The 57,671-nt window shown below is 69.1% G+C and carries 55 protein-coding genes and 1 tRNA gene (1 of these 56 running past the window's edge); 27 read left to right on the plus strand and 29 right to left on the minus strand.

Going from position 1 to position 57,671, the window contains the following annotated elements; genetic code table 11:
- Nucleotides 1–1,190, plus strand: partial view of a thiol reductant ABC exporter subunit CydD gene (cydD, locus tag ACYVAN_RS09915; RefSeq protein WP_460958014.1) — the 3' portion only. It extends 2,152 nt beyond the left edge of the window; 1,190 of the gene's 3,342 nt are visible here — the last part of the coding sequence; its start codon lies beyond the left edge, outside the window; its stop codon occupies nt 1,188–1,190.
- 105 nt (nt 1,191–1,295) lie between these two features.
- A complete protein-coding gene (locus ACYVAN_RS09920) occupies nt 1,296–2,444 on the plus strand; it encodes a GAF domain-containing sensor histidine kinase (RefSeq protein ID WP_460958713.1) in 1,149 nt (382 codons plus the stop codon).
- Nucleotides 2,445–2,535: 91 nt separating this feature from the next.
- Here ACYVAN_RS09920 and ACYVAN_RS09925 read toward each other — a convergent pair whose 3' ends face one another.
- The 4 genes from ACYVAN_RS09925 to ACYVAN_RS09940 form a co-directional block, all read right to left on the minus strand.
- A complete protein-coding gene (locus tag ACYVAN_RS09925) occupies nt 2,536–3,087 on the minus strand; it encodes a GNAT family N-acetyltransferase (protein ID WP_460958016.1) in 552 nt (183 codons plus the stop codon).
- Nucleotides 3,084–3,725 (minus strand): response regulator, encoded by a 642-nt coding sequence (locus ACYVAN_RS09930; RefSeq protein WP_460958018.1) that lies wholly within the window; start codon nt 3,723–3,725, stop codon nt 3,084–3,086. The genes ACYVAN_RS09925 and ACYVAN_RS09930 overlap by 4 nt, the downstream gene beginning before the upstream one ends.
- Nucleotides 3,726–3,785: 60 nt before the next feature.
- A complete protein-coding gene (locus ACYVAN_RS09935) occupies nt 3,786–4,274 on the minus strand; it encodes a DoxX family protein (RefSeq protein ID WP_460958020.1) in 489 nt (162 codons plus the stop codon).
- 104 nt (nt 4,275–4,378) lie between these two features.
- On the minus strand, nt 4,379–4,969 hold the full coding sequence (locus ACYVAN_RS09940; protein ID WP_460958022.1) for a macro domain-containing protein: 591 nt from the start codon (nt 4,967–4,969) through the stop codon (nt 4,379–4,381).
- Between the two features lie 116 nt (nt 4,970–5,085).
- Here ACYVAN_RS09940 and pheA point away from each other — a divergent pair, with 116 nt between their 5' ends.
- Nucleotides 5,086–6,009, plus strand: coding sequence for a prephenate dehydratase (gene pheA, locus ACYVAN_RS09945; RefSeq protein ID WP_460958024.1), 924 nt, complete (start codon nt 5,086–5,088; stop codon nt 6,007–6,009).
- Nucleotides 6,006–6,680, plus strand: coding sequence for a histidine phosphatase family protein (locus ACYVAN_RS09950; protein WP_460958026.1), 675 nt, complete (start codon nt 6,006–6,008; stop codon nt 6,678–6,680). The genes pheA and ACYVAN_RS09950 overlap by 4 nt, the downstream gene beginning before the upstream one ends.
- 43 nt (nt 6,681–6,723) lie before the next feature.
- Here ACYVAN_RS09950 and ACYVAN_RS09955 read toward each other — a convergent pair whose 3' ends face one another.
- Both ACYVAN_RS09955 and ACYVAN_RS09960 read right to left on the minus strand, forming a co-directional pair.
- Nucleotides 6,724–7,074, minus strand: coding sequence for a metallopeptidase family protein (locus tag ACYVAN_RS09955; RefSeq protein WP_460958028.1), 351 nt, complete (start codon nt 7,072–7,074; stop codon nt 6,724–6,726).
- A 90-nt stretch (nt 7,075–7,164) separates the two neighbouring features.
- A complete protein-coding gene (locus tag ACYVAN_RS09960; protein ID WP_460958030.1) occupies nt 7,165–8,166 on the minus strand; it encodes a septum formation family protein in 1,002 nt (333 codons plus the stop codon).
- Between the two features lie 142 nt (nt 8,167–8,308).
- On the opposite strand from ACYVAN_RS09960, the gene ACYVAN_RS09965 reads away from it, so the two are divergent.
- The 6 genes from ACYVAN_RS09965 to ACYVAN_RS09990 all read left to right on the plus strand — a co-directional run bounded on the left by ACYVAN_RS09965 (nt 8,309) and on the right by ACYVAN_RS09990 (nt 14,698).
- Nucleotides 8,309–8,965 (plus strand): hypothetical protein, encoded by a 657-nt coding sequence (locus tag ACYVAN_RS09965; protein ID WP_460958032.1) that lies wholly within the window; start codon nt 8,309–8,311, stop codon nt 8,963–8,965.
- Nucleotides 8,966–8,971: 6 nt separating this feature from the next.
- Nucleotides 8,972–10,138, plus strand: a complete 1,167-nt coding sequence (locus ACYVAN_RS09970) for a glutathionylspermidine synthase family protein (protein ID WP_460958034.1) — start codon at nt 8,972–8,974, stop codon at nt 10,136–10,138.
- Between the two features lie 140 nt (nt 10,139–10,278).
- A complete protein-coding gene (gene serS, locus ACYVAN_RS09975) occupies nt 10,279–11,544 on the plus strand; it encodes a serine--tRNA ligase (RefSeq protein ID WP_460958036.1) in 1,266 nt (421 codons plus the stop codon).
- 116 nt (nt 11,545–11,660) lie between these two features.
- Nucleotides 11,661–12,470 carry a CPBP family intramembrane glutamic endopeptidase gene (locus tag ACYVAN_RS09980; RefSeq protein ID WP_460958038.1) on the plus strand — a complete coding sequence of 270 codons (810 nt, stop codon included), beginning with the start codon at nt 11,661–11,663 and terminating at the stop codon, nt 12,468–12,470.
- A gap of 101 nt (nt 12,471–12,571) precedes the next feature.
- Nucleotides 12,572–13,768, plus strand: coding sequence for an arginine deiminase (gene arcA, locus ACYVAN_RS09985; protein WP_460958040.1), 1,197 nt, complete (start codon nt 12,572–12,574; stop codon nt 13,766–13,768).
- Nucleotides 13,769–14,137: 369 nt separating this feature from the next.
- Entirely contained in the window at nt 14,138–14,698 is a 561-nt protein-coding gene (locus ACYVAN_RS09990) for a ferritin (RefSeq protein ID WP_460958042.1), read from the plus strand.
- Between the two features lie 97 nt (nt 14,699–14,795).
- On the opposite strand, the gene ACYVAN_RS09995 is transcribed toward ACYVAN_RS09990, so the two are convergent.
- The 15 genes from ACYVAN_RS09995 to ACYVAN_RS10065 all read right to left on the minus strand — a co-directional run bounded on the left by ACYVAN_RS09995 (nt 14,796) and on the right by ACYVAN_RS10065 (nt 29,176).
- Nucleotides 14,796–15,314 (minus strand): hypothetical protein, encoded by a 519-nt coding sequence (locus ACYVAN_RS09995; protein ID WP_460958044.1) that lies wholly within the window; start codon nt 15,312–15,314, stop codon nt 14,796–14,798.
- Nucleotides 15,314–15,895, minus strand: coding sequence for a SigE family RNA polymerase sigma factor (locus ACYVAN_RS10000; protein ID WP_460958046.1), 582 nt, complete (start codon nt 15,893–15,895; stop codon nt 15,314–15,316). Before ACYVAN_RS10000 ends, ACYVAN_RS09995 begins: the two co-directional genes overlap by 1 nt.
- Before the next feature lie 211 nt (nt 15,896–16,106).
- Nucleotides 16,107–17,066, minus strand: coding sequence for a DUF5926 family protein (locus ACYVAN_RS10005; protein ID WP_460958048.1), 960 nt, complete (start codon nt 17,064–17,066; stop codon nt 16,107–16,109).
- A 106-nt stretch (nt 17,067–17,172) separates the two neighbouring features.
- On the minus strand, nt 17,173–18,033 hold the full coding sequence (locus ACYVAN_RS10010; RefSeq protein WP_460958050.1) for a glycerophosphodiester phosphodiesterase: 861 nt from the start codon (nt 18,031–18,033) through the stop codon (nt 17,173–17,175).
- Between the two features lie 167 nt (nt 18,034–18,200).
- The gene (locus ACYVAN_RS10015; RefSeq protein ID WP_460958052.1) at nt 18,201–18,989 is read right to left on the minus strand and encodes a DUF4328 domain-containing protein; all 789 of its coding nucleotides are present in this window, start codon (nt 18,987–18,989) and stop codon (nt 18,201–18,203) included.
- A gap of 122 nt (nt 18,990–19,111) precedes the next feature.
- Nucleotides 19,112–19,471 (minus strand): rhodanese-like domain-containing protein, encoded by a 360-nt coding sequence (locus tag ACYVAN_RS10020; protein ID WP_460958054.1) that lies wholly within the window; start codon nt 19,469–19,471, stop codon nt 19,112–19,114.
- Nucleotides 19,472–19,634: 163 nt separating this feature from the next.
- A complete protein-coding gene (locus tag ACYVAN_RS10025; protein WP_460958056.1) occupies nt 19,635–21,263 on the minus strand; it encodes a solute symporter family protein in 1,629 nt (542 codons plus the stop codon).
- On the minus strand, nt 21,260–21,613 hold the full coding sequence (locus ACYVAN_RS10030) for a DUF485 domain-containing protein (RefSeq protein ID WP_460958057.1): 354 nt from the start codon (nt 21,611–21,613) through the stop codon (nt 21,260–21,262). The genes ACYVAN_RS10025 and ACYVAN_RS10030 overlap by 4 nt, the downstream gene beginning before the upstream one ends.
- Before the next feature lie 240 nt (nt 21,614–21,853).
- The gene (locus tag ACYVAN_RS10035; RefSeq protein WP_460958059.1) at nt 21,854–23,644 is read right to left on the minus strand and encodes a sodium/solute symporter; all 1,791 of its coding nucleotides are present in this window, start codon (nt 23,642–23,644) and stop codon (nt 21,854–21,856) included.
- A gap of 157 nt (nt 23,645–23,801) precedes the next feature.
- Nucleotides 23,802–24,218, minus strand: coding sequence for a hypothetical protein (locus ACYVAN_RS10040; RefSeq protein WP_460958061.1), 417 nt, complete (start codon nt 24,216–24,218; stop codon nt 23,802–23,804).
- 46 nt (nt 24,219–24,264) lie between these two features.
- On the minus strand, nt 24,265–25,110 hold the full coding sequence (locus ACYVAN_RS10045; protein WP_460958063.1) for a LytR/AlgR family response regulator transcription factor: 846 nt from the start codon (nt 25,108–25,110) through the stop codon (nt 24,265–24,267).
- A 323-nt stretch (nt 25,111–25,433) separates the two neighbouring features.
- Nucleotides 25,434–26,342: a S49 family peptidase gene (locus ACYVAN_RS10050; RefSeq protein WP_460958065.1), complete on the minus strand. Its 909-nt coding sequence runs from the start codon at nt 26,340–26,342 to the stop codon at nt 25,434–25,436.
- Nucleotides 26,343–26,351: 9 nt separating this feature from the next.
- Nucleotides 26,352–27,752 carry a sensor histidine kinase gene (locus ACYVAN_RS10055; RefSeq protein WP_460958067.1) on the minus strand — a complete coding sequence of 467 codons (1,401 nt, stop codon included), beginning with the start codon at nt 27,750–27,752 and terminating at the stop codon, nt 26,352–26,354.
- 55 nt (nt 27,753–27,807) lie between these two features.
- Complete coding sequence (locus ACYVAN_RS10060; RefSeq protein ID WP_460958069.1) at nt 27,808–28,659, minus strand: Fpg/Nei family DNA glycosylase; 852 nt, start codon at nt 28,657–28,659, stop codon at nt 27,808–27,810.
- A 79-nt stretch (nt 28,660–28,738) separates the two neighbouring features.
- Nucleotides 28,739–29,176: a hypothetical protein gene (locus ACYVAN_RS10065; RefSeq protein WP_460958071.1), complete on the minus strand. Its 438-nt coding sequence runs from the start codon at nt 29,174–29,176 to the stop codon at nt 28,739–28,741.
- A 239-nt stretch (nt 29,177–29,415) separates the two neighbouring features.
- Here ACYVAN_RS10065 and ACYVAN_RS10070 point away from each other — a divergent pair, with 239 nt between their 5' ends.
- Nucleotides 29,416–29,823, plus strand: coding sequence for a PPOX class F420-dependent oxidoreductase (locus tag ACYVAN_RS10070; RefSeq protein ID WP_460958073.1), 408 nt, complete (start codon nt 29,416–29,418; stop codon nt 29,821–29,823).
- Nucleotides 29,824–30,008: 185 nt separating this feature from the next.
- A tRNA-Gly gene (locus tag ACYVAN_RS10075) sits at nt 30,009–30,080 on the plus strand.
- Between the two features lie 141 nt (nt 30,081–30,221).
- Here ACYVAN_RS10075 and ACYVAN_RS10080 read toward each other — a convergent pair.
- Nucleotides 30,222–30,431, minus strand: coding sequence for a dodecin (locus ACYVAN_RS10080; RefSeq protein ID WP_460958075.1), 210 nt, complete (start codon nt 30,429–30,431; stop codon nt 30,222–30,224).
- 200 nt (nt 30,432–30,631) lie between these two features.
- On the opposite strand from ACYVAN_RS10080, the gene ACYVAN_RS10085 reads away from it, so the two are divergent.
- Together ACYVAN_RS10085 and ACYVAN_RS10090 are read left to right on the plus strand one after the other, a co-directional pair.
- Nucleotides 30,632–31,240, plus strand: a complete 609-nt coding sequence (locus tag ACYVAN_RS10085; protein WP_460958077.1) for a lytic polysaccharide monooxygenase auxiliary activity family 9 protein — start codon at nt 30,632–30,634, stop codon at nt 31,238–31,240.
- 206 nt (nt 31,241–31,446) lie between these two features.
- Nucleotides 31,447–31,824 carry an STAS domain-containing protein gene (locus ACYVAN_RS10090; protein WP_460958079.1) on the plus strand — a complete coding sequence of 126 codons (378 nt, stop codon included), beginning with the start codon at nt 31,447–31,449 and terminating at the stop codon, nt 31,822–31,824.
- A gap of 238 nt (nt 31,825–32,062) precedes the next feature.
- On the opposite strand, the gene msrA is transcribed toward ACYVAN_RS10090, so the two are convergent.
- Nucleotides 32,063–32,725 carry a peptide-methionine (S)-S-oxide reductase MsrA gene (gene msrA / locus ACYVAN_RS10095; protein ID WP_460958081.1) on the minus strand — a complete coding sequence of 221 codons (663 nt, stop codon included), beginning with the start codon at nt 32,723–32,725 and terminating at the stop codon, nt 32,063–32,065.
- Nucleotides 32,726–32,746: 21 nt separating this feature from the next.
- Entirely contained in the window at nt 32,747–34,606 is a 1,860-nt protein-coding gene (locus ACYVAN_RS10100) for an acyltransferase family protein (RefSeq protein ID WP_460958083.1), read from the minus strand.
- A 227-nt stretch (nt 34,607–34,833) separates the two neighbouring features.
- On the opposite strand from ACYVAN_RS10100, the gene ACYVAN_RS10105 reads away from it, so the two are divergent.
- The gene (locus ACYVAN_RS10105; RefSeq protein ID WP_460958085.1) at nt 34,834–36,165 is read left to right on the plus strand and encodes a hypothetical protein; all 1,332 of its coding nucleotides are present in this window, start codon (nt 34,834–34,836) and stop codon (nt 36,163–36,165) included.
- A gap of 63 nt (nt 36,166–36,228) precedes the next feature.
- Here ACYVAN_RS10105 and ACYVAN_RS10110 read toward each other — a convergent pair whose 3' ends face one another.
- Nucleotides 36,229–39,495, minus strand: a complete 3,267-nt coding sequence (locus ACYVAN_RS10110) for a glycosyltransferase (protein ID WP_460958087.1) — start codon at nt 39,493–39,495, stop codon at nt 36,229–36,231.
- 169 nt (nt 39,496–39,664) lie between these two features.
- Between ACYVAN_RS10110 and ACYVAN_RS10115 the strand changes: the two genes are divergently transcribed.
- The 5 genes from ACYVAN_RS10115 to ACYVAN_RS10135 all read left to right on the plus strand — a co-directional run bounded on the left by ACYVAN_RS10115 (nt 39,665) and on the right by ACYVAN_RS10135 (nt 45,036).
- A complete protein-coding gene (locus tag ACYVAN_RS10115) occupies nt 39,665–39,946 on the plus strand; it encodes a hypothetical protein (RefSeq protein ID WP_460958089.1) in 282 nt (93 codons plus the stop codon).
- On the plus strand, nt 39,912–41,387 hold the full coding sequence (locus ACYVAN_RS10120) for a sensor histidine kinase (protein ID WP_460958091.1): 1,476 nt from the start codon (nt 39,912–39,914) through the stop codon (nt 41,385–41,387). Before ACYVAN_RS10115 ends, ACYVAN_RS10120 begins: the two co-directional genes overlap by 35 nt.
- Nucleotides 41,384–42,046 carry a response regulator transcription factor gene (locus ACYVAN_RS10125; RefSeq protein ID WP_460958093.1) on the plus strand — a complete coding sequence of 221 codons (663 nt, stop codon included), beginning with the start codon at nt 41,384–41,386 and terminating at the stop codon, nt 42,044–42,046. The genes ACYVAN_RS10120 and ACYVAN_RS10125 overlap by 4 nt, the downstream gene beginning before the upstream one ends.
- 289 nt (nt 42,047–42,335) lie before the next feature.
- Nucleotides 42,336–43,814, plus strand: a complete 1,479-nt coding sequence (locus ACYVAN_RS10130) for an SLC13 family permease (RefSeq protein ID WP_460958095.1) — start codon at nt 42,336–42,338, stop codon at nt 43,812–43,814.
- A gap of 61 nt (nt 43,815–43,875) precedes the next feature.
- Nucleotides 43,876–45,036, plus strand: a complete 1,161-nt coding sequence (locus ACYVAN_RS10135) for a glycerate kinase family protein (protein WP_460958097.1) — start codon at nt 43,876–43,878, stop codon at nt 45,034–45,036.
- 95 nt (nt 45,037–45,131) lie between these two features.
- Here ACYVAN_RS10135 and ACYVAN_RS10140 read toward each other — a convergent pair whose 3' ends face one another.
- Entirely contained in the window at nt 45,132–46,937 is a 1,806-nt protein-coding gene (locus tag ACYVAN_RS10140; RefSeq protein ID WP_460958099.1) for a gamma-glutamyltransferase family protein, read from the minus strand.
- Between the two features lie 108 nt (nt 46,938–47,045).
- Nucleotides 47,046–48,386 carry a UDP-glucose dehydrogenase family protein gene (locus tag ACYVAN_RS10145; RefSeq protein WP_460958101.1) on the minus strand — a complete coding sequence of 447 codons (1,341 nt, stop codon included), beginning with the start codon at nt 48,384–48,386 and terminating at the stop codon, nt 47,046–47,048.
- 139 nt (nt 48,387–48,525) lie between these two features.
- On the opposite strand from ACYVAN_RS10145, the gene ACYVAN_RS10150 reads away from it, so the two are divergent.
- The 3 genes from ACYVAN_RS10150 to ACYVAN_RS10160 all read left to right on the plus strand — a co-directional run bounded on the left by ACYVAN_RS10150 (nt 48,526) and on the right by ACYVAN_RS10160 (nt 50,597).
- A complete protein-coding gene (locus tag ACYVAN_RS10150) occupies nt 48,526–49,488 on the plus strand; it encodes an aldo/keto reductase (RefSeq protein WP_460958103.1) in 963 nt (320 codons plus the stop codon).
- A 107-nt stretch (nt 49,489–49,595) separates the two neighbouring features.
- Nucleotides 49,596–49,718: a hypothetical protein gene (locus tag ACYVAN_RS10155; RefSeq protein ID WP_460958105.1), complete on the plus strand. Its 123-nt coding sequence runs from the start codon at nt 49,596–49,598 to the stop codon at nt 49,716–49,718.
- Nucleotides 49,719–49,838: 120 nt separating this feature from the next.
- A complete protein-coding gene (locus ACYVAN_RS10160; protein ID WP_460958107.1) occupies nt 49,839–50,597 on the plus strand; it encodes an SDR family NAD(P)-dependent oxidoreductase in 759 nt (252 codons plus the stop codon).
- Nucleotides 50,598–50,892: 295 nt separating this feature from the next.
- On the opposite strand, the gene ACYVAN_RS10165 is transcribed toward ACYVAN_RS10160, so the two are convergent.
- Nucleotides 50,893–52,530 carry a TM0106 family RecB-like putative nuclease gene (locus ACYVAN_RS10165; RefSeq protein WP_460958109.1) on the minus strand — a complete coding sequence of 546 codons (1,638 nt, stop codon included), beginning with the start codon at nt 52,528–52,530 and terminating at the stop codon, nt 50,893–50,895.
- Nucleotides 52,531–52,747: 217 nt separating this feature from the next.
- On the opposite strand from ACYVAN_RS10165, the gene ACYVAN_RS10170 reads away from it, so the two are divergent.
- Nucleotides 52,748–53,476 (plus strand): DUF6474 family protein, encoded by a 729-nt coding sequence (locus ACYVAN_RS10170; protein WP_460958111.1) that lies wholly within the window; start codon nt 52,748–52,750, stop codon nt 53,474–53,476.
- Between the two features lie 179 nt (nt 53,477–53,655).
- Here the strand turns inward: ACYVAN_RS10170 and ACYVAN_RS10175 are convergent, their stop codons facing one another.
- The gene (locus tag ACYVAN_RS10175; RefSeq protein ID WP_460958113.1) at nt 53,656–55,437 is read right to left on the minus strand and encodes a BCCT family transporter; all 1,782 of its coding nucleotides are present in this window, start codon (nt 55,435–55,437) and stop codon (nt 53,656–53,658) included.
- A 188-nt stretch (nt 55,438–55,625) separates the two neighbouring features.
- Between ACYVAN_RS10175 and ACYVAN_RS10180 the strand changes: the two genes are divergently transcribed.
- The 3 genes from ACYVAN_RS10180 (at nt 55,626) to ACYVAN_RS10190 (ending at nt 57,587) form a co-directional block, all read left to right on the plus strand.
- Nucleotides 55,626–56,177: a hypothetical protein gene (locus ACYVAN_RS10180; RefSeq protein WP_460958115.1), complete on the plus strand. Its 552-nt coding sequence runs from the start codon at nt 55,626–55,628 to the stop codon at nt 56,175–56,177.
- Between the two features lie 82 nt (nt 56,178–56,259).
- Entirely contained in the window at nt 56,260–57,060 is an 801-nt protein-coding gene (locus ACYVAN_RS10185) for a YcnI family copper-binding membrane protein (RefSeq protein WP_460958117.1), read from the plus strand.
- Nucleotides 57,057–57,587 (plus strand): copper resistance CopC family protein, encoded by a 531-nt coding sequence (locus tag ACYVAN_RS10190; RefSeq protein WP_460958119.1) that lies wholly within the window; start codon nt 57,057–57,059, stop codon nt 57,585–57,587. Before ACYVAN_RS10185 ends, ACYVAN_RS10190 begins: the two co-directional genes overlap by 4 nt.
- The last annotated feature ends 84 nt before the right edge of the window (nt 57,588–57,671 follow it).

A 57,671-nucleotide genomic window follows, 5' to 3' on the forward strand; every position in this document is an offset into this window, starting at 1 on the left:
CGCTGCTGCTGGCCGGTATCGGCGGTTCGGCGGTCGGGCTCGCGGCCGAACGCCACGCGAGCCTCGCGGTGTCCGAAGGCAGGCGCCGGGTCTCGGCGCGCGTCCTCGCACTGCTGGACGGGGCGGCGGAACTCATCGCCTTCGGCGCGCACACCACCCGGCGCGCCGAACTCGCCGAGGAGGACGCGCGGTTGGCGGCTCGCACTCGCCGCGCCGCGTTCGGAGCCGGAGCCGCGACCGCGGTGCTCATCGTCGCGGTCGGTGCGGCGGTGTTCGGCGGGGTGTGGCTCGGTGCCGATGCGGTCGCCGCGGGCCGGCTAGCACCCGAGCTGGCTCCGCTGCTGGCCCTGGTGCCGCTGGCCGCCGCCGAAGCGGTCAACCCGTTGCCGGAAGCGGCTCGGCAGTGGCGGTCGTTGCGGGCGGCGCGGTCCCGTCTCGCACCGTTGCTCGCCACCGGTGCGGAGGACGACGGTGAAGTCGGGGCGCAGCAGGAGCGCACCGAACCGGGCGCTGTGCGGCTCCACGCGGTGTCCGCACGTTGGCCCGGTGCGGACGGCTCCGCGTTGCGCTCCGCGAACCTCGTGGTCCCCGCGGGCGCGCACGTCGCCGTCGTCGGGCCTTCTGGGGGCGGGAAGTCCACGCTGATGACGCTGCTGCTCGGATTCCTACGTCCCGAGCACGGCCACCTGTCGGTGCCCGATCGGGTTGCGTGGTGCCCGCAGGAACCGCAACTGGTGGCGACCACGCTCCGGGAGAACCTGCGGGTGGCCGCACCGACGGCCGACGACCGGGAGCTGGCCGGTGCGTTGGACCGGGCGGGACTTCCGGAGTGGGAAACCAGGTTGGACGAGTTCGTCGGAGCGGGAGGTGCCGCGGTCTCGGGTGGCGAGGCGCAGCGCATCGCGCTGGCGCGCGCCCTGCTGTATCGGGACGCCGAGCTGATGTTGCTGGACGAACCCACCGCCCATCTGGACGTGCCCACGTCGGAGGCGTTGCTCTCCCGGATGCGGCACGACCTGCGGGACGTGACCGTGTTCCACGTGACCCACCGGTGGTCGGAGACCGAACACGCCGACATCGTGGTCCGGATCGAGGGTGGCGAGATCAGCGTGCTGCGCGAGGACGCCACCGCGGGAAGCCGCGAATCACCGGACCGGGAGCGGAATGCCGTCCACGGGGGTGGCGAGTGACCGACGCCCGGCGAGATGGCGCACCTCGCGGTCCGGCCATATTCCACTCGCGGGCTCCGCGCAGCCCGTCACGACGACGCCGGGAGCATTAGCCTCGTGTACGACATGGATTCCACCCTGGCAAGGCGCATGTTGGCGGCGTCCACCGAGATCACCAAGGTGGCGCTGTCGACGGAGGAGCCCGACACCGTCCTGCCCCTGGTGGTGCGCCGCGCGGCGGCGCTGGCCGAGGCCGACCTGGGGCTCGTGATGGTGCGGACCGACGACGGCCGTCTGACGGTCGAAGCCGCCTACGGTGGTTCGACCGAGACCGGACCGATCGGCGATCCGGTCGGGGCGGTGCTGTCCGCGCGTTCGGCGGCCGCACGTGTCGCCCGCAGCGGTGTGCCGATCGTGGTCGACGACCTGATCGACGACCCGCTGACCGCGCCGTACGTACCCGCTTCGCTGCGGGTGTACGGGCCGTTCGCGGTGGCCCCGTTCGGGACCAGTGAGCGCCGACTCGGTGCGCTGGCCGTCTACCGGCGGCGAGGCGAGAGCACGTTCACCAGGGTCGCGGTGGACGTCTTGACGGCTTTCGCCGCGCAGGCAGGGCTGGCCCTGGTGTTGGCCGAGGGGTCGACGGCACGCCAGCGCATCGCCGTCTACCAGGAGCGGGAGCGTATCGCCCGCGATCTGCACGACGTGATCGTGCAGCGGCTCTACGGCGCCGGAGTCCAGCTGGAGGTGCTGGACCGCCAGTTGTCCGCGCGGCTGGACGCGGCGGAGTCCGCGCGGCTGGCCGAGACGATGGACCAGCTCGACCAGACCATCGCCGAGGTGCGGGCCACGGTGCGGACGTTGCGGTCGGCCGACCCGGAGCCGCCCGCGCACGCCCCGGACCTGGGCGATTCGATGCGTTCCGAAGTGCAGATCGCCGGGGAGCTGCTGGGGCGGCCGCCCCGGCTGGAGATCGAGGGGGACCTCGACGGGATTCCGGTCGCGGTGGCCGATCACGCCCGCGCCGCGCTCCGCGAATCGCTGTCGAACGTGGTCCGGCATTCCGGTGCGAGCACGGTCCTGGTTCGGATCCGCAGGTCGGCCGGCGGCTTGTTGCTGCAGGTGATCGACGATGGGTGCGGGATTCCCCGGGATGTCACCAAGCGCGGTCTGCGGCACCTGGAGGAGCGCGCGGCCGCGGCGGGCGGCCAGTGCACCATCATGTCCTCGCCGGACAGCGGGACCACCATCCAGTGGGAGGTGCCCCTCTCCTGAGCTCGCAGCGCCAGGTTCGGCATGGCCGATGGGCGCGCGGCGGGTTCCGGTGGCCGGACGGCGACGGGATCGGCCGTGGGTGGCCGGGGCCTCACGCGGTACGGGCGTGCGCGTCGGCGGTCACCGCGTACTCGACGTCACCGTGCTCGCTGCCCTCGACGGCTTCCGGCCACAACCGGTGCACGGTCGCCACGTGCACCATCCCGAGCTTCTCCATGACCCGTCGGGACGCCGCGTTCACCGCCATTGCGGTGGCCACCACCCGTCGTGCTCCGAGTTCGCCGAAAGCGAGGTCCAACAGCGCTCGCGCTCCCTCGGTGGCATATCCACGTCCCCACGCCGACGCCCGCAGCCGGTATCCGAGCTCCACATCGGAGGCCCGGGGAACGAGTTCGAACCACCCGAGGAAGCCACCCGTCGTCGACGACTCCGCCGCCCAGTACCCGTACCCGCTGTCCTTGCGGTCGTACTCCAGGAAGGCCGGGAACGTGCGGTCGTGAACCTCCGAACGCTCGACCGGCCGTCCACCGTTGATGAACCGCATGACCGCCGGGTCGTTGTGCAACGCGAACACGTCGTCCACATCCGATTCGTCGAACGGCCGGAGTACGAGCCGTTCGGTACGGACGGACCCTCGCGTCACGCGGGCCCCTGACGCCGGGCGACCCACGCGGCCGCCTGGGTCCGCCGTTCCATCCCGAGCTTGGCGAGCACGGCGGTGACGTAGTTCTTCACGGTCTTCTCGGCGAGGAACAACCGCTCGGCGATCTGCCGGTTGGTCAACCCCTCGCCGATGAGGTCGAGCACCCGGCGTTCCTGCTCGGTGAGGCTTTCGAGCTCGTCCGGTACCGGGTTGGACGACTGGCGCAGGCGATCCAGCACGCGGGCGGTGGTGACCGGGTCGAGCAACGACTGTCCCGCCGCGACCTCCCGGACCGCGTTGACGAGGTCCTGGCCGCGAACCTGCTTCAGCAGGTAGCCGGAAGCACCCGCGTTGATGGCGCCGATCAACGCCTGCTCGTCGTCGAACGCGGTCAGCACCAGGGATCGCGGGGCGACATCGAGCTCGCGCAGCTTGCGGCACAGTTCGAGACCGTCGCCGTCGGGGAGCCGCATGTCGACGAGGGCGACGTCCGGTCGCTCGGCACGTGCCCGCACGAGGGCCTCGTCCACGCCCCCGGCCTCGGCGACGACGTCGATGTCGTGCTCGGTGCCGAGCAGGTCACGCAGACCGCGCCGAACGACTTCGTGGTCGTCGACCAGGAGCACGCGTACAGCCACGCCCGACACGCTACGACTGCCCGGGTGGTCCGGTGTGCGCAGGGGTTGACCGACGACCCGTCACTTCTTGTGCGCGGCCTTCTTCGTCTCCTTGGCGATCTTGTGCGCGTTGTGCTTGGTCCGGTAGCCGACCGAGGGCTTGCCCTTCGTGTCGACCCCGCTGATCAGCAACCCGCCGAGCACCGAAGCGTTCTTCAGGAAATGAATCCGCTGCGCGGCGCGCTCCTGCGGGTCGTCGATCTCCCAGAACGCGTGCGTGGCGAGGGTGGTGGCCACGAGGCTGTCGGCCAGCAGGAGCGAGCACAACCGCGGGAACCTGCCCAGCGCGAGCATGGTTCCCGCGCCGACCTTGACCACACCGTCCAGCTTCACGAGCGTTTCGGCGTCCGTGGGCACCTGCTCCGGCAACCAGTCCCGGACGCACTCGGTGGTCCGGTTCACGAGCGGTGCGGCGGCTTTCGCGTGGCTCGGGACATCTCGGAGCACCTGCACACCGCCGTAGATGAACGACGCGGCGAGCAGCGGGCGGGCCAACCTGCGGATCAACATCGAAGACCTCCTGGGGGACGACCAACGCGGTCGACGTTACGCACTGCCTGCCCCACACGCCCGGTCGGTAAACGGTGGCCCGGCACGCGGTCCGCGGGTCGCCGTCAGACGCGCGCGAAGACCTCGTCCCACGCCGCCGCGACCTGGGTGGCACACGCCTGCGGCGATGCGCCGCCGACACCGGTACCCAACCCCGGCATCGCGATCGAGCGAACCAGGTGCCGGACGGGAGTGCCGTTGGCCAACATCCCGCCTGCCCACAACCGCAGCACCGCACGCGCCGAGAGGTACGGGTTCACCGTGTCGACCGGCAGCCGGTCCCCCGGGTCGCGCATCGTGGGGGCGCTGAACAGCCACGCGGGACTGGACACCGCCGTGGGCACCAGCAGCGCCTCGCCGACCGGCAGTTCACCGCCGTGGTAGGCGAGCACCGCACTGCGCACGAGTTGTTCCACCTCGGGAAAGGCCCGCGCGTAGACGGCGTCCACACCGCCTCTCATCCATCCGTAGGAGTTGGCCGGGCTCACCACCGCATCGACCTGGAGGTCCAGCACCGAACCCTGGTGCACGCGCATGCCCTCGCGGTCGGCGGTGATCTCACGCCACGCGGCGGCCAGCGGTTCGTCCAATGCGCACAGAACGAGCCGCAGCTCCGGCTCCGCCCGGCCCGTGGAGCGTTCCGAATCCGCAGTCACGCCCCCAGCATCGCAGGAAACTTCTCATCAGATGTCATCGGATAGGTCACACCTTCGCGAATTCCACCGCAGCGGGGCGGGAACCGGCGTTCCGACCGGCCCGTAAGCTGGGACTCGTGCCGCACATCGCGTACCTGGGCCCAGAAGGAACCTTCACCGAACAGGCGACTCGCGACCTCACCGCCGACTTCGGTGCCGATCTCGTCCCGCACACCACCGTTTCCGCCGCCCTCAACGCGGTGCGAACCGAACACGCCGAGGCGGCGGTCGTTCCGATGGAGAACTCCGTCGAGGGTTCGGTACCCGCGACGATGGACGGGCTGATCGCCGGTGAACCGCTCGTCGCGGTCCGCGAGGCGGTGCTGCCGATCCGCTTCGACATCCTGGTGCGGCGCGGTACCACCGCAGCCGAGGTCTCGACCCTCGCCAGCCACCCGCACGCGCTCGCCCAAGTGCGGGACTGGGTGGACGAGAACCTGCCCGGCGTCGAGACCGTCGCGGCCAGTTCGACGGCCGCCGCGGCCACGCAGGTCAGCGCGGGCGCGGTCGACGCGGCGGTGTCCGCGCCGATGGTGGCCGAGAACCACGACTCGCTGGAGCGGCTGGCAGGCGATATCGCCGACGTCCCGGACGCGGCCACCCGATTCCTGCTCGTCCGCCCGCCCGCGGAACTCTCGGAGCCCTCCGGGTCGGACCGCACCTCGATCGCCGTGGTGATCAGCCACGAAGTAGGAGCGTTGACCGAGATGCTCACCGAGCTCTCGCTGCGCGGGATCAACCTCAGCCGCATCGAATCGCGCCCCATCAAGAACCGGATCGGCGAGTACCGGTTCTACCTCGACTTCGACGGGCACGTCGCCGACGCCCGGATCGGTGACGCGTTGAGCGGATTGCGACGCCGGTGCGGCGAGGTGCGCTTCCTCGGCTCGTACCCGAAGGCCGACCGGTCGCCCACCCGCGTCCGAGCCTTCGCTTCCGAACAGACCTTCCGCGAGTCCTACGACTGGCTCGCCGAGGTTCGCGCGGGGAAACGAGCATGACCCGCGACGGACTCCGGCTCACCCCCCGGCCCGGAACCCGCCTGGTGCTCGCCCGACACGGGCAGACCCCGTCGAACCTGCGGCGGGCGCTGGACACCCTCCCGCCCGGCCCGGGACTGACCGCGGAAGGGCACGAGCAGGCTCGCGGACTGGCCGAACGGCTCGCCGCGGACGACGTCGTGGCCGTCCACGCCAGCCGCGCGGTGCGCGCGCAGGACACCGCCCGACCGCTCGCGGCCAAGCACGGGCTGGATGTCGACGTCGTGGACGGCACGCACGAGGTGTACGTCGGCGAACTCGAAGGCAGCACCACCGCCGCCGCGCGGAAGCACTTCGAGGAGGTCTACGCGAGCTGGCACTTCGGCAAACTCGATGCCCCGATGCCCGGCGGAGAAACCGGGCGGCAGGCGGTTACCCGCTTCCTCCGGGCCACCCAGCGAGCCGTGGACGGCATCCGCACCGGGACCGTGGTGATGGTCAGCCACGGTGCGATGTTGCGGCTGGTGGCCGCGCAGCTGGCCGCCAACGTCGACCAGGAACAGGCCAACGCCGCTTACCTGCCGAACGCGGGCACGATCGTGCTCGATCCCGTTCCCGGCTCGGAAACGGGTTGGCACTACACCACCTGGGACGGCCTCGTCCCCGAAGCCGGCCCGAAGTCGCTCGGCTGATCACCAGCCCGGGGCCGGTCTCGGCCCGGCGTCAGGCGAGGGATCAACCCCAGCCCAAGGTGTGCAGGGTCTCGTCGTCGATGCCGAAGTGGTGCGCGATCTCGTGCAGCACCGTCACCGCGACCTCGTCGACCACCTGCTGCTCGCTGCCGCACATCTCCAGCAGCGCTTCCCGGTACAGGAAGATCCGGTCGGGCAGCACGCCCGCGTAGTCGCTGTCGCGTTCGGTCAGCGCGATGCCCTCGTAGAGCCCGAGCAGGCTCGGGTCGGTGGGGTCGCGGTCCTCGATGAGCACGACCACGTTGTTCATGGCCGACGCGAACTTCGCGGGCAGCAGATCCAGGGCATCGGCGACGAGTTCCTCGAAACGGGTCCTGGTCATCTCGACCGGCATTGGCACTCCTGACTTGAACGCGGCTGTGCCCGTTCTACCCGAAACGCCCCGTGCGGTCGCTACCTTCCCGCCCGAGCCGGCTCCACCCGGTCAGCGCGGGTTGTCGGCAGGTGCTCCAGGGGAGACGGTGTCGCTGATCTCCGGAGCGGGTTCCTCGCCGACCCGCACCTCGCCCTTGACGCTGCCGGTGACCGGCGCGAGCCCGCTGCCGTCCGGCAGCTGCGCGCTGACCTTGCAGTTCACCTTGTGCGAACCGGCCTCCCAGCTCTCGGGGGGAACGGTGTCCCAGTACGCGACCAGGCCCTTCTCCTCCACGGCCGTTGGGCTCCCCGCGAACTCGGCGGTCAGTTCACCGCAGCGGGTAGCCAGGAAGTTGTCCTGATCCTCCTCCGCCGGGTACCCGTCGGGGAACTGCGCACCGAGGTCGACCAGACCGGTGATCTCCACCGAATGCGGCTCGGTGCACCGGACCGGCTCCCACACGGCCGTGCCGTTGATGCCCAAGCACTTGCCGACCTGGTAGACGTCGGACTGGTCGAGGTTGGCAACCCGGTCCTCGAAGCGGTAGAGCTTGCCGGACGGCCCCGGCTGCTGCAGGCCGCAGTGCAGCTCGCGGTCGCCGGAGTTCCAGCCTTCCTCGCTCGGGGTGAAGGCGCCGACACTGAACCGGCCGTTCGGATCGAACCCGCCCTGGAGGTATTCCCGCGCCACTCCGGTGCAGTGCTCCTGCTTGAGTTCCTGCCACTGCTCGCTGGCGGGGTACGGCGCTTCCCCCGCGAACTCGGGGCCCAGATCGGCACGCCCCGTGACCTCGAACAAGTGCGGGGAGTTGCAGCGGGCCTGTTCGATGTCGGCCGCGTCCGCCTGCGTCCAGTTCAGGCAGTCCCCGGCCTTGGCTTCGAAGACCGGCGGCGGCGCGGGTGCGGCACCCTCGCCACCGGGGCCGCCCGCGCCGGAACCGTCTCCACCCGTTGGCCAGTTCAGCAGGGCGCTGACCAGCAGGACGAGCAACGCGCCAATGGCGGCGGAGATCATCACGAGCCGGGTGTTCAGTTTCTTCCGGGTCCGGCCGGGGGCTGGGTCGCTGGACATCGTTCTCATGATGCCTTGTCGACCAACGAATTGCCCGCCGCACCATCTCGATTCGGAACCGATACCGGCTTCGTAACGTCACAACGACGCTCTACGCGGGTTGAATGGTCGCGAATGTAGTGTTGCGGCTGGGAGTGGGCACATGAGTGATGGCAACAAGCCGCCGGCCAACGGTGACGAACCGCAGGAATCCGGCGAGAACACCGGCGAACAGTCCGGCGACACCGGCGAACAGCCGGGCCGCATGCGGTTCCAGGACGCGGACACCACGACGCCGCGGGAACCCACGCTGGCCGAGCATCGGGCGCGCATCGCGGCCGAGAAGCGCCAGGAAGAGAAGCTGGCCGAGGCCGAGCGCAAGACGGAGAAGCGTCGCCGCGTGATGGTGGGCGGTGGTGTCAGCGTCGGGGTGGTGGCGCTGGTCGCCGCGTTCTACTCCGGCTCCGCCTACAGCGCCGAGAAGAACGCCGTCAGCCAGTACTGCGCTGCCGAGCAGGGCGGGAACGCCGTGGCGAAGGAAGAGAACCTCTGCGACGAGGAGTACGTCGAGGAGAACGGCGGCTACACCAATGGCGGCATGTTCTTCATGCCGTTCTTCCTGCCGGGCGGTGGCGTCGGCGGATACAACCAGTACCGCTACGGCTACACATCTCCCGGTGCACCGGCACCGACGCCCGGATCGACGGTGTCGAACCCCAGTTTCAACAAGCCTTCCAACGCCACCATCAAGAACTCCAAGGGGGCCACCGTGCAGCGCGGCGGCTTCGGCATCGGCAACAAGAGCGGCAGCGGGAGCTGAGCACGAGTGCGGCGCAGAACTGGACAGCGCAGGCCGGACTGGCGGAGCAAGGTCGAGGAACTCGGCCTGGTGTTCGGTAGCCCGGCACGTGCGGCGGACGGCTCGCAGCAGCCGTACTGGAACGAGTCGGCGCACTACGAGTTCAACCTCGACGAGGTGCTCTCGCTGGAAGCCGACGTGGAACTGCTCCAGTCGATGTGCCTGGAAGCCGTCGACAACGTGATCCTCTCGGAGCGCTACAAGGACTTCGGGATTCCCGAGTGGGTGTGGCCGCACATCGCCGAGTCGTGGCAGCGCAACGATCCGCACCTCTACGGGCGCTTCGACCTGCGCTACGACGGTTCGGGACCGGCGAAGCTGCTGGAGTACAACGCCGACACGCCCACTTCGCTGCTGGAAGCGGCGGTCGTGCAGTGGCACTGGATGACCGAGTGCCACGAGGGCGACGACCAGTGGAACTCGATCCACGAGCAGCTCGTCGAGCGCTGGTCGGAGATCAGCGAGCAGCTCGCCACCAACGACGTGCACTTCACCTGGTCCGGGGCCGACACCAGCGGCGAGGACAACATCACGTCCGCCTACCTGCAGGAGACCGCGGCCGAAGCCGGGATCGACACGGTGGGACTGGCCATCGAGGAGATCGGCTGGGACAGCCTGCTGGAGCGGTTCGTCGATCTCGAAGAGGCACCGATGCAGTCGGTGGTCAAGATCTATCCGTGGGAGTGGATGGTCGACGACACCTTCGGCGAGCACGCGATCAACTCACTGCCCAAGACCCAGTGGATCGAACCGCTGTGGAAGATGCTGCTGTCGAACAAGGCACTGCTGGCGGTCCTGTGGGAGATGTACCCGGGGCACCCGAACCTGCTGCCCACGTTCCTGGATCAGCCCGGGCTGCTGACCGAGTACGTCCGCAAACCGCGGCTGGGCAGGGAGGGCAGCAACATCGCCGTCGTCGCTCCCGGCTGGGAAACCGAGACCGGCGGCGTGTACGGGCACGAGGGATTCGTCTACCAGGCCTTCGATCCGCTGCCCCAGTTCGACGGGATGCGCCCCGCGCTGGGGGCGTGGGTCGTGGGCGATTCCGCCGCCGGGCTCGGCATCCGGGAAACCCCCGGCTTGATCACCGACGACGGCGCCGCATTCGTCCCGCACCGCATTCCCGGCTCCTGACCCCGGCGGTCACCACCGGAGTCCGGCGGTTCGGCTCGCGCGGAGTCCTCGGCCCCGGATTCCGGCGCCGGGCGGGTGGTGCCGGGCGCGGGCATACCCCACACCGCGCACGGCGGGACCGCCCGCTAGGCTGACCAGCCGTGATCGACCTGAAGACGCTACGCGAGGATCCGGAAGCCGTACGTGCTTCGCAGCGAGCCCGGGGAGAGGACGCCTCCCTGGTGGATGCGCTGCTGTCCGCCGACGAGCGTCGCAGGTCGGCGGTCTCCCGCGCCGACACGCTGCGCGCGGAGCAGAAGCAGCTCGGCAAGCAGGTCGGCAAGGCGCAGGGTGACGAGCGCGACGAGCTGCTCGCCAAGGCCAAGGGACTGGCGGCGCAGGTCAAGGAGGCCGAGGCCGAGCAGTCCGCCGCCGACGAGGAGCTGCAGACGACCCAGCTGAAGGTGTCGAACGTCATCGCGCCCGAAACACCGCCGGGTGGCGAGGACGACTACGTGGTGCTCAAGCACGTCGGTGCTCCCGTCGGATTCGACTTCGAACCGAAGGACCACCTGGAGCTCGGACTCGGGCTGGGTGCGTTCGACATGGAGCGTGGCGCGAAGGTCTCCGGCGCGCGCTTCTACTTCCTCACCGGCATCGGCGCCCAGCTGGAACTCGCCCTGCTGAACATGGCGGCGGCGCAGGCCACGGCGGCCGGATTCACCCTGGTGGTCCCGCCGGTTCTGGTGCGCCCGGAGATCATGGAGGGCACCGGCTTCCTCGGGGCGCACTCCAGCGAGGTGTACCGCCTGGAGGAGGACGACCTCTACCTGGTGGGGACCTCGGAGGTGCCGCTGGCCGGCTATCACTCCGGCGAGATCGTCGACGTCGCCGAGCGGCCGCTGCGCTACGCGGGCTGGTCCACGTGCTTCCGCCGGGAAGCCGGTTCCTACGGCAAGGACACGCGCGGGATCATCCGCGTGCACCAGTTCAACAAGCTGGAGATGTTCGTGTACTGCCGCGAGGAGGACTCCCGCTCGGAGCACGAGCGACTGCTCGCCTGGGAAGAGGAGATGCTCGCCAAGATCGAGGTGCCCTACCGGGTGATCGATACCGCGGCGGGGGACCTGGGCGCGAGCGCGTCCCGCAAGTTCGACTGCGAGGCGTGGGTGCCCACCCAGCAGGCCTACCGCGAGCTGACCTCGACGTCCAACTGCACGACGTTCCAGGCCAGGCGGCTGAACACCCGCTACCGGGACGGTGACGGGCCGACCCGCTTCGCGGCGACGCTCAACGGCACGCTGGCCACCACTCGATGGATCGTCGCGATCCTGGAGAACCACCAGCAGGCCGACGGCTCGGTGCGGGTGCCCGAAGCGTTGCAGCCGTTCATGGGCGGCCGGACGGTGCTCGAACCTTCCGCGTGACTTCGCGGCCGGTCGCGGCGTGACTTCGCGGGAGCGTCCCGGCCGGTCACCGCGACGTTCGTCGACGAGCGGGTGCCTCGGTCGGTCGTCGTCCGCACGCGGGTAACGTTCGCCGGGTGAGCTTCCTGCGCGCGTGGTTGGCCCCGGCTCGCCCCGAACTCCCGTTCGCCCCGGCAGGTCCTGCCGACCGCAGGGCCATCCGCATCGAGCTGGCCATCGTGTTCGCGGTGACGCTGGGCATGACCGCGTTGCAGAGCCTGCTTTCGCTGCTCGACGCGTTGATGCGGCCGGACCCGCTGGCCGACCAGTCGGTGGCGATCAACGCGCCGCAGGCCGAACTCGGGCTGCTGGACCTGGCGCAGCAGTTGGTCAACGCGGGCCGGCTGTTCGCGTGGGGGCTGCTGGGCGCTTACCTGCTCTGGCGTGGCGGGATCGCCCTGTGGCGGGTGGGCCTCGACCGTTCCCGCCCGTGGCGGGACGCGTTGGGCGGAATGGGGTTGGCCGCGCTCATCGGTATCCCGGGGCTGGGCCTGTACCTGGTGGCGCACGCGCTCGGGTTGAGCCTGTCGGTGCAACCGTCCACGTTGGATGCGGCGTGGTGGCGGGCACCGGTGCTGACGCTGTCGGCGGTCGGCAACTCCTTCGCCGAGGAAGTCCTGGTGGTCGCCTATCTGCTGACCCGGTTGCGACAGCTCGGGTGGTCGGAGAACCGGGCTCTGTGGTTCTCCGCGGTGCTGCGCGGTGGCTACCACCTCTACCAGGGCTTCGGCGGGTTCGTGGGGAACGTCGTGATGGGCCTCGTGTTCGGGCGGGTCTGGCAGCGCACCAACCGGTTGTGGGCGCTGGTCGTCGGCCACGCCGTGATCGATGTGGTGGCCTTCGTCGGTTACGCACTCTTGCGCGGGCACGTTTCCTGGCTGCCTTGAAGCGCAACGAACCGCATTCCTCACCCCAGCTTGGTTAATGATCGATCGAATCTCCGCGCCAAGGCGGTGAGATTCGATTGTCGCGGCTAGGCTCCGGCAGCGTGAACCAACCACACGTGGAGAACGAGGTCGGACCGCTGCACGCGGTTCTCATGCACCGCCCGGGCAACGAACTCAAGCGGCTCACCCCGCGCAACAGCGACCAGCTGCTGTTCGACGCGATCCCGTGGGTCGACCGCGCGAAGGACGAGCACGACGCGTTCGCCGAGGTGCTGCGCTCCCGAGGTGTCGAGGTGCTGTTGCTCGACGACCTGCTTATCGAGACCCTCGGCGACCCCCGCGCCCGGACGGCGGCGATGCTCACCGCCATCGACGAGCGCAGGCTGGGCACCGAAGTCGCCGACTCCCTGCGCTCGCACCTCTCCGGCATGGACGAGAAGACACTCGCCGAGATCCTCGTCGCCGGGATGACGTTCGAGGAGCTGCCCGCTTCCGAAGGGCATTCGTTGGTCCGCCGGATGCGCCACCCGCACGAATTCGTCCTCGACCCGCTGCCGAACGCGCTGTTCACTCGGGACTCGTCGGTGTGGGTCGGCGACCGGGTGGCGGTAGCGGCGCTCGCGATGCCCGCCCGCCGTCGCGAGTCCGCCCTCACCGACCTGATCTACGCGTACCACCCCCGCTTCTCGAAGTCCGCCCGCGTTTACGGCGAGCATTCGGCTCCGGTCGAAGGCGGCGACGTCCTCGTGCTGGCCCCCGGTGTGGTGGCGGTGGGAGTCGGCGAGCGGACCTCACCCGCCGGCGTGGAGGCCTTGGCCCGGTCGATGTTCGCCGACGACCTCGCGCACACGGTGCTGGCGGTGCCGATAGCGCAGGAACGGGCTTCGATGCACCTGGACACCGTGTGCACGATGGTCGACCGGGATGCGGTCGTGATGTATCCGGCGATCCAGCATTCGTTGACGGCGTACTCGTTGCGTCCGGCGGAGGGCGACCTGGCCGTTTCCGGACCGGAACCGTTCCTCGGTGCGGCAGCCCACGCAATGGGCATCGACCATCTCCGCGTCGTCGACACCGGACTGGATCCGGTGACCGCCGAGCGCGAGCAGTGGGAGGACGGCAACAACACGCTGGCGCTGGCTCCCGGGGTGGTCGTGGCCTACGAGCGCAACGTGGAGACCAACGCCCGGTTGGAGGAAGCCGGGGTCGAGGTGCTCCGGATCAGCGGCTCCGAACTCGGGTCGGGCCGAGGAGGACCTCGATGCATGTCGTGCCCGATCACGCGGGAAACGGTCTGAATCCCGGCTCGCGCGCCGCGGATCTCACCTACCGGAAATACGAGCCCGCCGAGGTTCATCCCAACGCGCCAGGTCGCCCGCTTGACCCATCTCACAATAGTCGATCATCGCGACTCGGGCGCATTGGTCACCTGCGTCCGGGGTCACGTGAAACGCGCGCGCTTCACTCGAACCAGACAAAACATCAGCACCATGACCAGCATGGATGGCCGATTACAAAAGCAACCCTCACCTAATTCAGGGTACCCAAAAAATGCTTAGGGATGCCTAACCAAAAGAAAGGTGAAGGACGCCTAAGAAAGGCTTGAATACCGGCCGCGCGACACACCCATAAATGCGTCCGGATCAATTTACTCGTATATTGAAGACATGGCTGTCACCGCGAAGAACATTCGCCCCAAGGAATCCAAGTTCCACCAGCTGCTGCAGGACCAGGTGCGCAACGAGCTCACCGCCGCGCAGCAGTACATCGCCGTCGCAGTGTGGTTCGACAACGAGGACCTGCCCCAGTTGGCATCGCACTTCTACGGCCAGGCTCGTGAAGAGCGCAACCACGCCATGATGATCGTCCAGTACCTGCTGGACAACGACATCAAGGTGACGATCCCGAGCATCGAAGAGGTCCGCAACGAGTTCAGCGAGACCCGGGAGCTCGTCGCCCTTGCCCTCGAGCAGGAACGCGAGGTCACGGAGGAGATCGTCACGCTGGCCAGGACCGCACGCGAGGAAGGCGACTACCTCGGCGAGCAGTTCCTGCAGTGGTTCCTCAAGGAGCAGGTCGAAGAGGTCTCCCAGATGTCCACCCTGCTCGCGGTCGTCGACCGGGCCAAGGGCAACCTGTTCGATGTCGAGAACTTCCTGGCACGTGAGGACGTCGGCGACGACGGCGACGACCACACCGCGCCCAAGGCCGCCGGCGGCTCCATCTGAGCGTTTCGGGCGCACCGACGTTGGGCACGACGTTCGCACGCGGGTGGCCGGTCGACTCGCGGCCGGTCCTCCTCCACCCGTGCGGGTCGACGCGCGCTCAGCTCGAGGGAACCGCCGACTTCTCGGCCGTCGCCGATGACGTGGGTGCGGCCTGCGAGGTCTCTTCCGGCACGGACGAGCTGGTCGGCGACGTGGACGACGTGGGCTCGGGTTCGGACGAGGTCGGTTCGCGCAGGATCGACGGCCGCTCGGTCTCCGATTCCTCGTCGATGCGCGGCTTCGGCGGCGGCTGGTAGTCGTCGGGAGCGTGCCCTCTCCCCGGCGGGTGCAGCGAAGTCGTCCGCACCTCGTCACTCGGTTCGCTGGTTTCGGTGGTGCTGGTCACCACGGGTGGCGCGGCCGGGGGAAGCCGCCCGCTCGTCTCGTGACCAACCAGTGCGACACCGCCTCCCACGAACAACGAAGCGGTGAGCACACCGCTGACCGCGGCCATCGCGTTCCGATGGTGCCGCCGACGCCGAGCCCCGGCCACCATCGACCACTCCGCACCCGTGCGCACGGAGATGTCGAGCTCCTCGTCCCGCAGAACGCGCCGCAGCTCCTCCTCGAGATCCATCACACGTCACCCGCTTCGGCCAACGGCCCGAGCCGCTTGCGCAACGTGGCCAGCGCCTTGCTGCTCTGGCTCTTCACCGTTCCGCAACTCACTCCGAGGGTGTCAGCGATCTCTGCCTCGGACAGTTCCTCGTAGTAACGCAGGACGACCACGGCTCGTTGCCTCGCCGGGAGGTCCCGCAGCGCCTTCCACAGCGGTTCGCTCTCCAGTCGGTCGCGCTGCTGAATCGCCGGAACGTCCGGAAAATCGGCGATGAGGGTTTCTCGCCGGGTTCGGCGCCAGCGACTGACGTGGGTGTTCGCCATCGCCTTGCGCACGTAGGCGCGAGGATCCTCGCAGTTGCCGCTGACCTTCGACCAGCGGGCACCGACCTTCTCCAGAACGGTCTGGACGAGATCGGCCGCGTCGTGCGGGTTGCCCGTCAGGGCATGTCCATAACGCATCAGCCCCGGAAGGGCTACGCGGACGAACTCCGCGAAATCGTCTTCCGTCGTTGCCATGTCCCCCTGGCGCACCTGCCCCGACCAGCTACCGATCCCCGATTCGCTGGAGACCGGTACTGCGGGCAGTTGTGCGGTCACCGCTGGACTCCCTCCGCGTGCACATCACCACGACGCACACGCTCGCGAGCACCGTTCGGTTGCCACCGCGCGAAATGATCACCCGATCAGCCCAGCAGGTGCGGTCACTCGGCCTGCCGGCCAGTCAGCAGGTGCGGCCAGGGCAGCAGGTCAGGGCAGGGCAGCAGGTCAGGGCAGGGCAGCAGGTCAGGGCAGGCCGGCAGGCCGCTTCTCAGCGCACCGTGATCTGGCGGCCGCGCAGACCGTCCAGCACTCGCCGTTCGGCGGCGTCGAGCGGTTCGGACTCCAACGAATCCAGCGCCGTACCCAGCCGGGCGCCCAGCGCGGCGGCGGGTTCCTCCCACTCGCGCGCGTGCTTCTCCCGATCCAGGTCCCAGACCGGCACCAGCAGACCGTGGGCGCGGAACGAACCGACGAACCGGCTGTCCTCGTCCAACGCCAGCTCCCCGCGCCCGGAAAGCCGTGCCATCGCCGCCAGCAGCTTCTCCTCCGGTTCTGGCCGCACCCACCGCAGGTGGGCTTTCTCGCCCGCGTCCACCCAGTACGCGGACCGCACGCCCGCCGCCTCCAGGCGCTGGGTCGGCATGATCGCCTCGTTCGCCCGTTCCAGGGACAGCGCCACCTCGCCGGTCGGTTCGGTGTCCCCGGGGACCCACCAGGAGAAGTCCTCGTGCAGCTCGGGGTCGAGCTCGGCATCGGGGTCGACCAGATCCTGCAGGCGCACGGGTACCTCACCCGTCCCGGCCGTCTCCGGTCCCACGACCGGCAACGAGGTGCCCGGTTCGGCTTCCCGCACCCATTCGACGGCACGCGCCAGATCGCGACTGATGTCCCCGGACCGCGTCTGCACCTGCAGCCCGACGAAGGCCGCACCGTCGTTGCGCACCATCGCGGCCGCCGCCATCGGCAACACGGTCGCCAACGTGACCTCGGGGCCTTCGCGCAGCGGCAGCTTCACGGTGGCCGAAGGCACGAACTCGCGGAGCGCGACCAACTCGCACTCGGCGGCGAGCCCCTCGAACGGCCTGGTGACGATGACGTTCGCAGCACCACCCGCACGGCCGTGGCAAGCCTTGTACCGCTTGCCCGATCCGCACGGACAGGGCTGCCGTGGCCCTACCTCACCCTCGGCGCGTTGACCCTGGCTACCGGCGGCGTTTCGCTTGGCCACTCCGACCTCTCCTCGCTCGCTGTGACTGCGGAAACACCGACGTTATCGGAGTTGAGGAGCGGAATGATCCGGCGGGGCCGAAGCGGCTACCCGGGCGGAAGGATTTTCATGCCGCCGTGTGTAGCTCGCGTCCAGCGCCGTCCGGAAACCGCGGGCACGCGAGATGCGCCCGGGTGGCCTCGGGGAGGTTCGTGGCCACGTGCTGCACGCCCGCGCGCTCGCACACGTCCACGTCCCCGGCCGCATCCACCGTCCAGCAGTAGGTCTCGTGCCCGTGCTCGGCCGCGCGCGCCACGTACCCGGGATCCTCGCGGAGAAGCCGGATGTCGGGGCCCGCGTGATCGGCCCACGGGGGCAGCGCTCCCGATCGGCCCACCTTGCCGAACCGGTCGAACAGCTGCACGGTCGGGAGCCGGGGCGCGGCCGCACGAACGCGGCGCACGGCCGAGGAGGAGAACGACATCATCACCACCGGCGAGTTCGGCTTGTCGGTGGGTGCGGCCAACCCGTGGCGGGCGAGCAGGGCGACCAGCTTCGCCTCGACCAGCCCGCCGTACCGGACCGGATGCTTCGTCTCCACGAACAGGCGGATCGGACGAGACTGGTCGGCGAGCACGCCGAGCAGCGCGTCGAGGGTGAGCAGGCCGTGCTCAGGGCGCCGAGGCGCGTGCTGCCGGATGCCGGGAGACCGGATCAGCTCGTCCGCCTTCTCGGGCAGCGGCCGATGCCACGCGCCGAAGTCGAAGGCGGACATCGCCGGGACGGTCATCGTGCTGACCACGCCCCGGCCGGTGGAGGTCCGGTCGATCCGCCGATCGTGCAAACACACCAGGTGACCGTCGCGGCTCACCCGGACATCGCACTCGACGGCATCGGCCCCTTGTTCTACAGCTGCCAGGTACGCACCGAGCGTGTGCTCCGCGTGGTGGGCCGAGGCCCCCCGGTGCGCGACGATAGCCGGGGTCACGCGGCCATTATGCGTGCGTTCCCCGGCCGGTCCCCGCGGCGTGCGGCCTGTTCGGCAGTGGGATTCGTCGCACTTCCGCCCCACCCCACCGGGTGCCGGGAGCCCCGGCGGGTTTCAGCTGTGCTGCGGGTTTCAGCTGTGCTGCGGGTGTCAGCTGTGCTGCCGGGTCAGCGCGGCGCCCCGGAAGGCCGGTCGGCGCGCGGTGGACGCGGGGCGTTCCGCACCTCGAGCACCCTCGAGCGGGTCAGCTCGGTCGGGTCGAGCGGGACCAGCAGCCGGGCCAGGTACTTGACCAGCCGGATGCTCGACACGGCGAGCACGACCACCGCCACGTCGTTGACCAAGTGCATCACCACGCCGTCGGCCAGCGCCTGCACCCCGTCCCGGAAGCCCCAGACCAGCGCCAGCCAGCCCGACAGCAGGCACACCGCCCAGGAGGCCCACCACACGATCACCAGGCGGGACGGGATGGGACGGCCTTCGCCGCGCGCACCCTCCCCGATCAGCACGGCGTGTTCGAGTTCGGCGACCGCCGATCCCGGCACGACGAGGTTCAGGCCGGGTACGAAGGCGCCGACGATCACCTGCCAGTGCGGGCGCGCGTTCCGAACTCCGATGCGTTCCGCGGAAGCCTCCCGCGCTCGCACGAACCAGAGCACGACGAACACTGCCGCCACCAGCCCGACCAACCAGGTCAGGCTTCCCGCGGTCGTGACCAGCGCGTCGGAGATCGACAACGGCAGCGCGGGCAACGCCGCTTCCCGGCTGATGAGCAGCAGCACGTAGCGCCAGGCTTCGCCGACGGCGGCCAGTCCGGCCAGTCCGGCGGTCAGCCAGAGAACCGAGATCGTGGCCGGCGTCAGCACCTCGACGCGCTCGACCGGGTCGGCCTTCGGCCGGTTCGGCAGCGCCAGCGGCCAGCGCCACGCCAGCAGCGGGAAGCCCCAGCGGGGCACCGCGGGATACGACGGCGGACCGGTGTACCGGCGGGGAGGGCGGGGGCGCCGACGCGCGCGGGTTCCGCCCGGTGGAGTGGCGACCCACCCCACCGACTTCCTGGGCCCGGGCGGGGGTGTGGTCACAGCACGTACGGCTCGGTGTCGGGATCGTCGTTGACCACCGGACGGCCCGACGCGGACCAGCCGTTCATACCGCGCTCGACGTTGACCGCGTCCCATCCGTTGGCGTTGAGGTAGGCGGTCACCTTCGACGAGCGACCACCGGACCGGCACACGACGAACAGCTCATCCGCCTCGGGCACCTCGTCGAGGCGCTCCGGGATCTCGCTCATCGGGATGTGCACGGCACCCGGGGCGTGTCCCGCCGCCCACTCGTTCGCCTCCCGGACATCGAGGAGTGCGCTGCCCGCACCGGGCACCTCGGAGGGGAGTTCCTCCGGCTGCTTGCCCGGTACCTGTCCATGCATCGGAGTAGTCACACCACGATGCTGCCACGGGCGACGTGGCAGTGGGGTGAGGGCTCCTCGACATCCTTCCGGAACAGCCACGGTGGAGCCTCGGAACCGCCCCGGAACAGCCCTGCGGAACGAAGGCGGCCCGCCCGGCGCACTGCCGGACGGGCCGCCGCGCCCACGGGCGATGTCAGTGCTCGGTGGTCGCCTTCTCGGCGCCTGCGCCGGTCAGCGACCGCACCTCCATCTCGGCGAACTTCTGCTGGTTGAACGGCTCCTTGCTGAAGACCGTGCCGAGGTAGCCCAGCAGGAACGACAGCGGAATCGAAACCAGGCCCGGGTTCTGCAGCGGGAACAGGTCGAAGTCCAGCGAGGGGAACATCGCGTCCTCGTTGCCGGACACGGCCGGGGACAGCGCGATCAGCACGATCGTCACGGTCAGACCGCCGTAGATGCTCCACAGCGCGCCTGCGGTGTTGAACCTCCGCCAGAACAGCGAGTACAGCAGGGTCGGCAGGTTCGCCGACGCCGCGACGGCGAACGCCAACGCCACCAGGAAGGCGACGTTCTGCCCGTTGGCGGCGATACCACCGAAGATCGAGACGACTCCGATCACCACCACGGTGATGCGGGCGACCCGGACCTCCGCCTGCTTGTCGTCGCTCTCGCCCTTCTTGATGACGTTGGCGTAGATGTCGTGCGCGAACGAAGCCGACGCGGTGATCGTCAAACCGGCGACCACCGCCAGGATGGTCGCGAACGCGACCGCGGAGATGAATCCGAGGAGCAGCGGACCACCGAGGTGGAAGGCCAGCAGGGGTGCCGCCGAGTTGACCCCGCCCGGAGCGTTCTGGATCACGTCCGGTCCGACCATCGCGGCAGCGCCGTACCCGAGCACCAGCGTGAACAGGTAGAACAGGCCGATCAGCGCGATCGCCCACACCACCGAACGGCGGGCCTCCTTGGCCGTGGGGACCGTGTAGAACCGCATCAGCACGTGCGGCAGACCTGCGGTTCCCAGCACGAGCGCGATGCCGAGGGACAGGAAGTCGAGCCTGCTCATGGCGCTTTCACCGTACTTCGCGCCCGGATTCAGCAGTTCCTCGCCACCGGCACCCGCCCGGTCGACGGCCGCACCCATCAAACCGGAGAGGTTGAAGCCGAAGTTGGCCAGCACCCAGACGGTCATGACGAAGGCACCCGCAATCAGCAGGGCCGCCTTGATGATCTGTACCCAGGTGGTGCCCCGCATGCCGCCGATCAGCACGTACACGATCATCAGCGCACCGACGACCGCGATGACCAGGGACTGGCCGGTCCGGTCGGTGATGCCGAGCAGCAGTGCGATCAGGCCGCCCGCACCGGCCATCTGGGCCAGCAGGTAGAAGAACGACACCGCCAGGGTGGACAGCGACGCGGCCGTGCGCACGGGTCGCTCCCGCATCCGGAAGCTGAGCACGTCGGCCATCGTGTAGCGGCCGGTGTTCCGCAGCAGCTCCGCGACCAGCAACAGGGCCACGAGCCACGCGACCAGGAAGCCGATGGAGTAGAGGAAGCCGTCGTAGCCGTACACCGCGATGGCACCCGCGATACCGAGGAACGAGGCCGCCGAGAGGTAGTCACCGGAGATCGCGATGCCGTTCTGCGGGCCGCTGAACGCGCGCCCCGCGGCGTAGTAGTCCGATGCCGTCTTGGTGTTCTTGCTGGCGCGCACCACGATGACCAGCGTGATCGCGACGAAGACCGCGAAGATTCCGATGTTGAGCCATCGGTTCTGGCTGACGTCCGTCTGCGCGAGCGGGGACAGTGCGGTGATCACCGGTCTCCTCCTTCGACTCGTTCCCTGATCTGCTCGGCGACCGGGTCGAGGTGGCGGTTCGCGTATCGCACGTAGAGGGCGGTGATCGCGAAGGTCGAAACGAACTGCAGCAGACCGAACACCAGTCCCACGTTGATGTTGCCGACGAGCTTGGTGCTCATGAATCCGTGCGCGTAGTCGGCGAGCAGCACGTACACCAAGTACCAGGCCAGGAACAGCGCGGATACCGGAAAGACGAAGTTGCGCAACCGGCGGCGGAGGTTGGCGAATTCAGGGCTGCTCTGGGCGGACGCCCACGTTTCGGCATCGATACCGGGCCCGGCCGACCCGGTATGGCCCGAAGTGCTCACGGGTTCTCCTCCTGGGAGTCAAGGGGTGCCACGACGTCTTGATCATGGCACCGACTGGCACATCCACAGCACGCTACGTAGCATTCGATCACCAGCGGAAGACCTGAACGGAGTCAAGAGGTATCAATCGGGTGAAGATTCACTCGCGGAAGGCCTACTGACGAGCCGTTCGGGTGTCGTCGGCACGAGCGACCGTCAGCGTGACGTCACCGCCCGGGGGCTCCACCTGCCCGAAACTCGTCACCTCCGGTGGTGCTTGCCCTGCTGCCGCCCTTGCGGCCGTTCGGCGGGCGCCGGCACTCCCGCCGCGCTGTCCTCGATGAACCCCAACCGGTCGGGCGCGTGCATCCGCAACATCACCCGCGACACCCCGGTGGGAACCTGACCCCGGGTGATCAGGCTGACCAGCACCGACGCCAGGAAGGCCAACGGCACGCTCACCAACGCGGGCTGTTGCACCAACCCGATCCACCACGCCGGATGCCCCTCCAGCGCCTTGCCCAACAGCGCGGCGACCAGCACCGAACCGCCACCGGACAACACCCCGGCGGCAGCACCCACCGCTGTCAGACCGCGCCACCACACCCCGAGCACCAGCATCGGGCAGAACGTGGAAGCCGCCATCGCGAACGCGATCCCGACTCCCCGGGAGATGTCCGTACCGACGACGCCGAGCGCCAGTGCGGTCGGCACCACGGCCGCAACCACCGCCACCAACCGGAAATCGGTCACCCGGCCCCGGAACACGTCCGTGGACAGCACCCCGGCCACGCTGATCAACAATCCCGCCGAAGTGGACAACAACGCGGCGAACGCCCCCGCGGCCGTGACCGCACCCAGCGCCCCGCCGAGCCAACCCTGCAGCATGGCGCCCGGCAGCAGCAGGACGGCGGCGTCCGTCTCACCGTTGACCAGCAGCCGCGGCACGTAGAACCGCGAGAGCAACCCGAAGACGGTCGGGAACAGGTAGAAGGTGCCCAGCAGGGCCAACACGTAGAGGACCGTGCGGCGCGCTCCCTGCCCGCTCGGATTGGCGTAGAACCGGACCAGCACGTGCGGCAACCCCATCGTGCCCAAGAACGTCGCCAGAATCAGCGAATACGTCTCCAGCACGTCCCGCAAACCACCGTCCTGCGGACGCAGCCACGACAGATTGTCCGGCTCCGCCCCCGACACCACCGGCACCGGAGCGCCCGCCGGGAATCGCAGTTCGGCACCGGCCGCCACCGGGTACTCGTCCGCCCGCAAGTAGACCGTGCCCGCCCGCTCGAACGGCGCCGCGCCGGACCCTTCCACGACGTTCAACCACACGGGTTCACCCACCCGTAGCCGTACATCGGTCTCGATCCGCACTGTCGTGTCCCGCTCGAACACCGGCGAGACCGGCTCGTCCAATCCCCTGCGGTGCGACGAATCCCCGGACAGGAAAACGACGAACAACGCGAACGCGGGCAGCGAGATGGCGAACAGCTTCACCCAGTACTGGAACGCCTGCACCAGGGTCACCGCGCGCATCCCACCGCTGAGCACGCTGGCCAGCACGATCACCGCGACCCCGACGACCCCGGACCAGTACGGCAGCCCACTGACCGTCGACAGCGTCATTCCGGCACCCTGCAACTGCGGCACCAGGTACAGCCAGCCGATCAGGACCACGCAGACGGTCGCCAACCACCGCAACCGCAACGAGTCCAGCCGCGCCTCGGCGAAATCCGGCAGCGTGTAGACGCCGGAACGGCGCAGCGGCGCCGCGACGAACAGCATCAGCGCCAAGTAGCCCGCTGCGAAGCCGATCGGGTACCAGAGCGCGTCGACGCCGTCCTTGAGGACCAGACCGGCGATACCCAGGAACGATGCGGCGGAGAGGTACTCGCCGGAGATGGCGGCGGCGTTCCGCTCCTCCCGGACCGCTCGCCGGGCCGCCAGGAAGTCCGACGTGGTCCGCGCCGAGCGGGAACCCCAGATCCCGATAGCCAGCGTGGCGAGCGAGATCGCGGCGACACCGCCCAACGCCCAGACGCTCAAGTCCATCTCGTGGTGCCAGCCAACAGGTCGCGCGAACAATGCTCCGTGCTGATCATGCCAAGCGGCGGACCGAGAATCCATCGACTGAACCGGTTCGGCCCCCCGGCGGCGCCGATCCGCGCCGACCGGGGTTCCCGGCAGCGGGCGAACATCCGGATACGCACTACTCCTCGACCATGCGGACGAAGTCGCGCTCGTGACGCTCCGCCGTCCGCGCGCTGAGGTATCCGACCAGCACCAGGAACGGGTACGGCAGGACCCCCATCAGCAGCCACGGCACCCGGACGCCCCAGATGGCGGCATCGCGGAGTCCCGGCACCGCCCAGAACAGCGCGGGAAGACCGCAGAGTCCGACGACCACCACTCCCGCGAGGAGCAGCGAACTCCGCAGCTGGGCCTTCATCAACTGCCGGACGAGAACCTCACCGACGCTGGTCTGCTCCTCCAGCTCCATGATGGTTCTGGTCACCTGCGGGCCGTTGCGGCGGTTCGCCAGCACGACCCGGGTCCGTCGCCGGCGGGAGGAGTCGACACCGCGGCCCCGGATCTCCGGCCACCTGCTGTCCGGCCCCGGGCTCATCGGTCCCCGAACGCGCGTGGCGCGGACCGCCGATCACCGCGTTCCGTCACTGTTCCCAACCCTGCCGTGGAGCTTTGACCAGCCGATCCTTGAGCTCGCGGGTGTGCCGCCTGCTGACCGGCAGCTCCTTGGGCTCGCCACCGCCGAGCAGCACCGAATACCCGGACGAGGACATGCGGAGCTCGCTGATCAGCGCCAGTGAAACCAGGAACGACCGGTGGATGCGGATGAATCCCGCATCGGACCAGCGCTCCTCCAGCTGTGCGAGCGGAATCCGCACCAGGTGCGAACCCTCCGTGGTGTGCAGCCGGGCGTAGTCGCCCTGCGCCTCCACCCATCGCACCGACTTGCGGGACACGAGCTTCGTCGTGCCCGCCAGCTCGACCGGGATGACCTCTTCGTCCTCGGTACCGGTCCCACCAGGGTGAATGGCGGGCAGTTCGCGTTCGACGGTCGGCGCGCTCTGCTCCGCCTTGGTGCGTTCGATCGAACGCAGCGCCCGATCGAGCCGGTCCGGGTTCGCGGGCTTCATGATGTAGTCGAGCGCGCCGACCTCGAAGGCCTCCAGCGCGTTCTCCTCGTGCCCGGTGATGAACACCAGCGCGGGCGGACGTTTGAACGCCGTGAGCACGCGGGCCAGTTCCATCCCGCTGAGCCCCGGCATCGAGACATCGGCGAACACGGCATCCACGATGGAGTCGCCGCCACCGTTCCCGCGAAGCTCGGGGTCGTCACTACGAAGCAGGCGCAGCGCCTCGGCCGCGTCGAACGCCGTCAGCACCCGCCCCACGCGCGGATTGCTGCCGAGCATGTACTTCATCTCGTCCAGTCCGGCCATCTCATCGTCGACGGCCAGCACGACGAGACCCGAACCGTGCTCTTCAGTACTCAATCTAACGCCATACCCTGCCGCGCCCGGAGGCGCACTGTCCACGAACGATTCCGGCTGTCGGGCAGCGGATGAACGATCCCGCACCGTGCCCGCGGTCGACGTGACGCTCGGCGGGAAGATCACGCGAGCCATCTTCGCACCGAAGCCACTCACACCACTCCCCACCGGGAATCGGCCGTGGTGAAATGCGTCACGTCAACCCCCAACCTACGGGCTCTCGGACACGTCGATCACGCGGGGGTGAGACGAACCGCCCGAACCGCACTCCGCCGACCGGAGCCGACCGTAGGCCGAACACCCGTGAGAGAACGTGGACTCGCTGGTCACAGGCCGAAACGGGACCACATCGCGCGCTGTTCCAGCGCATTCACAGCTCCCAGAACCGATTCGGCGGGCGAACCGCCGAACCGCGCGGCGGAAGAGCCGACCCCGAGCCTGGCCAACAACGGCTTGCGCGGTTCCACCGAGACGATATGCGCGTCCGGGAACCGCCCGCGCACGATCTCCCGCATCGTGCCGACACCGTCGACGAGACCCAGCTCCGCGGCCCTGGCACCGGTCCACACCTCGCCGGTGAACAGGTCCACATCGGCGGAGTCCAGCTTGGCGCCCCTGCGCTTCCGAACCCAGGCGGTGAACTGGTCGTGCAGCTGGGACTGAAGGTTCTTCAGCCAGCGCACGTCGTCCTCCTTCTCCGGGCTGAAGGGGTCGAGCCGGACCTTGTTCTCCCCGGCCGCGTACACGCGGCGCTCCACGCCGAGCCGCTCCAGCAGACCGTGCAGGCCGAAGCTCGCGCTGACCACGCCGACCGACCCCACCATGGAGGTCTGGTGGGCGTAGATCTCGTCCCCGGCACACGCCAGCCAGTAACCGCCGGACGCCGCGACGTCCTCACAGAAGGCCAGCACGGGCACGTTCTTATCCGCGGCCAGCTCGCGGATGCGGTCGGCGACCAGCGCCGATTGGGTCGGCGCCCCACCGGGCGAGTTGATCGAGAGCACCACGGCCGACAGCCGCTCGTGGGCGAAGGCCCGCACGAGCGCGCTCTCGATGGTCTGCGTGGAAATCGTGGAGCGGCTGACCGGTGACGGGGTCGGCGTGATGACACCGTGGAGCCTGACCACGGCGACCACCGGCCCACGTTCGGTCCGTTCGGCCAGCTTGGCTGGCAGTTTGGCAGTGAGCTTGTCGCTCAACACGTCGGTGAACTTCTGCGGCCCTTTGTCGTTCATATCTCGACGTTACCGGGTCGGCTGGGCCTCGACCTCGAACTGCGCCGAGGGCTCGTCCACGGCCTGCGGCGGCACCGGCCGCACCCCCGGCGCGAACTTCGGCACCCGCATGATCACCTTCATGCCCGCGTCCTGCTCGGTCTCCACGACGAGCGCGTAATCGCTCCCGAACGTTGCGCGCATCCGATTGTTGATGTTGCCCAGCCCCACGTGCGCACCCGTGAGATGGGCGTTGGCCAGTTCGGCGTCCAGCCGCTCCGGGTCCATGCCCACCCCGTCGTCATCCACGCTGATCAGCGCCTCGGTCCCGTTGTCCTCGGCAACCACCGACAACGTCCCGCCACCGGGCTTGTTCGCCAGCCCGTGCCGCACGGCGTTCTCCACCAGCGGCTGCAGGGCCAGGAACGGCACCACGACCGGCAGCACCTCGGGGGCGATCTTGAGCTGCACCTTCAACCGGTCCGCCCCGAATCGCGCCCGCTCCAGGGTCAGGTAGCGGTCGATGTTGCGGATCTCGTCGGCCAACGTGGTGTAGAGCCCGCTGTTGCGGAAGGAGTACCGGGTGAAGTCCGCGAACTCCTGGATCAGGTCCCGCGCCTGCTCCGGGTCGGTGCGGATCTGCGCGGAGATCGTGTTCAGCGCGTTGTAGATGAAATGCGGCGATATCTGGGCGCGCAGGGCCCGAACCTCGGCCCGAGCCAACCGCTCCTTCGACTCCTGCAGCTCGGCAAGTTCCAGCTGCGTCGAGATGTGGTTGCCCACCTCGCCCGCCGCTCGCAGCAGTCGCTTGCGGTCGCCGTCGGCGATGATCACGAGCGCACCGCGGTTCTTGGCCTCGACCTCCAGCGGCACGACCACCGCGTGCCGCATCGGGCACGGGCGCTGCTCGCAGGCGAGGTCCGCGTGGTCGACGTACTCGCGTTTGCCGTTGCGGAGCGCCTGCTCTATCTGGTCGCGCAGGTCGGCGTAGTGCTGATTGCACTCGCCGTCCCAGCTCAGCAGCGTTCCCTCCGCGTCGACCACTCCGATCGCCTTGCAGGAGAGGAGCTCACGAAGGTGTGGGGCGACCTTGTCCGCCGACTCCTGCGTCATCCCCTCCCGCAGGTAGGGGGCGGCACTGGTCACCCTGTGCAGGGCGAGCAGCATCGCGTCTTCCATCGACGTACTGACTCGGCGGGCTCGGCACAGCATGACGAACATTCCGAGCACGGCAAGTGCTGCGAGCGTGGTCAGCACCGTCCGCTCGGTCAACAACTCGGGCACACCGCAATGATCGCGCCTCGCCGCTTCCGGAAGCAAGAACAGCACGGTCAGCGTGCGATCAGCGTCGCCGAGCGGCAGGCCGTACCGCCATTCGCAGTAACCGGCCCGCATGCCTGCTTGAATGCCGCCCGACGCAGGCGGGGTCACGAGCACCGGGGCGCGCGGACCGTCCGGGCCTACGGCGGAACCGCAGGTCCGCGACCTACTTCAGCAACCGGGACAACCGCCGGTCCGCGAGCGGTTTTCCACCCGTTTGGCAGATCGCGCAGTACTGCAGCGAACGTTCGGCGTAGGACACCTCGCGCACCGGATCTCCGCACACCGGGCAGGGCAGTCCGGTACGGCCGTGGACTCGCATGCCCGAACGCTTCTCGGCCTTGAGCCTGGCGGCGTCCTGCCGGGTGGAGCGCTCCACCGCGTCGCCGAGCACCTCCAGGATGCCGCTGTGCAACCGGTCCACCGAATCGGCGTCGAGCCTGCCCGCGGTTGCGAACGGGGAGAGCTTCGCCAGGTGCAGGATCTCGTCGGAGTAGGCGTTGCCGATTCCGGCGATCAGCGACTGCTCGGTCAACACCGTCTTCAGCCGCTCGGTGCGCCCTTCGAGTATCGCGCCGAAGGACGCCCGGTCCAGCCGCAGCGCGTCCTGGCCGAGCTTCGCGATCCCGGGAACCTCGTCCGGTGCTGCGACCACCCAGGCCGAGAGCTTCTTCCTGGTACCCGCCTCCGTGAGGTCGAAACCGGGCCCTCCCAGGTGCACGCGCAGCGCGATCGGTCCCTTGCCCGGCTTCGGCGGGGCGGATGGGAGATCATCGGACCAGCGCAGCCAGCCCGCCTTCGCCAGGTGCACGACGAGGTGGATGCCGTCGCAGTCGAGGTCGAGGTACTTGCCGTGGCGATCGGCGCCAGTAACCGCCCGCCCGTGCAACGCGCCGATCGGCGGGTCGGCGGTCCGGAGCACGCTGAGCGAGGCGACGTCGATCCGCGCCACGGTGCGTCCGACCGCGTGGTCGCGCAGGTGGTGCGCCAACGCCGCTACCTCGGGAAGCTCCGGCACGACACCAGTGTGCCCGAATTCCCGAACATCGGCGGGCCGCCGACCGGACGGGTCCGGATCGGGCGCCCCGGGGAGTGCGTCACTCGGTCGGCTGCAGTGTGCCGTTGACGTCCGGTTCGGCGTAGACCTCGATGTTCCGCGCCACACCGCTCATCTCCTTGCGCGCGGTCAGCATCCCGCGCACGACGCCGACCCAGCGCTCCGGCCCTTGGTCCTCTTCCGCTCCCGGCGTCTCCGCGATCACCGACCACGGCCTGCGCACCAGCCAGCGCACCGGGAAGAACAGCGCCACGAGGATGAGCGCGAGGACCAGCGCGGTCGGGACGTAGACGCTTTCCGGGGTCCAGAGGACGAACAGCACCGCCAGGAACAGCAGGGTGCCGCCGAGCAGAACGGCGGGCGCGGGCCCACCGCTGACCTCGTGTTCGAAGTCCTCCCCCGCGATCGGGTTGGACCACTCCAGGTTCGCCCGGAGCGTCCACATCCGTCCGTCGGAACCTCGTACCACCCGGTTCATGATTCGCCTGCTCCCTTGTTCTCCGGCCAGGTCCTCCGGCTAGGCAGCCGTGCGATCACCCGAGGTGACCGAACAGTACCGCGCCGGTCACGTCCAACCGCGAGTGAAAGTCACGGCGCCCACCCACATTGTCGATCACGCGGTTCGATCCGACCAGACCGCATGGCCCGATCGGACGCGCGAACTCGCCGGGATCAGCCACACTGTCGGTGCCCTGTCGACTGCCGAAAGGAGTCGGAATGGATCTGGAAACGGCGCGCGGAGTCGTGCGCAGACAGCACCACGCCGTGCTCGCCACGCTGCGGGCGGACGGGACGCCTCAGATGTCTCCGGTGCTCGCTACGGTCGACGACGAGGGACGCGTCGTGATCAGCACCAGCACGGACTCGGCGAAGGTGCGCAACCTGCGACGCCGCGACCACGCGTGGCTCTGCGTGCTGCCGGACGAGTTCTTCGGGCGCTGGATCCAGGTGGAGGGGACGGTGGAGATCGTGGAACTGCCCGACGCGCTGCCGCTACTGGAGGACTACTACCGGCGGATCAGCGGGGAGCACGACGACTGGGAGAGCTACCGGGAGGCCATGCGGAGCGAACAGCGCGTGCTGCTGCGGGTGAGCCTCGTCCGCGCCGGGCCGTCGAACGCCTGAATCCGATGCCCGCGCGGACCGGATGTCGGGCACGTCCGCCCCGGCTTGTACCTCCGAACCCCGGCTTGTACCTCCGAACGTGGCCCTGCCGCCCCCCTTCGAACACGGGCCGAACCATGGGTTAAAGTGGTATCCAACAGCAAGACGGAAACCGGTTCGCAAGCATCGGGTTCCGACAACTGCACGCGGATGTAGCGCAGCGGTAGCGCATCACCTTGCCAAGGTGAGGGTCGCGGGTTCGAATCCCGTCATCCGCTCTCGAGACGAAGCCCCGTCGGTACGCCCGGCGGGGCTTCGTACGTCTCGGCGTGTCCCCGGTTCCCGCCCCAAGGCGCTCGTGTCCCCGGCACTCCCGCCACCGGGCGCTCACCCCGCCGCCACGGTAGCCCGGCCGGGCGTCAGGACTCCAGTTTGAAGCCGATCTTCATCCCCACCTGAAAGTGCGCAGGCGCGCCGTCCTCGATGTGCCCCCGGATCTCGGTGACTTCGAACCAGTCGAGCCCCCGGAGGGTGTCGGAAGCCCGGTGGATGCCTTGGCGTATCGCGTCGTCGACGCCCTGCTGAGAACTGCCGACGATCTCCGTTACTCGATAGACGTGGTCGCTCATGGGTGAAGCGTGCGCACGGTGCGCCTGGTCCGCAATCCGGCGACACACCCAATCGGCGTACGGCTCCCACCCGCATGGCAATTAAGGTCTAGACCAGATTGCGGTTAACTGCAAATGACGGATTAGGAGAAATGGTGCTATTTTCCCCGTACGTGGCCGCGTAATTTTTAGGGCACCTCCAGAGCAAGGGAAGGAGTACCATGCTCACGAACAAGGTGCCAAAAGCGATCGGAGTCGCGCTGCTCGGCATAACGCCGCTCGCCATCCCGTTCTTCACGGCAGGCGTCGCGCAGAGCCACGGATTCACGCAGAGCCCATCGAGCAGGCAGGACGCGTGCGCGCAAGGACTCGTCTCCGACTGCGGTGCGATCCAATGGGAACCGCAGAGCGTCGAAGGGCCGAAGGGATTCCCGAACGCGGGCCCCGCGGACGGCCAACTGTGCTCGGGCGGCAACGGATCCTTCGCCGAACTGGACGACCCGCGCGGTGGCCAATGGCCGACGACCGATGTGACCGCGGGCGAGGACTTCCAATTCAACTGGAAGATCACCGCGGCGCACGCGACGACTTCCTTCCGCTACTTCGTCACCAAGGACGGGTGGGACCCGAACCAGCCACTGACCAGGGCGGCGCTCGAATCCGAGCCGTTCGTCTCGATCGACTACGGCGGCGAGCAACCACCGTTCGAATACTCGCACACGGACGCGATGCCCGCGGACAAGAGCGGCAAGCACATGATCTTCGCGGTGTGGGACATCGCCGATACCGGCAATGCCTTCTACGCATGTTCCGACGTCAACTTCGGCTGACCGGTTCCCGCGCGTGACCGATCCGAGCGTCCCGGAATCTTCTCCACCGGGGCGCTCGATCCATTTATTCGCAACACCGGAGTCGAACTCGGAAATTGCGCCTAAGACAACCGACTCCGAGTCTGGAAATCATTTTCCGGGCGGTAGACTTCACGACGGGACATTCGGACCGGGGACGGTGAACGCCGTGAAGGGGGTTGGTGGATATGGCGGGTTTCGGACCCGCCGATCCGCAACCGGCCGGGCAGCCGCTTCGAATAACGATCAAACGGTGGGAACCGACGATCACTCTCCTGGAAGTGGCCGGCGAGGTCGACACCGTCGCGGCCGCTGAGCTGGCGGAACGGATCACCGCGCAGTGCGATCCGCAGCGGTTCCTGCTGGTCGACCTCAGCGAGGTGACCTTCCTGTGCTCCGCGGGCCTCGTGGTGCTGGTGGAAAGTCGGGAGAGAGCGCGGACGACCGGTGTCGACCTCCGGTTGATCGCCACCCCGCGACCGGTGCAGCGCCTCATCGCGCAGGCAGGACTCGACGGCCTGCCCACCTATCCGACGCTGCTCGCGGCACTGCCCCTGCAACGTTGACCCGCCCTCGCACGCCTGTCGCGAAGCTGCCGCCGATCAGTGCGCTCGACCATCTACTCACTCCCCGATGTGTTCTCGGCCGCGTGCCCTTCCGTGATGCATCGTCGCAGCGCCCTCCGAGCCGGCTCCACTTCACGCATCCGGGTCTTGCGGAACTCCGTCAGCAGCACGATTCGCCTAACCGACGCAATCCGGTACGTCACCCGGACGGCCTGCCACTCAGGACACTTCGGGGTGACTACTGGTCGTCGACGCCCACACCAACCGGGCAAGCCACCCCGGTACCACCGATGCCGCAGTAGCCGTTCGGGTTCTTGGCTTCCGAGAGGTACTGCTGGTGGTAGCCCTCGGCGTAGTAGAAGTCGCGCAGCGGGGCGATCTCCGTGGTGATCCGCCCGTGGCCGGCGCTGTCCAAGGCGGCCTGGAACTGTTCGCGACTCGCTTCGACCGTCCGGCGCTGGTCCTCCGCGTAGTAGATCGCCGAGCGGTACTGGGTTCCGCGATCATTGCCCTGCCGCATTCCCTGCGTCGGGTCGTGTCCCTCCCAGAAGACCTTCAACACCTGGGCAAGGCTGATCACGGCAGGGGCGAACACCACGAGCACGGCCTCGGTGTGGCCGGTCAGGCCGCTGCACACCTCCTCGTAGGTGGGGTTCGGGGTGTAGCCGCCCGCGTAACCCACCGCCGTCGACCAGACGCCCTCGGTACGCCAGAACGCCCGCTCCGCACCCCAGAAGCAGCCCATGCCGACGACCACCGTCGCCATTCCGTCGGGAAACGGTGGGGAGATCCGCCGATCACCGAACACCGCGTGCTTCTCCGGAACGGGCATCGGGGTTTCGCGGCCGGGCAACGCATCGCCCTGGTCGATCAGCCGGGTCTTGTCGCCGAACAGTGCCATGTTGCCGAGGGTACTCCCGGTTCAAGGGCGGTCGAACCGTCGCGGCGGCCGACGCCCCGGCGCCGGAAGGGTTTCCTCCTCCGGTGTCTCCGGTTGTGGGGTGGGCCGAGAAGCGTGCCGTCCCGCCCCTTGTCCGGGGGCCTGTCCACGGGCGGCCGGTGCTTGAGCGGCCGGTGCTTGAGCGGCCGGTCCCCGGGCCACCGGCGCCCGTCCGGGCGGTGGTGGCCCGGGCGGTGGTGGCCCGGGCGGTGGTTGCGCGGATGGTGGTTGGGGAGACCGCGGTTGCCCGGGTGGCGGCAACGGAGCGGGCGGCTGCGCGGCAGGCGGTGGTGATGCCGGTCCGGGCGGCGGGAGTTCACCAGACGACAACCGCCGCATCAGCACGGATTCCTCCTCCGCGGGCTGCTGCGGCTCGGCCACCGGCGGGTGCGGGTCGGCCACCGGCCGTTGCCTCTCGGGAGGTGCCGTGCGCCGGTGCCGTGCGGGCGGCGCCGGCGGTCGAGGTTGCGGAGCCGGGGACGGCTGATCGGGATTTCGTCGGCCGGGGGGTTGCTGGCCGGGATCTCGTCGGCCGTGGGGTTGCCCGCGCGTCGGCCATGCCACGGCGGACGGCGCGGTGCCGCCGGTTCCACTCCCCGGCTGCTCCGCCGGGCGAGCACGCAGCTCCCGGTCATCGAACCGGTCGGCTCCCTCCTCGTCCCAGTCATCCCAGCGGTCCCGGTCACCGTCCCGGTCGTCCCGTTCCTCATCCCAGTCGTCCCGGTCGTCCCTGTCCTCATCCCCGTCGTCCTCGCGGGCCGCCGGTTCGGACCGTTGCGCGGGGGTGATGTAGTGCCGCAGCTGCATGGTCGGTTCCTCGACGAACTTCCACGACAGCGTGCCCAGGATGTAGGCGATCGGCGCCGCGCACAGCAGCATCAGGTACTGGTTGCGGATTCCGCCCATCGCCAGCAGCTGCTGCACGGGGAAACCCCACACGTACACGCCGTAGCTGCCGTTGACCCACACGCCCGGGATCTCCAGTCGCGCCGGCCAAAAATGCCCTCCCACGATCACCGCGTAGCTGACCGCGAACGTCATCCAGAACGAACCGACGATGCTGTTGGGCATCAGCGCCAGCACCACGAGACCCACCACCGCGGCCGTCGGCGACAGCGGAATGCGGTAGAGGTTCAGCACCACCCCGGCGGCGAAGGCGACCAGGAAGGCCACCAACGACTCGACCGGAACGCTCAGCAACGAACCCGCCGATTCCGCACCCGCCAGATCTTCGAGGTGGCGGTCCCACGCGATGAGCGCGACCAGCGCTGCCAGCGCCAACCAGCGCCAGCGATCCTTCGCGGCTCCGAGCAGCAGCACCGCGTAGAGCCCGCCGTAGGCCAGCAGCTCCATCGGCAGTGTCCACAATGACCCGTTGACCGCGCCGGACCACGGATTGTTGCCGAACACCCCCGGCAGATCGTGCTGCAAAGTCAGCAAGCCCGCGTTGTTGACGATGTAACCCCACGTGTCTTCGGCCGCGAAGTACTCCGACAACGTCAGCGAGGTCACCAGCGGGCCGACGATCAACGCCATTCCGAACGACACCGTGAGCATCGGCGGCCACAACCGGAGCACCCGTTTGGCCGCGAACCGCGCCGGGTGCGGATCCCGCATCCAGCTTTCGGTGATCTGGAAGCCGCTCATGGCGAAAAAGCCCATGAGTACGCCTTCGTCCGGCTGAATCGGCCACTCGGGCGGGAACAGCTCACCCGCACCCACCAGCGGAGAACTGTGGCCGTAGATCACCACGAGCGCACCGATCATGCGGATCCAGGCGAAACCGTGGTTCGTGGCGGCGAACTGCTCCGGCCGGGCATGCGCAACCCGTGCATCCCCCACCCGTTCACCCCACAAGCTCTGTGACTTTCGGCACCGCAAGACCGTAGTGCAGCTTATCGCGCCACCCCACCGTTTCGGGGCGGTATCGGGAGTACGCGGATAAGATCACCAGCGGCAACGCCCACCGGATCGTTATCCGGCCGGTGCCCCGGGATGACGACGGATAGTGCAAAAATGGCGCTCGATCGCAATGGGGTGCGGTCCGGATTCTTCGAAAGGGCGCATCGGTGACGCAAGACGAGCTGCAACACCTCGACGCGGAGCTTGCGGCGGGACGCATTTCCGCCGACGAGTACCGATCCCGGCGGGACGCCGTGCTCGGGCGTTCCCAAACCGAGCAGACGGGAACGCCCGCAGGTGGGGTGCAGCAGCAGGGCCCGCCGTCCGGCGGGTTCCCGCAACAGGACGCCCAAGGCCCGCCGTCGGGCGGGTTCCCGCAACAGGACGCCCAAGGCCCGCCGTCGGGCGGGTTCCCGCAGCAGGACGCACAGAACCAGCAGGCCAGTCCGTTCCCACCCGCCTTCAGTTGGGGCAACGCTTCCGGACAGGGCGGCCAGCAACCGGAGGCACCGGCCGAGGAGTCGACCCAGGTCGTGCAGAACCCGTTGCTGGGTTCGCAGCAGCCCGCTCCACCCGCTCCGGGGGGTGACGCCGACAGCACCCAGGTCGTCAACGTCAACCAGCTGCAGCAACCGCCCCAACAACAGGCACCCCAACAGCCAGCACCCCAACAACCGGCCGAGCAGCAGGCACCGCAGCAATGGCCCGCTCAACAACCGGTCTGGGGACCGCAACAGGGCTGGGGCACCAGCGAGAGCAGTGGAACACCGTGGGGTGATTCCGAACTTCCGCCCACCCCGGAACACGGCGACACCAGCTGGATGCGCCAGGGGCCGGAAGTTTTCGAAACCGCGGGCAAGTCGTCCAAGGGCAAGCTGATCGCGGGCATCTCCTTCGCCGCGGTTCTCCTGGTCGGAGTGGCCGTCGCAGCCGTCTTCTACTTCACCGCCCCCGGGGGCGACGACTCGAACGCCGGACCGACCGCGCAGCCGAAACCCGCGCCCACCAGCCAACTGCCGGAACCCCCCGCGGCCGGGCCCGCGCCCACGGGCACCGAGCAAGTGCTCATTCCGGCCCCGCCCGGGCCTCCGCATCCGTTCAACGGCCTGATCACCGCCCCCGACATGGAAGGCGCCAAGGGCGGGGTGCTCCAGGAGCCCGCACGCAAGGTGGCGCTGAGCAACGGGATGATCGACGGCTTCGTGAACCGCACCGAAGGCGACACGACCACGATGCTGCTGACCGTGCGGATGCCCGACGAAGCGGCCGCGTCCGAGGTCGCCGATGCGTACCTCGACGCCCAAGCCGGTCTCTCGGTTTCGGACGAACTCTCCTACCAGGGAGTCGAGGTCAGGGAGGCCGGCAACGGCCAGTTCCGAACCGCGTACGTGGCGCACGACTGGGCGATCATCATCGAGGTCAGCGGCGGTGACTCCGCCGGGTTCACCGACGTCCTCGACCAGCAGCTCGCGCAGACCCCGCCGACCGTCCTGGACTGATCGGTTCGCCGGGACGGAACCGCAGAGCGGCCGTCCCGGCGAATCCCGCGGACCGGCCGGGTCTCAGCGCTCCACACGAGCGAGCAGCTCGGTGAGGGTCGCTCGGGACACCTCCGGACCGAACTGCGCGGAAATCCCCGCCTTGCCCGCTTCGGACAACTTCCGCCACAGGTCGTCATCGGTGAGCAGCCGCGTGATGCCGTCCGCGAGCCCGGCGGCGTCCTCCCCGATGAGGACGTCCTGGCCGCTCGCCAGGTGCATGCCCTCCAACGCGACCGACGTGCCGACGAGCGGAACGCCCTCGCCCAAGCTCTCGCCGACCTTGCCCTTGACACCGGCGCCGAACCGCAGCGGTGCCAGCGTCACCCTGGCCCGCGCGTACATCGGTGCGAGGTCCGGCACCCAACCGTGCACTTCGACCCCACGACCGTGCAGTCGGAGCACTTCCCCGGGGGGGTTGCTGCCGACCACGTGCAACACGGCGTCCGGGCATTCCTCCCGCACCAGCGGCATGATCTCCCGGACGGCCCAGACCACCGCGTCGACGTTCGGCGGGTGATCGAAGCTGCCCACGAAGAGCACGTCGGAACGGCCCTCGACGCCGGTCGGGCGCCATTCGACGTCGTGCACGTTGGACAGCACCCGGACGTCGGCCTCGGGCACGATCTCCCGCAGCAGCACCTGCTCGGCCTCCGAAACGACCATGGTGACATCGCAGGAACGAACCAGCCCGGTCTCCATCTGCCTGGAGGCGAACGACTTGCGCCGCAGCGCACCCGCCTCCTTGGTGGTGCCTTCCTGCTCCGCGATGGCCGCCTGCCGCTCGAGCCGGAGAAAGTGCACGTCGACGGTGTCGTATACGACCAGGCAGTTCGGCGCCGTCGTCCGCAGTTCCTCCACGAGGCTCCAGGCCACCTGCGGCCGCGACAGCAGCGCCATCGAGATCTCCTCGCCCGCCTCGGCGAGGAAGGCCTGCTGCAGCTGCGGCTCGGGCAGGACCGTGACGCCGAGCTGCTGCAGCTGGGCGGTGTAGGGCTCCAGAAGCGCGTGATTGCCGGGGAAGAACACCACGCGGCAGCCGAGTTCGACGAGCTGCTCCAGCACTCGGCGCATGCGCACCGACCCGGAGTCGAAGTCGGGCCGGGGAACCTGGTGGTCCTTGACCAGCACGAGCGGACCGAAATGCCCTCGGGTGCCGCGACTCCGGGCCAGCCACAGGTTGCGCGGGGTTGCTTCCGGGAGGTGCTCGGCGGCCAACGTATCCGCCCACTTCGCCACGAACACCTGCCGGTTGAGCTCCTGGTGCTTCTTGACCCCGCCGCTGGTGTCGGTGCCGTTGGATACGCCCTCGTGGTGCACGACGACGGCCTGCGGCTGCACCACGGTTCGGTAACCGGCCGCGCGGACGGCGAAGGCCAGGTCGGTGTCCTCGTAGTAGGCGGGCGCGTATCGGGAATCGAAGCCGCCGACCCGGTCGAACACCTCCGCCCGAACCAGGATGGCCGCGCCCGAGCAGTAATCGACATCCCGCATCACGTTGTACTCGGCGGCGTCGGCCACCCCGTCGCGGCCGAGGTTCCAGCCGTTGCCGTCGGACCAGACGATGCCGCCGCACTCCTGCAGCGTGCCGTCGGGATACACCAGTTTGGCGCCGACCAGGCCGATCCGTTCGTCCGACTCCATCGTCCGCACCAGGATGTCCAGCCAGGACTCGGTGACCGCGGCATCGTTGTTCAGGAAGAACAGGTGCTCGCCGCGCGCGTGCTCGGCTCCGAGGTTGCACGCGCCGATGAAGCCGAGGTTCTGCTCGGCCCGTACGAGGCGAACGCCTTCGCACTGGGCGAGTTTGGCCGCGCTGTCGTCCGGTGAGGCGTCGTCGACCACGATCACCTCGAACGGCACCGACACCCGGTGTCCGCTCAGGAACCGGAGGCACTGCCGGGTGTAGGCCCACTTGCCGTGCACCGGAACGATGACGCTGACCAGCGGCCGGTCGCTGCGCGGCACCGGTAGGGGGCCGGTTTCGGCGGCTGCCGCTTGCTCCACGAGGCCGGGTTTGCGTCCCAGCGCGATCTCGTAGGCATCTCGGCGGGTGGTGCCTCGCGGGGCTACCCGCTCGATCACGTTGCGGTACTTCGTCACGGCGCGCTGCACGAGCGCCGAGTTCTGCGCCCGCAGCTCGGCGTTCTCGACGGCCAGTTCACTCGCACGCTCGTGGGCACCCGCCACCTGCCCTTCGAGCGTGGTGAGTGTGTCCCGCAGCCACTCGATGCGGGCGGCGTCGCGTTCAGCGGCCTTCCGCGCGGCCTGCAGGTCGGCTCCCGCCCGGTCGAGTTCCACGCGGAGGGTCTCCCGTTCGCGGACGCTCTCGTCGGCCCGCCGTTCCTGCTGCTTGCGGAGCTCCTCCAGCCGCTCGATGGACGACTTCAGCTCTCCGGCCTCGAGGCATCCTCGGTGGTAGAGCTCGTTGAGGTGGGCGACTTCGGCAACGGCCGAGTCCCGCTGGCCGATGATCTCGTCCAGCTCCGCCCCACCGGCGCCACGGGCCAGTTTGAGGTCGGCGTCGACCAGCATGGCCGCCGCGGGCAGCTTCGGCAGCTGGCGGTCGGATGCGATGCCCAGCAGGTAGGTGTGCGGTACCCCCGGCCGCACCGTCCACGATTCCTCGTCGGCCTGCTGAAGCGTCTGCAGCCGGACGCCTTCGATGGCGGTGTCCAGATCGCTCGGGTCGACCGGCGCCAGCAGCGAGCCGACCGCGACGTTCTGCTTGAGCACGGCCACGTGCCGGAAGGCGTCCTCCAGCAGCGAGTCGAACTGCGCCGCGGAGAGTTCCTTGACGTGGAAGGGGTTTCCGTTGCCGTGCTCGTGCCGGTAGATCGTGGTGTCGGGTGTGCTGATCAGGAAAAGACCGCCTCTGGCGAGCTTCGACCGGACCAACCGCAGCACGGCGTCGTGGTCCTCGACGTGCTCGATGGCCTCGAAGCAGGTGATCACGTCGAACGGCTTCTCGTCTTCGAGCGCCTCCGGGTCGGTGATCGACCCGACCCGGAAGGTCGTGCGGTTGCCGCCGTATTTGCGCCGGGCGTGCTCGACGGTGTCCGGATCGAGGTCCATGCCCACGACCTCGGCGCCTTCGGCAGCCAGCAGCGCGGCGCCGTAGCCTTCGCCGCAGGCCAGGTCGAGCACGCGCTTGCCGCGGACGAACGGCGCGGCGAGCGCGTAGCGGTGGTAGTGCTCGTAGACCACCTGCACGTCCGCCGCCCACGGCACGCAGCGCTCCCCCGTCCAGTCGATCAGTCGGGCGGATTCGCCGTCGTCGGTGTCAGTCATCGCCCAGTCCTTTTTGGCCAGCCGTGGGTGGATTCAGGATTCACCGATGCAGGCTAGCGCTCTGGCCTCGGCCCGTGTGCGGCGTCACCACAACGAGACGCGCGGCGGATGAAGAACATCTCATCTTCGCTTCATGCCGATTCACCACGAGATCGGACAAGCTGGGTACATGAGGTCGGTCAACCGAGTGGCGCCGCTGGTCGCCGCGCTCATCCTGCCGATCGTGGTCGTGCTCCTCAGCTACGTGTTCGCCGACGCACCGCGCGCTCCACAGGTGCCGACGGAGGTGCGCATCGGCAGTTCGCCGGGGCCGGACCCCGACCCGCTGACATCGGCGCCCACGCAGGAGCCCACGCAAGGACCCACGCAGGGGCCCACGCAGCTGCCGCCGCCACCACCCGGCGACGATGACGACGATGACGACGATGACGGACCCGATGACGACGACTGAGGCCGAATCGTCCCCGTCCCGTCGCCGAGGCACCCGCATCCCCGCTCGCGCCCAGATCATGGCCTGGATGCTGCTCGTGCTGGTCGTCGTACTGGCCTGCGTCGTGCTGCTCGTGCGGCAGTTCCTGCACAACGATGCGGCCAACAAGGTGACGAACTCGCTGGAGCAAGAGGTGGGGGAGTTCGTCAGCTTCGCCGAGACCGGCCGGGATCCCGCCACCGGTCAGGTATTCACCGACCCGGGCGCTCTGTTCGTGTCGTATCTGGGCCGCCAATACCCGGATCAGGCCGAGGCGCTCATCGGCGTGTGGCAGACCCCGACCCGTCTGGACTGGCGCATTCAGGCCCAGAATCCGCGGATCAAATCGGTCGCCGGTGATCCGGCACTGCTCCGCGGCATCGTGCGTTCCCCCGAGTCGGCGGCGACGGTCGACACCCCGGCAGGGCCGATGCGCTGGGTCAAGGTGGCGGCACGCACCGACGGCGACCGGTCGGCGTGGTTCGTGACGGCGAACTTCACCGCCCGGGGCGCGGAGGAGGCCGATCGAACGGTGCGGATGCTGCTGCTGGTCAGCACGTTGGGCTTGGTCTTGGCGGCGATCTCCTCGTGGATCGTGGCCGGTGCGATCCTCGCTCCGGTGCGCACGGTGCGGCTGGCCGCCGCCGAGATCAGCGAGCACGACCTGACCCGCCGCATCGAGGTGCAGGGCAGGGACGACATCGCCGCGCTCGCCGACCAGTTCAACGCGATGCTCGACCGGCTCGAATCGGCTTTCCGCACGCAGCGGCAGTTCGTCGACGACGCGAGCCACGAGCTGCGCACCCCGATCACGATCGTGCGCGGCAACCTCGAACTGCTCGGAGACGATCCCGCCGAGCGCGAGGAGGTCATCCGCCTGTGCACGGACGAGCTGGACCGCATGACCCGCATCGTCGAAGACCTGCTCATCCTGGCGAAGGCGGACCGGCCGGACTTCGTCGCCCCCGCACCGGTGTCGCTGGCGGAGCTGACCAGTGACATCGACGTCAAGGTGCGGTCGCTGGCCGATCGCCGCTGGGTGCTCGACGGGATCGGCGAGGGCGAGATCGTCGCCGATGAGCAGCGCCTGACGCAGGCAGTGGTGCAGCTGGCCCAGAACGCTGTGCAGCACACCGAGCCGGGATCCGAGATTCGCATCGGTTCCGTGTTGCGCAACGGCGAGGTTTCGTTGTGGGTCACCGACCACGGTCCCGGCATCGATGCCGCCGAGGTCGACAAGATCTTCGAGCGGTTCAACCACAGCAGCGGCAACGAACGGGGCGGCGCGGGGCTGGGACTCGCGATCGTCCAAGCCATCGCCGAGGCCCACCACGGCCGGGTGCGGGTGTTGTCCGTTCCCGGTGCGGGCGCCACGTTCGTGCTCGACCTGCCCCACACGCCAACGGAGGAAGGCCCGGCTTGAGCAAGATCCTGATCGTCGAGGACGAGGACCGCATCGCGGCGTTCATCGAGAAAGGGCTCCGCGCGAACGGGTTCACCACCACCGTCGTCGGGGACGGGGATGCGGCCTTGGAGTACACGCTGACCGGGAGCTTCGATCTGATCGTGCTCGACCTGGGACTTCCCGGCAAGGACGGTTTCGCCGTGCTGCGGGCGCTGCGGCGTCAGCACGTCACGGCCCCGGTGATCATCCTGACCGCGCGGGACACGGTGCACGACACCGTCGCCGGCCTGGAAGGCGGCGCCGACGACTACATGACCAAACCGTTCCGGTTCGAGGAGCTGCTCGCGAGGCTGCGGTTGCGGCTGCGGCCCGGGGATCGGAGTCCGGAGGTCACGGTGCTGCGGGACGGAGACCTCTCGCTGGACCTGCGCACCCGGCGGGCACAGATACCGGAGAGCACCGTCGACCTGACCGCACGGGAGTTCGCGATGCTGGAGCTGTTCCTCCGGCATTCCGGCCAGGTGCTCTCCCGCGAGCAGATCCTCTCCCACGTGTGGGGCTACGACTTCGATCCCGGTTCCAACGTCGTCGACGTCTACGTTCGGGCGCTGCGGCGCAAGCTCGGCAGTGAACGCATCCACACCGTGCGCGGGATGGGTTATCGCCTCGGCTCCTGAGCGAGTGCGCCTGCGTCCGGGACGCGGGGATGTCTGTGCCCGGCGCGCGGGAATCCGTCCGGTCCATCGCTTCCACAACCGAGTTCTCCACACCTGTGGATAACTCGGTCCCCAACTGTGCACAACTGGCCACCCCAGGCAGTCGCAGTTATCCACAGGCTGTGAACCGACTTGTCCACAACCTGTGGATGAGGCGTTTGTGCAGGTGTGGACGCCTGCCAACGAAACATGAAGCACCGCTCATCAACGATTCACGTCCACTTCGACGGCGGTGTGGATCGTTGCCCCCATGCACGGCACCGACCGGGTCACCACCGAGTACTCCACAACCCCCGCACGCCCGCTGCGCCATGTGGACCCATCGTCCGGGGCGGGCTGGGCCTTCGGAATCACCCTCACCGCGCTCGGCCTGTTCGGCCTGTTCGCCGTGCTGCTACTCGGCATCCCGACAAGCCAGGAACCGGCGGAGGCGCTCACCCTGCTCGTGTTCATCGCCGCCGTGGTCGGCTGGACAACCCCTCGCCTCGGTGACACGCACGTCTCCCTGACGGCTGCGGCCGCGCTGGTCGCGCTGGGCGTGCTCGAGACCGAAGACCTCTTCGACACGTGGGGCTCGGAGGCGATGTGGCTGCTCGCGACGGCGTTCCTCCTGGCAGCGGGCGTCAGCCGAACCGGGCTCCCGACGCGGTTGGCCGTGAACCTCGCCGGTCGTGCACGATCTCCCCGTCGGCTCGTCCACCTGGTCACGGCCGGATTGCTGGTCAGCGCGCTGCTGGTGCCCAGCACCAGCGGTCGAGCGGTCCTGGCGCTGCCGGTGCACCGCGCGCTGGCGCGGGCGTTCGCCGACCGGGAGCGCCTGGTGCGAACGTTGGCCGTGCTCTTCCCGACCGTGGTGCTGCTCTCCGCCGTCGCGAGCCTGGTCGGCGCGGGTGCTCACCTCGTCACCAGCCGACTGCTGGCGGAGACCACCGGAGAGGGCATCGGCTTCCTCCAGTGGCTGTGGTGGGGAGCACCGATCGCGGTGGTGAGCTCGCACGTGGCCGCCGAGTTGGTGCTGATGCTGTTCACGAAACGCGGCGACCGCGGTCGGCGGCTGCGGATCAGCGCCCGCGAACTCCGCGAGCACACGGACACGCCGCCCCGGATGACCCGCGAGGAGATCCGCGCCGGGGGGCTGCTGCTCGCAGTCGCGGCCCTGTGGACCACCGAAGCCTTGCACGGCTTCCCACCCGCGTTCGTGGGGCTGTGCGCTGCGCTGCTGATCACCGCGCCGGGGGTGGGCACGATCCGGCTGAAAGCCGCACTCGACGAGGTGCCGTGGTCGCTGTTGCTGTTCATGGCAGCCACGACCGCGCTCGGCATCGCCCTGGTCGAATCCGGCGTCTCCGGACGGCTTGTCGGCATGGTTCCCGCCGGTGGGATGGGGCTGGTCGTGACGGTGATCGTGGCCAGCGCCGCCGCACACCTGCTCGTGCAGTCGCGGTCGGCGCGATCCTCGGTGTTGATCCCGCTCGTAATCCCCGCCGCGATCGGGGCCGGGATGAGTCCGACGGCCCTGGCGTTCGCCTCGACCACCGCCGCCGGGTTCTGCCACACCCTGCCGTCCTCCGCGAAGCCGGTCGCGATGTTCGCCGACATCGGCGGTCCCACCTACAGCAGACAGGACCTCCTGCGCTTGTCCGCGGTGCTCGGGCCCGTTCTGGTCCTGCTCGTCCTGCTCTTCAGCACGGTCGGTTGGCCGCTCATGGGCCTGCCGCTGCACCGCTGAACGAGGGCGCTCCGGAGACCCACTTCGGACGGAGAAGATCATATTGGACAGGAGACAGCTCATGCGACGGTTCGTCATCGCTCCCGCCGGTTTCAAGGAGTGCCTCGACGCCGATGCAGTCGCGGCCGCGATTGCCACCGGTATCCGCCGGGTGGTTCCGGCAGCGGTCGTCGACGCCATCCCGCTGATCGACGGTGGGGAGGGTTCCGCCCGGTCGATGGCCGCCGAAACCGGCGGGGAGCTGGTTCCCGTCGAGGTCACCGGACCGCTCGGGCAACCGGTGAAATCGCACTTCGCGCTTCTGGGCGGCTCCGGACCGCGGATCGCCTACGTGGAGATGGCCGCTGCCGCCGGGCTCTCGTTAGTCCCACCCGGCCAGCGAGACCCCGGCCGGACGACCAGCCGCGGTGTCGGCGAGCTGATCGCGACCGCGCTCGGTACCGGACCGAAGCAGATCGTGGTGGGGTGCGGCGACTCGGGCATCTGCGACGGCGGCGCGGGTGCGCTACGAGCCTTGGGAGCGCGGGTGCTCGACTCGTCCGGGCGCGATCTGGAGCCGGGCGGTGCCGGACTCATCCGCGCCCACCGCATCGACACCGCTGAACTCGACCACCGCCTCCACCAGGTGGAGTTGCTGGTGGCCACCAACCCGGACAACGTGCTGTGCGGGCCACGCGGCGTGGCCCGCACCTACGCGCCGCAGAAGGGCGCGACGCCGAAACAGGTGGAGCTGCTCGCCGAGGCGATGCACGAGTGGGCCGGTGTGCTGCGCGAGCACAGCGGGCTGGACCTGCGCCACGCACGGGGCAGCGGTGCATCGGGCGGGCTGGGCGCGGGCCTGGCCGGGGTGCTCGGCGGACGACTTGTGCCCAGGTTCGAAGTCCTCTCCGACTGGTCGGTGTGGGAGCACCGGCTCGCCGCTGCCGATCTGGTGATCACCGCCGAAGGAGCCATCGACTCCTCCACCGCCTGTGGAAAGGCCCCGTCCGAAGTGGCGAAGCGTGCGAAGAAGCACGGCAAACCGGTGATCGCGTTCGCGGGCACGATCGGCGCCGGAGCGGAGAACAGCTACGAGACCGGGATCGACGCGTTCACCGGCATCCTGAACGGCCCGGTGGAACTCGCCGCGGCCATCGACCAGGCGCCCGAACTCATCGCCAGCGCCACCGCCCGCACCCTGCGCATGCTGCTGGTCGGCCGCTCGCTCGCCACCGTGACATGAGGGGCGGGCGACTCCGCCACCGTGCTCGCGGGCCGAGCCGGCGCGGAGTCCACCGAAGCCACCGTGCCGACTGGTCCGCCGACGAGCAGCCGGGATCAGCGCCCGGCCGCGTATCCCTGCGCACCGCGTGGGTTGGCGGCGGCCCGCAGCAGCCCCGACTCGGGGTCACGGGACACCGCCGACAACCGTCCGAGCGCCCACGGCCCGGCGTCGACGACCTCGTGGCCCCGGCGAGCGAGTTCGGCGAGCCGATCGGTCCCCAACCGGGATTCCGCCATCAGGCGGCCCGGCTGCCAGGTGCGCGGGTAGAAGGAGCTCGGGAACGCCCCCGAATGCCACATCGGCGAATCGATCGCGGCCTGCAGGTTCAGGCCCCCGTGCACGTGAGCGAGCCAGAAGCACAGCTGCCACTGATCCTGCTGATCGCCGCCCGGCGTGCCGAAGGCCAGCGACGGGATTCCGCCGCGCAGCGCCAGCGACGGGCTCAGCGTGATTCGCGGCCGCCTGCCCGGCGCGAGCGAGTTCGGCAGCCCCTCCTGCAGCCAGAACATCTGCGCTCGGCTGCCCAGGCAGAATCCCAGTCCGGGGATGGCCGGGGATGACTGCAACCAACCGCCGGACGGAGTCGCCGAAACCATGTTGCCCCAGCGGTCGACCACGTCGAGGTGCACCGTGTCGCCCCGGCTCTCCCCGCTCGCCGTCACCGTCGGCTCACCGATGCCCACGCCGCTGGTGTCGACCGCGCCACCAGCGCCACGACCACTCGCGATGAAGTCCGGCAGTCGAACGCCACGACCGCCCGGCGCTCCCGGGCGAATCTCCATCGAGGCACGATCGGTGATCAGCCCGCGCCGCTCGGCGGCATAAGCACCTCCGACCAGGTCGTCGAGCACCCCGTACTCCGCCGAGTCGCCGTACCACGCCTCCCGGTCGGCGAACGCCAGCTTGGCCGCCTCCACCGCGACGTGCACGGTGTCCGCGTCGGGCACCCCGTCGACGTAGCCGATCCGGTCGGTGAGACCCGTCAGCAGGCGCAACTGCTGGGCCAGCACCGGACCCTGGCTCCAGATGCCGAACTTCGCCAGCGTCCAGCCACCCGGCAGGTCCACCGTCAGCGCGTCCTCATAGGTGGTCTCGTGTTCGGCCAGATCCTGGCCGGTGATCACGCCCGCGTTGTCCCGACCGGAGTTGTCCCGATGCGGGATGCGCGCGAACGCGTCGACCGCCTCGGCCACGAACCCCTCCGACCAGGCACGCCGCGCGGCGTCGATCTGGGCCTCGCGGCCCGCCACCGACTCCGCTTCCGCCAGCAGCCGTTCCCAAGTGCCCGCGAGAGTCGGATTCCGGAACACGCTCCCCGGCTCCGGAACCGCGCCGCCCGGCAGCCACAGGCGGGCCGATGTCGGCCAGTGCTCGGTGAACATGCCCCGCACCATGCCGATCGTGGTGCTGATCCGTTCCACCAGCGGAAACCCGTCACGCGCGTAACCGATCGCGTACTGCAGTACCTCGCGCAGCGGTTTGGTGCCGTGATCGCGGAGCAACGTGAGCCACGCGTCCCACGCGCCCGGAACCGTCGTCGCGAGCAATCCCGTCCCCGGCACCAGGTCGAGGCCGAGTTCGTCGCGGTAGTGCCCGATCGTCGCACCGGCGGGCGCGGCGCCCTGGCCGCACAGCGCACGGGGACGGGGGTCGGTCGCCGTGGCGAAGAGCGCGGGCACCTCACCGCCAGGACCGTTCAGATGCGGTTCCACCACCTGCAGCGTGAAGCCCGCCGCCACGGCGGCGTCGAACGCGTTGCCGTCGTCCTCCAGCACCGCCGACCCCACCGCCGAGGCGAGCCAGTGGGTGGTCGCGACCATTCCGTGCGTGCCCGCCAGTTCCGGGCGTGTGGTGAACATGATTCAACACTCTAGGAACCCGGCGGCCCGGCGACGAGACCCGCGAGCCGATCTCCGTTCGCGGCGGCGGCCGCCCCGGCGCCCGACCGACACCGAACGGCGCGGTTCTCAGCCGACCGGGCGGCGGCCCATCCCACGCCAGGAGAGTCCGGCACGGCGCAGCACGTCCGGGTCGAGGTGGTTGCGGGCGTCGACCACCACCGGCCCGGTCAGCAGGCCCGCCAGCAGACCCCAGTCCAGCGCCCGGAACTCCTGCCACTCGGTGAGCAACACCAATCCGGCGGAAGCCTTGGCCGCCTCGTACGGATCGTCGACCAGCGTCACCATCCCGGCCAGTTCCGGCTCGTCCCCGCGCAACCCGGGGTCGAACGCCACCAGCTCCGCTCCGCGTTCCGCGAGCGCACGGGCCACCGACAGCGCGGGCGAATCCCGCAGATCATCCGTGCCCGCCTTGAAGGTCAATCCGAGGATGCCCAGTCGGACTCCGTCCAGCGAGCTCTCGACGCCGGCCCCGCAGGCGTCGGCGATCTTGGCGACCATCTGCTCCCGCTGCCGCGCGTTCGCCGATATCGTCGCCCGCAACAGCGGGAAGTCGAATCCCACGGACTCGGACACCTGCATCAGCGCCGAGGTGTCCTTCGGCAGGCAGGACCCGCCCCATCCCGGCCCCGGCCGGAGGAACGACTGCCCGATCCGCCGGTCGTAACCCATGCCTTCGGTGACGTCGGAGATGTCGGCACCCAACCGCTCGCACAGCTCCGCGATACCGTTCACATAGGACAGTTTGGTGGCCAGGAAGCAGTTCGCCGCGTACTTGACCATCTCCGCGCTCTCGGCGTCGGTCAGCACCATCGGCGCACCGAGCCGCGCGTACAACGCCGCCACCCGTTCCACCGCGTCCTGGCTGTCCGAACCGACCACGATCCGGTCGGGATGCAGGAAGTCGCGCACGGCCGATCCCTCGCGAAGGAACTCCGGGTTGCTCACCACCGCGACATCGGTGCGGGACACCAGCTCCGCCACGCGTGCCGAAGTTCCCACCGGCACGGTCGACTTGGTGACCAGCACGCATCCCCTCGGCAACGTGTCCCGCACCTCGCGGGTCACCGACTCCACCGCCGCGAGGTCGGCCGCACCGCCCGAGCCCATCGGAGTGGGCACGCACAGGAAGAGCACCTCGGCCTCGGACGCCACTGCCGCCGAACCCTCGACGAATCGCAACCTGCCCGCGGCGATGCCCTCCGACACCAGTTCGGCGAGGCCGGGCTCCAGGATCTCCACATCTCCCCGCGACAACCGCCGCACTTTCTCCGCGTCCACATCACTGCACACCACCTGGTGCCCCAGCGATGCCAGACAAGCACCGGTGGTCAACCCGACGTAACCGGTACCGACGACAACCACCCGACGGGCGAACACCGACAAACCCCCGAACTCCCCGAGCTTCACCCGGTGGAACTCCGAAAAGCCGCAACTCGGACACTGGCATCGTGGCACAACCACGGCCGGGCGAAAGGCGCTTCGGCAAGTGTTCACGAGTCATACGTCCGTCGTGACGGCCTGGTGATCCGCCGTTTAGGCTCCATGCGTGGAACAGCGACGATTGGGCGAATCCGGACTCGTGGTCAGCGCGGTCGGTCTCGGCTGCAACAACCTCGGGCGACCCGGTACCGCCGCCGAGACCCCGGAGGGAGCACGCGCGGTCGTGGGCACCGCGCTCGACTCGGGGATCACCTTCTTCGACGTCGCCGATGCCTACGGGTTCCCGCGGGGCAGGAGCGAGGAACTCCTCGGCCAGGGGTTGGCCGGTCGCCGCGAGCAGGCGATCATCGCGACGAAGTTCGGCATGGACATGCACGGCCACAACGGACCCGACTTCACCGCACGCGGATCGCGCCGGTACGTGCGCCTCGCCGTCGAGTCGTCGCTGCGGCGGTTGGGAACCGACTGGATCGACCTGTACCAGCTGCACCGGCCGGATCCGGTGACACCGCTCCAGGAAACGCTGTCGGTGCTCGACGACCTCGTCCGCGAGGGCAAGATCCGTTACGTCGGGCACTGCAACCTCGCGAGCTGGCAGCTCGCCGACGCCGCGTGGACCGCCGACTCGGCGGGGCTCGTCGCCCCGATATCGGCGCAGAGCCAGTACTCGTTGCTGGAACGCGAAACCGAGCGGGAGGTGCTGCCATCCTGCCGTCGGTTCGGTGTGGGGCTCATTCCGTACTTTCCGCTGGCCAACGGGTTGCTCACCGGCAAGTACCGGCAAGGGGACGCGCCGCCGAGCGGCAGCAGGCTCGCCGGGCGGGACCAGGTAATGGCAGCCGCGCCGTGGGATCGCATCGAGCAGCTCCGCGCGTTCGCCGCGGAGCGCGGCATCCCGATGCTCGCGCTCGCGCTCGGTTGGCTGGCGGCGCAGGAAGCGGTCGGGTCGGTGATCAGCGGGGCCAGCAGCGCCAACCAGGTGGCGGCCAACGCGGCGGCCGGGCAGTGGCGGCCGACGACCGCCGATCTCGACGAGATCGACGCGATCTGCCCACCGTTCCGGCGCTGAACCCCGGACCATGAACACGGTCGGTGATGATCCTATCGCCCGATCAGCCGGGAATTCCGCACTGCCGGCCGACGCGCGCCATCAGATCGACGGACCACCCTCGGAAGATGGAACTCATTGGGATCGCCGCCGTCTTCACCGGTCTCGCGCTCCTGACCGCGCTGCCGCTGATGGCGTTGCTCGCACTGGCCGAAGCACCTCGGCACGAACAAGACCGGCACCTGTTCTGACACCGTCCCCGCGAATCCGCCCAGCACGGGACGTGAGAACCACCACCCGTCCCACACATCCCGAACAAGCTCTCTAGGCTCGCCCCGGCGAATACCCGGCGAACCTAGGAGTTGCTACACATGCTGATCACCGACACTTCGGCGATCGTCACCGGCGGGGCCTCCGGACTCGGTGCGGCGACGGCGAACGCGCTCGCCTCGCGCGGTGCCCACGTGTTCGCGGTCGACCTTCCCGATGCCATCCGCAACGCGCCCGCGGTCGACGGCGTGACCTACGCCGCCGCCGACGTCACCGATGCCGACCAGGTGCAAGCCGTCGTCGAGCAAGCAGCCGGTGCGGGCAATCCACTGCGCACCGTGGTGAACTGCGCGGGCATCGGCCCGTCCGCGCGTGTCTCCGGCCGCAAGGGACCGCACGACCTGGAGCTGTTCCGCAAGGTCGTCGAGGTCAACCTGGTCGGCACCTTCAACGTGATGCGCCTGGCGTCCGCCGCGATCGCCCAGACCGAACCGGACCATGACGGCCAGCGCGGCGTCATCGTCAGCACCGCCTCGATCGCCGCCTATGACGGCCAGATCGGCCAGGCCGCGTACGCCTCGTCGAAGGGTGGCGTGGTGAGCCTGACCCTGCCCGCGGCTCGCGACCTGGCTTCCTCCGGAATCCGGGTGATGACCATCGCTCCCGGTGTGGTGGACACCCCGATGATGGGCACGGTCGACGAGGAGATCCGACAGGCGCTGGCCGACAACGTCCCGTTCCCGAAGCGGCTCGGTCTGCCGAGCGACTACGCCCAGCTCGCGGTCGACATCATCGAGCACGACTACCTCAACGGCGAGGTCATCCGGATGGACGGCTCACTGCGGATGTCGCCCAAATGACCGGTTCACCGCGCACCCGCCGCTGAATCGGCTGCCCGCTCACACCGCCCGCGTGCGGTAACCATCGGCGGGCCGAGCGGCCGACCGCCGCATGGAGACCCCGGGCATGCGTGGTCCCCGTGCGGCGGCGACGCACATCGTGCCGGGTTCCGCGACCGCCACCGCTCAAGCCCGGTTGCCGAGGCCCAGTTGCCGAGGCCCAGTTGCCGAGACCCGGTCGCCCAAGCCCTGGTGGCCAGGCCAGGCCCGTTCAGGCCCCCGGCCGCCCAGGCCGGGGTCGCTCGATCCCGGTCGTTCAGAGGTCACCCGTGTACGGGAGGTCATGCACGTTCTCCGAGGTCATCCAGCGCCGGATGACCCAGGTGGCGCGGACGTCGTCCTCGTTGTACTCCAGCAGCCGTTGCCGCTGCGACTCGTCCGGACCGTCACCGTTCCAGCCCACCGCGTCGCGGTACCAGCGCATCGAGTTCTCGCCACCGGCCTCGTCGTCTCGCCACGCGAAACCCGCGCTGGGAGCGATGACTTTCAGGCCCTTGCCGTTCGGGCACAGGAACTGGTCCCGAACCGAAGCGAACAGGTCCACCCACTCGCCCGAGTTGATGAACTTCCGGATCTCCGCGACCGGCGGTATCCCGGGCTTGCCCGCGAACCTCTCGGCCGAGGCCAGCATCCAGCGGTTCTCGGCGAGTTCGTTGTAGCAGTAGGCGCGGAACGTCAGTCCGCGCTCGTGCGCCCGAGCCCGGACGGAGGTGAACCAGCTCCAGAACTCGGCGAACGATCGAGCCTCGTCGTCGGACGGCAACGGGTCCCAGGTGACGAACGCCCGATACCCGGGCTCCTCGTCGACCTCCGTGCCCGACAACCAGCAGCCCCACATGTAGGCGCCGGCCTCGGCGTAGCTCTCCATGTCGACATCGACCTCGACGTCGGCGCGCGGAACCGCGACGTGGCGTACCCGGCGCACCAACGGCAGGTCCCGCAGCCAGGCCTTCGCCAGCAGCCGCGCGTCCGAGGTGCGCGCCGGGGCCATCGGCACCGAGGAGGCCAGTTCCGGGGGCATCGCGGCGAGCTCGTCGACGGTCGAATACCCCGCCTCGCGGAGCACCACCGCTTCCTCACCGCGTACGACCAGGCTGATATCCCGCGTCCGGCGCAGCTCTGTCTCGCAGGTGGGCCACCACGGGCAACCCTTGCACTCGTTCACCCGCGACGGCAGGGCGAGTGGCTCGTCCCCGGCCGCTGCTGCCGAAGCCACCGCGATCCGGTCCTCGAAACGCGCGTCGTACTCGGTCAGCGCGGTCCTTCCACCCGGCCAGGTAGCGGCCTCCAAGTCGTGCCACAGCACCGTGTCGGCGTCCACGCCGATCACACCGCCGACTTTCGAGCCGGAAGCACCCATCCCGCACGCCTGCAGCAGACGCACCGCATGCGCGAGCCGGAGCTGGTCACGAGGCTGTGCGCGCACCTTGCGCAGCGGGTCTCGCCGTGCGGATCCTGGCAGCGGGCGGGCCAACGACGAGGTCCGGGCACCGCTGCCCGCGTCGGTGACCTTGTGCCGAACGACGAGCACCGGCACATATCCGTCTCCGGTGTGCACCAGGAGGTCGACCGAACCGCGCCGTCCCGCGCGCCCATCGGTGGGCAGCTGCGCTCCGGACAGGTAGCGCACACCTGCGCGCATCGCCTCCAGGGTCGCCCGCTCGCGCTGCGCCGGGCCACCTTCGCTCGGGATCCGCGTCCACTCCTGTCCGAGCAGCCTGCCCAGTTCGCGGGTGATCAGCCTGCGGTGCTCCGCCGCGTCCTCGATGCGCTGCTCAACGCCCGGGTCGGGCGTCGCCCTGGGCAGCTCGTGCCTGCCGGGGTCGTTCTCGAGATGCACGCGCCGACGACAACGCGTCACCACGCCGGCGTCCAGCAGCACATCGTTGTCCACGATTGCAGCGTATGTCCTTGCCCTGACGAATGCGCCCGTCACCCCGTTGACTCAACAGAATCGGTATGTCTCCGAGAGTGACATACCCGCTTCGGGTTGCTGCCGTGCGACAGCGCTCGCAGCCTGGGAACGTCCCGCGTCCTCTTTCGCACGAGCGTTCTGTGTAGAAAGTTCCAGGACGATCGCATCAGCCGGAAAACTGGAGGTGTCGGCTTCGATGGCACGGTCGGCGAAGCAGCGGACGACCGAGATCGACGTCCCGGAACAGTCCACAGAAGAATCGAGCTCCGCAGCACCGAGCAAGCGCCGGGCGAACAAGCTGGCCAAGCTCGAGGAACAGCTCGAGCGGCAGGAGGTCAACGCCGCCAAGCAGGACGTCAAGCTGGTGAAAGAAGAGCTCAAGAACACCAAGCGCGACCACAAGGCGGCGGCGAAGGCCGAGAAGAAGCAGGCCAAGAAGGCCGACAAAACCGCGAAGAAACACGAGAAAGCGGTCAAGAAGGGCGAATTCGGCCGCGTGACGCCCAGCCGCGCCAAGAAGGCGGTGGCGATCGCGAAAGTCCTCGGCCCACCGCTCATCCCGTTCGCGCTCAAGGCGGCATCGGCCGCTCGGGAGAGCTACGAGCAGCTACGGGCTCGCAGGCTCGGAGTATCCGCCGACGAACTCGGCCGGTACTCCGGCAGAGGAGCCGCGTTGCACGCTCGGATCGCCGGGAACGCCGAAGCGCTGCGTGAGCTGCGAGCCCGATCAGCCGGGCGAAGCGACGAGGAGAGCCTGGTCGTCGAGCAGTTCGCCGAACGAGCACAGGCCCGGCTCACCGAGCTCACCAGCGCCATTCGTGTGGCGGAACGGATGCCTGCCAGTCGTCGCCGGGCGGCCCACCAGGCCGCCGCGGGCGAACTCGGACGCATCGAGGACGACCTGCTTCGTCGATTCGGCGTGTAACCGGATCGGCGGTCCGATCGGCTTTCGAACCACAGCCCTCCGGAACACTCCCCCGGCGGAGCCGCGATACGCGGCCCGCCGAGGGCGCCGTTGGCGCCCCGGGCACGCTGACGTGCTCGAGGGCGCCACCGGCGGCCACCGCCATCCGGCGGTGACACACCACGGGGAAACCCGAGGTGTTATTCGGCTCCCTGCGAGGACTTGGCCGCTGTGGCGGCGCTGTCCCCGACCGTCTCCGATTCCGCACCGCTCTCGGCGGATTCGCCGTCGGTTTCCTCCGCCGGAGAGATCTCCAGCTGGAAGTCGCCGTGCTCCTCGGTCCCGATGATGACGGCTTGTTCCAGCACCTCGGCGCCCTTCTCGTCCCGCAGCGTCATCGGGTCGGTGCGCAGGTCCTTGGTGAGGGCGATGCACAGCAAAACCATGACGATCGCGAACGGCAGCGCACCGATGAAGGTGAGGTTCTGGATACCGGTCAAGGCCTTGTCCTCACCACCACCTATCACCAGCATGATCGCGGCCACGGCACCGGTGGCGGCACCCCAGAAGATCACGATCCAGCGGCTCGGCTCGATGGAACCACCCTGCGACAGGGTGCCCATGACCACCGACGCGGCGTCGGCACCCGACACGAAGAAAATCGCCACGAGCGCCATCACCAGCACCGACGTGATGACCGTCAGCGGCAGGTGCTCCAGCACGGCGAAGGTCTGCGCCTCGGGGTTGCCGTCACCGTAGACACCGTTGCCTGCCCGCTGGCTGTCGATGGCAGCACCACCGAAGATGGCGAACCAGATGAGGCTCACGACGCTGGGCACCAGGAGCACGCCGCTGATGAACTGGCGGATCGTTCGACCCCGGCTGATCCGGGCGATGAACATGCCGACGAACGGCGTCCAGGAGATCCACCACGCCCAGTAGAAGACGGTCCACGTGCTCAGCCAGTCGTGCATGTCCGCGCCACCGGTGGCACCGGAGCGCGAAGCCATCGAGCCGAAGTCGCTCATGTAGGCACCGAGCGAGGTCGGCAGCAGGTTCAGGATGAACACCGTCGGGCCCACCACGAACACGAAGATCGCGAGCAGCGCGGCCAGCACCATGTTGATGTTCGACAACCACTGGATGCCCTTGGCCACCCCGGACACGGCGGAGGCGATGAAGCAGATCGTCAACACGACGATGATCACGACCAGGATCGTGGTCCCAGCACCGTCGATCCAGCCCGCGGCCTCCATGCCGCTGCGGATCTGCAGCGTCCCGATACCCAGTGATGCGGCCGAGCCGAACAAGGTAGCGAACAGGGCGAGGATGTCGATCAGCTTGCCGAGGGGCCCTTCGGCGTTGCGTTTGCCGACCAGCGGCTGGAACACGGCGCTGATCAGCTGCTTGCGGCCACGCCGGAAGCTGCTGTAGGCGATCGCCAGGCCGACCACCGAGTAAATGGCCCACGGGTGCAAGGTCCAGTGGAACAGCGACGTCGCCATCGCGGTGCGAATCGCCTCTTCGGACTCGCCCGGCACCGTTCCCGGCGGCGGGCTGGCGAAGTGGCTCAGCGGTTCGCTCACGCCGTAGAACATCAGACCGATGCCCATACCGGCGCTGAACATCATCGCGATCCACGAAATCGTCCGGAACTCCGGCTGCTCACCGTCCTGCCCGAGCGGAATTCGCCCATACCGGCTGAATGCCAGATAAAGGGCGAATACGACGAAACCGGTGGCGGCCAGCACGAAGCCCCAGCCGGTGTTCGTGACGAGCCATTCAAGCGCGGCCGACGAGGTGTTGCTCAGCGAATCCGTTCCGACCGCGCCCCAGGCGACCAGCACGAACATGATCGCAGCGGTGGCCCCGAATACGATCCAATTCGTAGTGGGCCGAGCCGCGAATGCGGGTTGACCAGGAAGTTCGGTGGCGGGTTCTCCGGAACCGGAGCCACCACCGTTTGCATTTTCGGTCGACACAGGTTTCGGCGCCGGCTCTGCGGCGCCCCCTCCTCTCCGTCGTCAATCGCTGCGGCCGGAACCGTGTCCCCTGCTCCGAGCAGACGCACGACCTACCGTCAGCGACTCGTAACCGTGACCCAATCGGTGGGCCCGGGCAAGCTAACCAATGCTCAGCGTGGTCAATACGACACCTAGACTTAAGTGCCGTGACCATCCGGCTGACCCCGACCCAGGGTTTATTGCGCGCCCTGCGCGGCGTCGGTCTGGCCATCACATCGGCATCACTTTCTGTAGCCGCACACACGGCTGCGGGCGGTTCGTTACCCGAACCAGGTATGACCACTGTGATCACGCTGCTGCTGGCCGGAACCGGAGTGGCACTGGCCAACCGCAAGCGTGGACCGAAACATATTGTAGGGGCTCTGCTAGTCGCCCAGTGTGCACTTCACCAGTCTTTGCAGGTGACCGGGTCTAACGGGCATCCCGGACATGCCGCTGCGCCGTTCGACACGGCCACCATGACCTTCGGCCACATCGCGGTCGCGGTGCTCACAGGCCTCGTGCTCGCTCGCGCGGAACATGCACTCTTCGTAGTGGCAACGTTCCTCGGAATGATTCTTCCGCGAAGGCACAGCCCGCTGCCGGTAGCGACCTCGCTGCGGACGATATGCATCCCGGCGCGCACGGTTCGAGGCACCGCCGAGATCCTTTACCAGCGCATCCACTCCCGACGAGGACCGCCCGCGCTCTCCTGCTGACCGGTATGCCTGCGCGGAACCACCGCAGGCCGATGTCAAACGCTGCCCGGTGACGCCACCGGGAGGTAGGAGAAGACGACAAGTGCGGACACACCGAATTCCCACCCGCGCGATCACGTTCACCACCGCGCTCGGACTGCTCGCCCTCGCGGGCGCCGGGACCGCATCCGCCCACGTCAGCGCGAATCCGGAGGAAGCCCCCAAGGGCGGCCACGCGAAGATCGCCTTCCGGGTGCCGAACGAACGCCCCGACGCGAACACCGTCGAGGTCACCGTGAAACTCCCGCTCGACCAGCCACTGAGCTCGGTGCGCACCGCTCAGATGCCCGGCTGGGACAGCACCGTCAACAAGGTCGAGCTGGAAGAGCCGGTGGACGTGGCCGGTGCCCAGGTCACCGAGGCCGTTGCCAGCATCACGTGGACGGCGGAACCGGGAGCAGGCATCGCGCCGGACCGGTTCGCGGAGTTCGAAGCATCGCTCGGAACACTGCCCACCGACACCGACCAGCTCGTGCTGCCGACCGAACAGACCTACGACAACGGCGAGGTGGTGAAGTGGGACCAGCCGCCCACCGACCACGGGGAACCGGAGTCCCCGGCTCCGACCCTCGCCTTGGTCGAGGAGGAGGGCGGCCACTCGCACGGCGGTTCCGACACCGCTCCGGCTCCGGACGGCTCCGGCCAGTCTGACCAGACCGGCCAGTCCGGGGACTCCGAGCCGGCGGCCGCGACCGACAACACCGCCCGCTGGCTCGGTGGGGCCGGGCTGCTCGTCGGGGCTCTCGGACTCGGCATCGGCGGCGGTGCACTGCTGCGCAGCCGGAACGCGGGCAACCGCGACGAGTCCGGCCGCAACGAAGGCGACGAGAAAGGACCGGAATGAACCGCTTGTTCACGGTCGCGGTCCTGGCGGTCGCGACCATGCTCGGCTCCGCCGGCCCCGCTCTCGCGCACAACGTCCTGGTCGAGAGCGCCCCGGCGGAGGGAGCTCAGGTCACCTCCACCCCGGGGGAAGTACGGCTGACCTTCGACCAGCCGGTGCGCGCCGGGGACGACTACAACACCCTGAACGTCATCGGCCCGGATGGCTCCTATTGGACCGATGGAACGGTCCGGGTCGAGGGGAACTCCGTCATCGCGCCGGTGCGCGAGCTCGGACCGGCCGGGACCTACACGATCGGCTACCGGGTGCTCTCCAACGACGGTCACCCGGTGCCGGGCAAGGTCGCGTTCACGCTCACCGAGCCGGGTAGCGGTACTCCCGCCCCACCACCGCAGGAAGCAACTGACCCGGCGACTCAACCCGACCACGGCGGCATGCCGGTCTGGCCTTGGATCGCCGGAGCCGCACTGGTCCTGGTGCTGGGCTTGGTACTCGCCCTCCGCCTGGGCAAATCCGGCGGTCGCTGACTCGGAAGTCACCGGCCCGGAAGTCACCGGCCCGGAAGTCACCGGCCCGGAGTCAACTGTGGTCGTAACCCTCCGGTGAAGGAG

The organism is Parasphingorhabdus pacifica (genome assembly GCF_054779195.1).

Bases quoted from the DNA above. Each gene is read 5' to 3' on its own strand.
- ACYVAN_RS09920 (WP_460958713.1), top strand. From the start codon at position 1,296: ATGGATTCCACCCTGGCAAGGCGCATGTTGGCGGCGTCCACCGAGATC.
- ACYVAN_RS09935 (WP_460958020.1), bottom strand. From the start codon at position 4,274: ATGTTGATCCGCAGGTTGGCCCGCCCGCTGCTCGCCGCGTCGTTCATC.
- ACYVAN_RS09950 (WP_460958026.1), top strand. From the start codon at position 6,006: ATGACCCGCGACGGACTCCGGCTCACCCCCCGGCCCGGAACCCGCCTG.
- ACYVAN_RS09955 (WP_460958028.1), bottom strand. From the start codon at position 7,074: ATGCCGGTCGAGATGACCAGGACCCGTTTCGAGGAACTCGTCGCCGAT.
- ACYVAN_RS09960 (WP_460958030.1), bottom strand. From the start codon at position 8,166: ATGTCCAGCGACCCAGCCCCCGGCCGGACCCGGAAGAAACTGAACACC.
- ACYVAN_RS09965 (WP_460958032.1), top strand. From the start codon at position 8,309: ATGAGTGATGGCAACAAGCCGCCGGCCAACGGTGACGAACCGCAGGAA.
- ACYVAN_RS09990 (WP_460958042.1), top strand. From the start codon at position 14,138: ATGGCTGTCACCGCGAAGAACATTCGCCCCAAGGAATCCAAGTTCCAC.
- ACYVAN_RS09995 (WP_460958044.1), bottom strand. From the start codon at position 15,314: ATGGATCTCGAGGAGGAGCTGCGGCGCGTTCTGCGGGACGAGGAGCTC.
- ACYVAN_RS10035 (WP_460958059.1), bottom strand. From the start codon at position 23,644: ATGGACTTGAGCGTCTGGGCGTTGGGCGGTGTCGCCGCGATCTCGCTC.
- ACYVAN_RS10040 (WP_460958061.1), bottom strand. From the start codon at position 24,218: ATGAGCCCGGGGCCGGACAGCAGGTGGCCGGAGATCCGGGGCCGCGGT.
- ACYVAN_RS10050 (WP_460958065.1), bottom strand. From the start codon at position 26,342: ATGAACGACAAAGGGCCGCAGAAGTTCACCGACGTGTTGAGCGACAAG.
- ACYVAN_RS10065 (WP_460958071.1), bottom strand. From the start codon at position 29,176: ATGAACCGGGTGGTACGAGGTTCCGACGGACGGATGTGGACGCTCCGG.
- ACYVAN_RS10070 (WP_460958073.1), top strand. From the start codon at position 29,416: ATGGATCTGGAAACGGCGCGCGGAGTCGTGCGCAGACAGCACCACGCC.
- ACYVAN_RS10080 (WP_460958075.1), bottom strand. From the start codon at position 30,431: ATGAGCGACCACGTCTATCGAGTAACGGAGATCGTCGGCAGTTCTCAG.
- ACYVAN_RS10085 (WP_460958077.1), top strand. From the start codon at position 30,632: ATGCTCACGAACAAGGTGCCAAAAGCGATCGGAGTCGCGCTGCTCGGC.
- ACYVAN_RS10090 (WP_460958079.1), top strand. From the start codon at position 31,447: ATGGCGGGTTTCGGACCCGCCGATCCGCAACCGGCCGGGCAGCCGCTT.
- msrA (WP_460958081.1), bottom strand. From the start codon at position 32,725: ATGGCACTGTTCGGCGACAAGACCCGGCTGATCGACCAGGGCGATGCG.
- ACYVAN_RS10110 (WP_460958087.1), bottom strand. From the start codon at position 39,495: ATGACTGACACCGACGACGGCGAATCCGCCCGACTGATCGACTGGACG.
- ACYVAN_RS10115 (WP_460958089.1), top strand. From the start codon at position 39,665: ATGAGGTCGGTCAACCGAGTGGCGCCGCTGGTCGCCGCGCTCATCCTG.
- ACYVAN_RS10120 (WP_460958091.1), top strand. From the start codon at position 39,912: ATGACGACGATGACGGACCCGATGACGACGACTGAGGCCGAATCGTCC.
- ACYVAN_RS10130 (WP_460958095.1), top strand. From the start codon at position 42,336: ATGCACGGCACCGACCGGGTCACCACCGAGTACTCCACAACCCCCGCA.
- ACYVAN_RS10135 (WP_460958097.1), top strand. From the start codon at position 43,876: ATGCGACGGTTCGTCATCGCTCCCGCCGGTTTCAAGGAGTGCCTCGAC.
- ACYVAN_RS10140 (WP_460958099.1), bottom strand. From the start codon at position 46,937: ATGTTCACCACACGCCCGGAACTGGCGGGCACGCACGGAATGGTCGCG.
- ACYVAN_RS10155 (WP_460958105.1), top strand. From the start codon at position 49,596: ATGGAACTCATTGGGATCGCCGCCGTCTTCACCGGTCTCGCGCTCCTG.
- ACYVAN_RS10160 (WP_460958107.1), top strand. From the start codon at position 49,839: ATGCTGATCACCGACACTTCGGCGATCGTCACCGGCGGGGCCTCCGGA.
- ACYVAN_RS10170 (WP_460958111.1), top strand. From the start codon at position 52,748: ATGGCACGGTCGGCGAAGCAGCGGACGACCGAGATCGACGTCCCGGAA.
- ACYVAN_RS10190 (WP_460958119.1), top strand. From the start codon at position 57,057: ATGAACCGCTTGTTCACGGTCGCGGTCCTGGCGGTCGCGACCATGCTC.